The sequence below is a fragment of the Parabacteroides sp. 52 genome (assembly GCF_010500925.1).
Lineage (GTDB): Bacteria > Bacteroidota > Bacteroidia > Bacteroidales > Tannerellaceae > QVMG01.
The window spans coordinates 57672-115342 of sequence record NZ_QVMG01000001.1 but is presented as its reverse complement, the minus strand read 5'-3'; the positions used below and the strand labels follow the sequence as shown (position 1 = coordinate 115342).

The window sequence follows — 57671 nt, the reverse complement described above, 5'->3', positions numbered from 1 at the left end:
TCTCTATTTTGCCATAAACAAAGCAGAGAGAAGCCGGAATTATTCAAAGACATCTAGTCATTTTTCCTTTCAGGCAACCAAGAAAGTTTCCCCCAACTGTGAACGGGAAATATATGTATTGGTAGTGGGAGAGACCTCCCGGGCGATGGAATGGAGCCTGTACGGTTACGAGCGAAAGACTACTCCCCGTATGGAAAATAGGGAAGGTTTGGTTTATTTTAAAGATGCCATAACTCAATCCAATAATACACACAAAAGTGTTCCAATTATTTTATCTGCAGCCAGTGCGGAAAATTATGATATTCTTTATGAAGAAAAAGGCATTGTGACAGCTTTCAAAGAAGCTGGTTTCCGAACAGTTGTGATAGCCAATCAAAAGCTTACTACTTCTATGATTGGGGAATTTTACCGGGAAGCGGATACCTTTATCGATATGAATACGATCCGGACGAAGACCGGTAAATTGTCTTTACATGATGGAATGGTTCTTCCATTCCTACAAAAAGAATTGGAACGAACCGAAGAAAATTTATTTGTTGTTATTCATACTTATGGCTCTCATTTTAATTATCATGAGCGTTATCCCACCGATTTTTCCCGATACAAACCGGATAAAGCCGACGGTATCCGTATTTCATTCAAAAATGAACTGCGCAATGCCTATGATAATACCATCCTGTATACCGACTATGTATTGGGAGAGATGATTGATATGCTGGCAAAGACAAATGCCTGTTCTTCTCTGTTGTACTTAAGTGATCATGGAGAGGATATTTTTGATGATAAAAGGGAACGCTATTTACATGCATCCCCTATACCTACTTATTATCAATTGCATATACCTTATGTTATTTGGTTTTCCGAGGCCTACCGCAAATCGTATCCCGGGAAATACGAGACTGCTTTGGGACATCAGGAAGTACCGGTCAGTTCGAACAGTGTTTTTTACACGATGTTAGATTTGGGAGGAATAGAAACGCCTTTATCTAATGATACATGGGCACTGACCAGTCCGGATTATACAATCCGAGAGCGTATGTACCTCGACGACCATGATGATCCGATACCGTTCTGGAAAGTAGGGTTGAAGAAAGAAGATTTTATCATGTTGGATAAATGGAATATAAGTTATAATAAAGAATAAGAAAAATTAGATAGTATGAAAAATCAATTAGGACGAATAGCTCCCAAAGTTGTTTTAGGCTATATCATACTTATTGTTATAGCCGTTGGTTCTCTTTCTTATATTTATAATGTTATTGATAAGATTGCCGCCGAGGAAGATGTAAATAGTATTCCCCGAAAGAAGATTTACCTGGTAACAGAAACACAAGCCCTTCTATTGGAAAGTGAGACCATGGGGCAATTGGTAGATATGGAAGAGGACGATTATTCCTATTTCAATGCCACCCTGGATTTGGCACATCAGAACATGGACTCTTTGCGTTTGTTAATCACTGACTCTTTGTTGCTCCTAAAGATCGATACGATCGATATGTTGATTGAACGCAAACGAGCCAACACCAATGACCTCTTGGAGATTTGGAAACAGGCCAATGCCGACCTATATGCTAAAAATATAGCCAAAGCGATGGCTTCGAAAGCCCCATCGGTAGAAGAAAAAGAGATTCAGGAACGGGTAGAGTTAAAAAAAGATACGGTTATTGTGCAAGGCCGAAAACGCAGTTTCCTGAAACGACTGGCAGAAGTGTTTGTGCCGACCGATAAGGACTCTAGCATAATTGTAAGTGCGAATGAGCAAACTGTAAAAGATACAATGGTCAATGCTTACAATCCGAATGAAGCGATCCATAAAACTCTTAAGAATATTCAAAACAATGTTGCCGGAGAGAGGAAACGATTGCGGGAACTGCTTGTGGATCGTTCTTCCACTTTGCGCTACGATAACAGTTTGATATCGAGTCAGATCAATCAGATCCTCCGGGATATGGAAGAAGAAGAATTGACAAATTCCCTGAATCGTTTGCAAAGCAGACAGGACATTTTAGAGCAGACCTCTTATCTGATAAGCGGGATAGCCCTTATTTCTTTAATCGTCGCTATTTTCTTCCTGGTTCTGATTGCCCGCGATCTATTCAAAAGTAATTTTTACCGCAAACAGTTGGAAAAAGAAAAAAAATATACGGAAGACCTCTTACATAGCCGGGAACGGTTAATGTTGACTATCAGTCATGACATCCGCGCTCCTTTGTCTTCTATCATCGGTTATATTGAACTGCTGCAGCGTTCTTATCCGGATGAACAACAACGTTTATACCTGAAAAATATGAGTGGATCCTCTTCTCATATTCTTTCTTTGGTAAATGATTTGTTGGATTTTCAACGATTGGAATCCGGACAGATGGAAATACATGAAGTACCCTTTAAGGTCCCGGATTTATTTCATGAGATTTATGATAGTTTTCAACCGCAGGCTTCCAAGAAAGGATTGGAATTTGTATTGGATATAAAAGAAGAATCCGATTTCGTCTATAAGGGAGATTCGGTACGTATCCGGCAAGTAATCGGCAATCTCTTATCGAATGCCGTGAAATTTACACAGCAGGGAAAAGTCGAAATAAGTGTTGATTGCAGTCAGTTGGCATTAAATAATGAAGAACTGGTAGATGCGGAAGGAAATATCCTGCCTGTAACCTCCAACCTGATCGTTACAGTATATGATTCGGGGGCGGGTATTCCGGAGGAGGAACAGAAAAAGATATTTGCAGAGTTTACCCGTCTGCCGGGAGCCGAAAAGACGGAAGGTTTTGGTCTGGGGCTTTCTATTACAAACAAATTGGTGGCTTTGATGGGAGGGGAGCTCTCTCTGCAAAGCACTGCCGGACAAGGAAGTGCTTTTACGGTTAGTCTTCCTTTGCCTTTCTCTGATAATCAATCTTTACCTGATCCAGTCAAAGAAGATACGATTGTGGATAATACTCTTTTTGTGAATCGCTCGGTGCGTTGCCTGATTGTTGATGATGATTTATTACAATTGGCCTTGATGGAAGAAGTATTGAAACAAAATCATATAAAGGTGACCTCCTGCATTAATCCTTATGCTGTACTTGATATATTGAAAGAAAGTGTATTTGATGTGGTGATTACCGATATTCAAATGCCGGGTATGGATGGTTATGACCTGGTGAAACAAATCCGCACATCCGGTATTCCCGGACTTGACGAATTGCCGGTAATCGCTCTTTCTGCAACTGTAGGAAAGGATACTCAGCGTTATTTGGATGCCGGTTTCTCTTCTTCTTTAGATAAACCTTTTACGGCCGAACAGTTGGTAAATTTATTGAATAAACTGCTTCCGGTTGATCTGGATGTAAAAACAGAACCCGATTTCTTGTCATTAACCGCCTTTGCCGGAGAAGACAAAGAAGCTTCCGCCCATATATTACGCACTTTTTCAACTGAGACAAACAAGAGTCTGACACTGCTTCGGGAAGCGCTCGCGGAATCTGACCGGGATAAATCAGCACGGGTATCTCATAAATTGATTCCTTTATTTACCATGTTGGGGGCTGATATTCTGGTTCAACAATTGAAAATATTAGAAAAAAATAATGTGGAATTATCGGATGCCGGATGGCAACATTTACTTACGGATGTAATCGATCAGGCATCTTCCATTGTCGACCAGGCAACATTGGCTTTGGAATAAAGTGTGGATTAATTCCCCAATTGTGGACAAGTTCCCCAATTTTTAAAAGAAATAGAAAGGGTATCCTTACAATGGATACTCTTTTTTATTTATTGATTATCAGATAGATATAAAATAGTTTGATCGGTAATAGATGTTTGGCACGAAGTTTTCTATATACTAAGTGAAAACAACGTTTCTACATTTATACCGTTATATATAAATTCATATTTATACCGTTACACATACATTTTACCGTTTTAAATTATTAATGGAAGTAAGGATGTGATATTATAACTTCCATACAATTTTGAAAGGGCACTCTACGGAGTGTTCTTTTTCTTTTTTTAGGGTTTAATATGTACGAAATATTTAAAAAGTATTACTTTTACGTTTGCAATTAGATGTAATTATAAATATATTTTGTGTGTAATGAGCGGTATACATTCTATTTTAATTTTAGAAGATGATATCACATTTTCATTAATGCTTGCAACCTGGCTAGGAAAGAAAGGATTCCAAGTCGATACCATAGCGTCGGTTAAAGAGGCTAAACAAAGAATGGAAGCCAATACATATGATTTGCTTCTCTCTGATCTGCGTTTACCTGATGGAGATGGTATTGAACTCTTGAAATGGATGAATGAAAAAGAATTATCGACTCCTCTTATTATGATGACCAGTTATGCCGAGATACAAACAGCTGTATTGGCCATTAAGTTAGGTGCATTTGATTATATAGCCAAACCTTTGCATCCGGAAGATTTATTAGAGAAGATGCAGGAAGCTTTGAAAGCCCCAAATACATCCACACAGCCAAAGGAACCGGATTCTCCGGACAAACAAACAGCCTCTCTGGATGGAACCTATGTCCTTGGAAAAAGCCCGGCTGCTATTCAATTGTATGAACATGCACGTTTAGTGGCTCCAACAGATATTTCGGTATTGATTACCGGATCCAGTGGAACCGGCAAGGAACATATTGCCCGCTATATTCATGAGAATAGTAATCGCCGCAATGCCCGTTTTATTGCAGTCGATTGTGGAGCTATCCCCAAAGATTTGGCTGCATCCGAATTTTTCGGTCATATAAAAGGATCTTTTACAGGCGCTATAGAAAATAAGACCGGTGCTTTTGTTGCCGCTCAGGGAGGAACTATCTTTCTGGATGAAATAGGAAACCTTACTTATGAAATACAAATTCAGCTTTTGCGTGCTTTGCAGGAGCGAAAGATAAAACCCATAGGAACGAATCAGGAAATAACAATAGATGTTCGTTTGTTATCTGCAACAAATGAAAACCTTCGTTCGGCGATAGACCGGGGAGAATTCCGTGAAGATCTTTATCATCGTTTGAATGAATTTACGATCCGTATACCGGATCTAAAAGAAAGGAAAGAAGATTTCATGTTATTTGCCGCACTTTTTCTCAAACAATCCAATAAAGAACTGCATAAGAACATCCTTGGCTTTGATCCGGAAGCATCCCGTTTATTGGAATCTTTTTCCTGGCCAGGGAATATACGTCAGTTGAAAAATGTAATCCGCTATGCTACTTTACTGGCCACCAGCCCTTATATTACAACGAAAGAATTGCCGGTAGAAATAACGGAGAGTGTATCTTCACCTCCTATATCCTCATCGGCTACTCTTTTACGCAACGAAGAACATGAACGCGAACAAATCCTCAAAGCTTTAAAAGAAGCCGGTAACAATAAATCAAAAGCAGCCCAACTGCTTGGCATAGACCGTAAAACATTATACAACAAACTGAAACTGTATCAGTTGGATTAAAAAACGAAGGCTATTTCACCTTTTTTTCAGGGAGTATTTTACTGTTGATAGCTATCGTCAGTAGTAACGATAGCTATCATCAGTAGTAACGATAACTATCATCAGTACTGACGATAGCTATCAACACTAAAATTATGCCCCCAAAAAGTTATTTACGCAGGTTGAACCAGTAAGCAATCTCTTTCATGCAAGAGCGACTGCAGGAGAAGTCTTTTTCATACTGATCCAACGAAAGGGTTATTGTTTTGTCTTTGGGATTAAAACGTTTGATCACATTCCGATTGACAATACATTGTCTATTGATATAGATGTAATGGGTGGGTAATTGTTTTTTTATTTCCGACAAGACACCTCTGACCGCTTTGATCGGATTATCCTTGGTATAGATCCGAATAAGGTTTCTGTCTTCTTTTTCAATAGCCAGAATTTCGTCTATACCGACCGGGAAGAGTCCGTTGTAAGACGAAAAAAGGATCGATTGTTCACTCTCCGGCTGTTGTTGTATGAAGCGATCGATCATTTCTGCCACCTTTTCTTTGTCAAAAGGTTTTAGTATATAACCGGAAGCGCCCCTATTTAAAGCCTCCTGTGCATACTCAAAATCTTTGTAAGCAGAAACCATCACTGTAAAAGGCAAATTGCCGGATTGTTTCAATTCTTTGAGAATGCTTATACCATCCATATGAGGCATCACAATATCTGTAAATAACAGGTCATAGGGTGTCTCTTTCAATAACTGTAAAGCTTCTAACGGGTTATTCGTATGGGTAAGCAGGGCGTCGGGTTGTATTTCGGTAATTATATTGACCAGGTAAAGCCTGGATTTATTTTCATCGTCAACTACTAATATTTTATACATAGGGCATAGATCTTTACAAGGTCATAAAATCCGAAGGAATATGTAACTCGAAACGGGTGCCGGAAGCTGTTCCGGCTGCATCGTATAAGTCGATCACCTGCATAAAGGATTTTTTGTTTTTGGAGTTATACAGTATATCTAACTGTTGCTCAACGATGACAAGTCCTTCGCCGGTTCCTTCCGTTCTCCTTTCTTTTGCTTTTTTTCTTCCTATTCCATTGTCTTCGACAGAAATAATATGATAATTCTTTTGTATAATGGCTTCGATCCGGATAAGACCCACTCCGTCTTTGTGGCGCAGGCCATGTTTCAGGGCATTTTCACAAAAGGTTTGCAATACCATGGCGGGTATCATCAATTTCAGGTCGACCTCCGGAGCGATGGAAAACTGATATTCCAGTTTGTCTTCAAACCGCAACTTTTCCAATTCCAGATAGGTACGTGCATACTCTAATTCCTCTTCTATACTTCGGGCGGTCTTTTCGGCATTCAATAAGGTTTGTCCGGAAAAGTGGGAAAACTCCACAACGTATTTCTGTGCCTGGGATTTGTCTTTCTCAATCAGGTAATTGATTGAATTTAAGACATTACCCGTAAAATGTGGAATATACTTTGAACGTACGGCACGGTATCTCAATTGATCGATCTCCCTTTTCTTTACCTGGCTCTTTATCACCTGTTTTTTTACCAAAAGAACAATCAAAACACCCCCTGCAATAAAGAATGAAAACAAGAGCAATAATCCGGGCAGAGTCAGCCAGAACGGCTTACCGATGGTTATAACGGAAGAGAAAACACTGTCCGACCAATGTTGATCATAAATGGAAGATTGCACTTCCAACCGATGATTGCCATGCGGTAAATTCTGGAATATAAATGTTCGGTTCGTATCGTATTGCCAAGTATCGGAGTAGGGGATCAGGCGATAGCGAAAGCGTAACTTTTCAGGATCGGAAGTAAATGCCTGTAAGATTTCAAAGCGAAGAAAATTATCTGTATGTTTTAATTTTATACCGGTCGAGTCTTTGGCCAGTGAATGCCATTCATTCTGCCTGTTGGCATAAGAAACCGAGGCTATAAAAGGAGGGGTTAGGGCTGGTTCCGGTATTTTTAATAATTCATCGGGAAGAAAACGCAAGGCCTTATCGCCTCCTACCAGCCAAACATAGCCTTCTTTGTCTTCCCAGTAGCCGTTTTGTCCGCATTCAAGAATATCCACACCTTGATAATAACCAAAGGAGCGAATGTTTATTTGATGCGTTGAATGATATTGGGGCAGATCCAAGAAATGAATTGTTCGGGAAGAACCGTAAATGAGATACTTATTCTTATAATTTCCGACAAAAGCAATCTCATCTGTTTCTATGCATCTGTTTTTTCCTTTTTTATCTTCGGCAAACAGGCCCTGAACGGTTCCTTTCCATAAAGTACCGGTCGAATCGAGCACCATAGAAATTAAGGATTTATAAGGACGTTCCGTCAATGTATCGGGCACCAATACCCCTTTTTCTTCATCCAGATATCCTTCTTCCTGAAAGGTGCCATACCGCAACCGTTGGTTTCCATCCCGGCAAATCGACACGACGAATCCTTGTGTATCATTATATACTGTTCTATTCAACGGACTGTCAATCGCATTTATATTTGTCAAGGGATATTCAAGCCCCGACGTAAATACGTTATGGGTAAGTGTATCGTAATAGGCTATTAATCCAATATTTGTTTTTACGCCTTCCAATTGCGTATTATTCCCTTTGCGGGGATCAAAGACGGCGGCACCTCCGAGATGCGTCAGGTACAATCTGTTGATAGAATCTGTGCATCCGCCCATATATCCGTAGATAATCTCTTTCTTTTGTCCGTTTTCAATATAATCGGCTTTCTGCAGATTCCCTCTTGTATCCGCTCGCCATATGCCATGTCCATATAAACTGAACCAGATATTTCCAAACACATCTTTTTTCACATCCCATATACTTTCATTCCGGCTGATCCCGGGTTTATAGGATTCAAACAGGAGGTTATAACAATTATAAATACCTTCTTCTGTGCTTAACCATAAATGATTATTACGGTCTACCAATGCATGATTGATAATGGGTGTTTCTAAGAGTAAAGGCCTGGGAGTGCGTGTGCTGTCGACAATGAAGGAGTTGTGTTGAAAGGTTGAATAGATATATATACTATTCTGATTCATCTTTCTTGCTGTTTGTGGCATAGAAACCCCTTCGATTACCCGATAGGTGAACGTGTCTTTCTCCAATGAAAAAATATAATTGAAATTTATCCTATCATCCGAGTAGGGGTGACCTATAAAGGATCGGTTATCTATTTTTACTTCGATTTCCAGGTGAAAGGATAAATTTTGAAAGACTGAATAATTGTTTTCCTCTATTAATAATAACTGACTGAAAGATACATCTTTCTGATTGGAGCTGGTAATAAGAATCCCTTTGGGGGTATCAAATATAGAAGAAGTAAAAGGAACTTTGTACGTACTCTTTGTATATTGCCTGGTTAGAAAGTCAAATACAAAAAAGTGCCGGGGATTGTAACTTCCTAAATCTCTTTCTTTGTCGCAATTGAAAATATAAAGAGAATGATCTTTTAAAAGAAACGAAAAGCCTCCTTTTGTTTTATAATTATCAGGTAGTTCATACTTTTCAATCTTTCCATCGGTATGTAAGAGAGAGAGGCCTGCCGCGGATAAGAAAAAAACAATATCCTGGTATTGATCGATATATTTTACTCTTCCATCCATAGTCAATGCATTTTCCTTGACATAGTTCTTAAACACTTTCCCGTCGAAACGACTCACCCCATTATTCGTTGAAAACCAAAGATATCCGTACGAATCCTGAAAAGAATAAAAGACCTGAGCCTGCACCAGCCCATCACGTACGCCATAGTGGTGATAAGTCAATGATTTCTCCATTTTATTCTCTTGTGCCATCAGAGAAAAACAATAGACAAGAAAGAGACAAAGCAATATGGTTTTTTTCATCAATAGGAACTTCTTATTTACACACGCAACAAAGATATATAATACGATCGACAGATGGCTTAAAATAAAGAACCGTTCAATACGAAAATAAGACCGTTCGGCCATGATATACAACGGATCAATGCAAATACTATCCCATTCGCAACCCCGGGGTAAATCCGCTTATTTTCTTCCGAAAGATTTCTTTAATTTTGTTAATCAGATTGGTGCGATAGAAATATCTCGCTATTACACGGTAAAAATGTATCTATAATAAATGAGAAACAATGAAAACAAAGACTTTTTTACGGGTAATCTTTTTACTCATAGTACTCTTTCCGGTCATTTCAGTAGAAATGAATGCGCAAAAACGCATAAAAACAATCCTCTCGGATGAAGAAGGAAAGGACTTTTTTGATTTTTATTATGACGAGTCGGGGCGGTTAACTTCTTATAAAGAAACATACACTGTCAATAAGAGTTGGGAAGTGAATCGCTTTTTCTACGATTCATCCGACCGCTTAATCCGGATGGAAAGACACGATTTCCCGGCAAACGAAATAGACCGTCTTTATGAATTTACATACAGTGGGGATACTATTTTTGCAAAATTCGCCTACGAGGGGGAGTGGAGTAAATACATTGACACACTGATTGTTGATCCGTCTGACTGGCGTTTGTTGAAAAGCATCTGTGAAACCGAAATCTTATACGCATATGACAAGGCAGGCAATATGGTAAAAATGACAGATCAAGAAGATACGGAAACTTTTGTGTACGATGATAAGCCGTCTGTATTCTCCAACCAGCATTTCCCTCGTTGGTTCTGGCAGTTTGACGGGAATGAGAACTTTGACCATTATGCCAATCCGAACAATGTCGTGCAGGTAATATATACTCATATGGAACCGGATGTAAACACGTATACCTATGATGCCGAGGGATATCCTACGGCATTATTGGACGAAGGAGCCCCTTATTATACGTATGTCTATGAAAATGCTTCAACGCCGGAAGATCCGGATGCGAAATATAAGCCCCTGATAGAGGAATACAACAAAGCCTGTGAGTCGTTTATACATATAGATAATACCTTTTCAACCCTGGAAGCCCGACAGAAAATAGATGTTGCCGACGAATTGTTAAAAGGATTCTGGGAGCAATCCTATAAAACAATAACAGAGACGGCAAATTATCCGAATAAAGATCCTCGTGTTTTGGTCTACAAAGCCTTTGTGTATTATAATTTATCTGTGGCCTTCGGGGCTGTTCCTTTGAATCCGACAACCTCTCCGCGGACGAGTATAAACGAATTGTATCAGCAATTGGTGGCTGATTTGCAAGAAGCTATTGACTTATCTCAGGATAAGGATACGCAGTCGATGGCGCAGTTTATTATCGGTTCTATCTATATGCAACAAGGGAAATATGCGGAAGCTTACCCCTTTACAAAAATATTGGTGAATAATTTATCCTGGAATCATTCTCTTTATGGTGATAATAACTTGGTTACGATCTCTTACCTGTTGAATGCCGAATGTGCATTAGTTGCCGATAATCTGCAAGAAGCGATCGCCTCCATAAACTCGATTGATATGGGAAAAGGAATGGCACCTTCCTTGACAGCGGCGGCTTCCTCTCAGGACATTCGTACAGCTATAAATAATAAATACCGTAGCTATACGCAAGGTATGAACTACCAGAATATCTCTCGTTTGAAACAAAATGCGGACTGGGCGGAGCAGTATACACTTTTACCTATACCGGCTGCCGCGATTTCTGCCAATGCCCATTTGACCCAAAACCCGGGCTGGGGCGAAAAAACGCCGTCTGAATTTGAAATTGAAAAGGGGGAACTTATAAAATATAATGGAACGGGAGGTGCCGTTGTACTACCGGAAGGGATTACTAAAATTGGAGATGAAGTCTTTTTGAATAATAAAAAAATAACATCAATCGTTATTCCGGAAGGAGTGACACATATTGGTTCCCGTGCGATCGCCTGGTGTGAAAAACTTACCCGGATAGATCTACCCAATTCACTTGTTAATATTGGTTCTCAGGCTTTTGCTTCAACTGAAATTTCATCTATTACTATTCCTGAAAATGTGTCACAAATAGGGGCTATGCCTTTTTACCAATGCAGAAACCTGGCAGCCGTAGGGGTTGCCTCCGGTAATTCTTATTATAAATCCATAGAGGGTGTATTATACGATAGTGGAATCAAAACGTTGTTGCAATGCCCGAATAAAAAATCAGGCAACTTATTAATTCCGAATACGGTAGAGAGAATAGTCGATCAGGCATTCGATGGAGGTAATTCGGTTTTGAGGTATATCTTTTTACCCGCTTCCTTGACGCATATAGGGTATTGGTCTTTGCAAAATCTATTGTCTCTCCATACAATAGAAGTAGATGCTGCCAATAAAGTGTATGCGTCAGAAGAAGGAATACTCTACAATAAGGAGAAGACAACGTTGATTTTCTGTCCACAGAAAAATACGATCTCCGACTTATTAATTCCCCATACGGTAAAAAGAATAAAAGAGGAAGCTTTTAGTTTTAATAATTCCTTTTTGGTGTCTATAACGATTCCATCCTCCGTCGAACACATTGAAACCTCTGCTATTTTAGGAGAAAATCTGAAAACAGTATATGCCTTAGGACGTACACCGGCAACGGTTGAGCATTTAGGTTTTCAACTGAGTAATCTATCAGCCTGTACCCTGTATGTGCCCACAGGAACAAAATCGTTGTATGAGAAAGCTGCTGCATGGAAAGACTTTGGAACGATAAAGGAGTATGATCAAGATATCCTGGTTGAACAACCCGAAACAGAAGGGGAGGAGGTAAACAGTATAGCGCTCTCCTGGGATGTTCCTATGGGAATAAATATGGTCGGCACATTTACGGTAGAGTTTCCTGAAGGCATCGTTTTGGATGAACCCAATACACATCTGGATAAATCGTTGCAAGAGTCGTTCGATTGGGTGTGTACGGCATTACCCCATAATGCCTGGCAAATAGAGATAAAAGAGAAAAACCCGTTACGCAGTGCCTTGCGCTCTTCTTCTTCCCGCAAAATCATGGATATAGCCTATACTACTGATCACACGATAACCGGCAAAACATATACCATTCATCTGACAAAGATCGATTTTACCTTGAGTAATGGAGGTAAAATAACCAAGGATAAGCTTTCCGTAGATATCAAAGGGAATAATAATCCGACAGGCATCGAGACCGTAGAAACCAGTGTCACCAGTGTATCTATCATAGACGCTAAATTAACCGTAAACTCCCCGGCTGCAGAGACCATAGAGATATACTCATTCAACGGGAAACGACTCTTTGCAGCTTCCAAATCCGAAGGCGAGGCCACCTTCACCATCCAACAGATAAAAGAACATACTTTGATCATAAAAGGAAGTTCCGGATGGGTGCGGAAGGTGATGAATTGAAAAAAATAAAACGCTAGATCTTGTAGAGAGAGGATGCAGGTCTCGGTAGGGACTGACTCAAAAGTAATTCAATACGCAGATCAGACAGATGGTTACAGATTTTATTTATTTGATTATCCTGTGGTTATCTGTCTTATCTGTGTCATCTGTGTGCAAATTACAGACTTTGGGGTCAGCCCCCTGCCGAGACTTTCCAGCTATTAACAACGACTGTTCATCAGATATTTACTAAATTTGTTGGCAATTCAATGAGTATAGAAAACACAGATTACGCAAGATTACCGCATATATGCCTAAAAACGCTATTGAATCGAAATCGAAGATGTGGAACCTGTGGCACGGTTGTCATAAACTGAGTGCCGGTTGCCAACATTGCTACGTTTATCGGGGCGACTCAAAGCGGGGTATTGACAGCAGTATCATTGCCAAAACCAAAAACTTCGACCTGCCTATCCAAAAGAAACGCAACGGTGAATACAAAATACCTCCCGGTTCACTGGTTTATACTTGCTTTACTTCCGACTTCTTTGTCGAAGAAGCTGATGAGTGGCGCAAAGAAGCGTGGGAAATGATACGACTTCGCAGTGATCTAAGATTTATGATGATTACCAAGCGCATCGACCGTCTGCAAGAATCATTACCTGACGATTGGGGCGATGGCTACGATCATGTAACTATCTGTTGCACCATCGAGAATCAAGACCGGGCCGATTACCGCCTGCCTATTTATAAAGATGCTCCAATAAAACATAAGATTCTTATTTGTGAACCGCTTTTGGGTCGTATCGACCTTAGTCTGTACAATATAGGCTCGTGGGTGGAGCAAATCGTTGTCGGCGGAGAATCCGGTTACGATGCCCGGCCCTGTAACTTCGATTGGATTATGGAATTACACGATTTGTGCGTAAAGCAGAGTGTTTCATTCTGGTTCAAACAAACCGGAGCCAGGTTCTTCAAAGAGGGGAAACTATATCGTATTAATCGCAGACTACAGCATGCGCAGGCTCGGAAAGCAGGGATTAATTTTAATCCTTAGCTTTTCCAAAAAATCACTACCTTTGTTTCTTCATATAAAAGGTCCAAAGAGTGGAAGAATATCTCAGTCAATTAAACGATAGTCAGCGTGCAGCGGTTACCTATATAGATGGACCTGCATTGGTTATAGCCGGTGCGGGTTCCGGAAAAACAAGAGTATTAACCTATAAGATCGCCTATTTATTGAATCAGGGGATTCCTCCTTATGCTATTCTGGCATTGACTTTCACCAATAAGGCAGCCCGGGAAATGAAGGAACGTATTGCTTCGGTGGTGGGTGAGCAGGTGGCCAGTCGTCTCTGGATGGGGACCTTTCACTCCCTATTCTCTCGTATCCTTCGTTCGGAAGCTGAGAGTATAGGATATCCATCTAATTTCACGATCTATGATTCAACTGACTCTAAAAGCCTTTTAAAAGCCATCATTAAAGAAATGCAACTGGATGATAAAACCTATCGTCCGGGTATGGTGCAAGGCCGTATTTCCAATGCGAAAAATGCCTTGATAACCTGGCGGGCTTATGAACAAAACAAAGAGTTGGTAGAATATGATATAAAAGCGAAAGTCCCTTTGATACGTGAAATCTATAAGCGTTATCAAAGCCGGTGTTTACAAGCCGGAGCCATGGATTTCGATGACTTACTCCTTAATACAAATATTCTTTTTCGGGATCATCCGGCTGTATTGGATAAATACCGCCAGTTTTTCCAATATATTCTGGTAGATGAGTATCAGGATACAAATTTCGCACAACATCTTATTGTGCAGCGCTTGAGTGAGGCGCATGGTCGTATAACGGTGGTGGGTGACGACGCACAAAGCATTTATTCCTTCCGCGGGGCTAATATTGATAATATATTGCAACTGAAAAAGGTATATCCGGGCTGCCGGACATTTAAATTGGAACGGAACTATCGTTCTACGCAAAACATCGTAAATGCAGCTAATAGTCTGATACATAAAAATAAAGAACAGATTCAAAAGACTGTTTATTCAGAAAATGCAGAAGGAGAAAAGGTGCAGGCATTTGCTTCTTATTCGGATTACGAAGAAGGGTATGCGGTAGCCTCGAAGATAGAGGGAATGCGGAATAAAAAAGAGTATGATTATGCTGATTTCGCTATTTTATACCGTACCAATGCACAATCTCGTATCCTGGAAGAGGCTCTTCGGAAAAGAGGTATTCCGTATAAAATATATGGGGGACTCTCTTTTTATCAACGGAAAGAGATTAAAGATGTGATTGCTTATTTCCGGATTATCATAAATCCTCATGATGAAGAAGCCTTGAAACGGATAATCAATTATCCGGCGAGAGGGATAGGGGAGACGACTGTCGGGAAGTTAATAACTGCTGCAAATCAGTATAATACAAGCCTTTGGTCGATCCTAAAAGAACCTTTATCTTATGCTGTTTCTATCAATGGAGGGACGGCCAAAAAGCTGAGTGACTTCAGGGAATTGATGGATTCATTTATTCTTTTCAGTCAAACAAATTCGGCTGAAGAGGTTGCCGCTCATATTGTAAAACAAAGTGGTATATTTTCTCTTATGGTACAGGATCAATCGGTTGAAGGAATTAGTAAACGAGAAAACCTGGAAGAACTTTTGAAAGGGATTGCAGAGTTTGTACAGATTCGACGGGAAGAAGGAATGGACCGGGTTTCTTTGGCCGATTTTCTTTCTGATGTGGCTTTATTAACCGACCAGGATAATGCCAAAGAGGAACAAACCAACAAAGTGACTCTTATGACTGTTCATGCAGCCAAAGGGCTTGAATTTAAAAATGTATTTGTTGTTGGCTTGGAAGAAGATCTTTTTCCTTCCCAGATGGCTAAAGACAATATCCGGGCGATTGAAGAAGAGAGACGCCTTTTTTATGTAGCTATTACCCGGGCAGAAGAAAATTGTGTGTTGTCTTATGCCAAAAGTCGGTTTCGTAACGGGAAAACTGCGATCTGTTCTCCCAGCCGTTTTTTGAAGGATATAGACAAGAAATACCTTGATTTACCGGAAGATACAAGTCTGTCGAATGATACATTCTCTTTAAGAGAAAAGTACCAACGTCCGGCATTTCAATCACCTTTTCAACAACCCAAAGCCGTGGATACTTCTTCATCCATTACACAGCCCCAAAGATCTCGTCTGAAGCGGATTGAACCCGAAAGAACTGTTCAACCCAATACTTCAGGCATGGAAGTATCCGGATTACAGGTCGGTTTCTGTGTGCGACACGAACGTTTCGGCGAGGGAAAAGTGATTGCCATTGAAGGTGACGGAGGAAATACAAAAGCAACCGTGGAGTTTACACATTTCGGTCAAAAACAACTTTTATTAAAATTTGCTAAACTAATAATCCTTTGATATCCGAGCTTGTATGCAGATCTGTTTGGAAATAGGCTTTTAAATTCATAATCACTATTATGTTTAATAGCTTATTTCGAAACTCTCCTCTTATTTGGAATTTCTCTTTCCAATTTCAAAAAGAAAGTAAAGTTTATAACATCACTATTCTCTTCTATTCATGAAGTTTTTCAATGAGAATAAAAAAGAAGAAAGCCATCCCCGTTAGAGAATGGCTTTCTTTTTTATCAGTTCTTTTGTATAAAATTCTTATTTATTCAAAAGTGCTTCAATTTCATCGTATTCTTTACCCATGTTCAGGTTATAATAAATACCTCTTAAAGCTACAAGATATTCTGTTTGTTCTGGTTTTAATTGACGTGCTTGTTCAAAAAATGGACGTGCTTGTTCAAACAGAGCTTTAGCTTTGGCTAATTCTTCTTGGTAAAGTTTATTATCGCTAATCATATTAGCATCTCCTTGTATTGTAACAGCCTGGTTGTAATATAACCGTCCTAGATTGGATAAGGCATCAACATACTGAGGATCAATCTCCAATGCTTTTTTGAAAGTAGCTTCTGCTTTTTCAACGTCTTTCAAAGACTCATATATACTACCTAATACATCATATAACTGTGGATTGTTCGGTTCGTCATTGATGGCTGTTTGCAGGTATTGGATAGCTTCTTCATTTCTATTGGAATAGATATAAATATTGATCAGGTGAAGCATATAGAATTTTTCTTCAGGAAATTTCTGAAGTCCTTCGATCAAAACCTTTTCCATATTTACACTATCGTTTAACTGCTGGTATTCACCAAACAAATATTGGTACACTTCGTTGCCTTTGTAGTCTGTTTCTTTGGCACGATTTAAAGCAGCAATAGCTGTTTGAGGTTCACCCAGTTGAGTAGCAGCAACGCCTGAATAGAATTGAACGATCATAAAGTTTGAATCTCTGGCTGCAACCGGTTCCCCTTTAAACATGGGGTGATCCGATATGACCAAATATTTTTCAAAAGATTCATACGCTTTGCGGTAATCTCTTTGATCAAAATAATAAGCACCTGCATTGAAATATTGGATATGATTAGCACTTAAAACACCTTTTATATCTTTTGTATGTTTAGGTTTGATCTTTCCTTTTGCATCAGGTAATTGATCCAACTCATAAGACTTTTCAAAATAAGGCAATGCATTCAGAAGTGCTTGGTACATAACGGGTTGATTCGGTTGTTGTCCCAGCATTTCTTTCATTCTTTCTGTGCTGAATTGTTGATCTTCGATATAACCGGCAACAAACCATGTTTTGGCATCATCTTTTGTTTCCGGATTTTCCAAAGCACCTTGTATCAATGTTCTAGCTTCAGCGTAATCTGCTTTGTCTCCTTTCGCAATGTTTTGTGCTTGACTTACTGCTTTCTTTTGAGCAAAAGAGGCAGAAGCTATTACACATAATGCAACTGTTAATAATACTCGTTTCATGCGATTCTAATTTGAGATTAATATTTAAGTTATTTATAATTATTCTTCTGTGTTCTTTTCATCCCCTTCCGGCAGTTCTATTGCATCATCTAATTTATTAGACTCTGTTTCTGCATTAGGGTTTACTTCATGCATTTCCAATTTAGCATCCCGTTCCGCTTTTTCTTCTGCGATTTGTTCATCGGTTTCGGATAATACTTTGCAGACAGAGGCTATTTCATCGTGGCGTTTGCCCAGGTTAATCAAACGCACCCCTTGTGTGGCGCGACCAATGACATTGATATCTTCGACTTTCATCCGGATCGTAATACCCGATTTATTTATAATCATCAAGTCATTTTCTTCTGTCACACTTTTAATAGCAACAAGTTTACCTGTTTTATCGGTGATATGAATGGTTTTTACTCCTTTTCCTCCCCGGTTAGTCATACGATAATCGTCAATATTCGAGCGTTTACCATATCCTTGTTCCGATACGACGAGGATTGTTTCGGTTTCTTTGTCTTTGAGACATATCATACCGATAGCTTCATCCTCTTTTCCATCCAATGTCATTCCTCGGACACCAGCAGCTGTACGTCCCATTACACGGACTTTGCTTTCGTGGAACCGAATAGCCCGTCCGTTTTTATTGGCAATAATCACCTCATTGTCTCCATTGGTCATCTTCACTTGGATCAAACCGTCGTCTTCACGTAATGTAATGGCATTTACCCCATTCTGACGTGGACGTGAATAAGCCTCCAACAACGTTTTCTTGATAACCCCTTTCTTGGTGCAGAACAACAGATAATGTGAATTGATAAATTCCGTATCAGTCGTTAATTTTTTCACACGAATGAAAGCCTGTACCTTATCTCCGGATTCAATATTCAACAAATTCTGAATGGCTCTTCCTTTGGCATTTTTAGCTCCTTCCGGTATTTCATATACTTTCAGCCAATAACATTTACCCCTTGCTGTAAAGATCAACAGGGTCGCATGCATAGAGGCCGGATAGATATATTCCACAAAGTCTTCATCCCTTGTTTCAGAACCTTTGGCCCCTACTCCACCTCGTCCTTGTGCTCTAAACTCACTTAATGGTGTACGTTTGATATATCCCATATGAGAGATCGTAATAATCATCTCATCATCTGAATAGAAATCTTCCGGATTCAGTTCTTCTGAAGCATAAACAATATCGGTTTTTCTTTCGTCACCATATTTGTCTTTTACTTCCTGCAGTTCTTCTTTGACCACCTGCATGCAACGTTCTTCGCTTTCCAGAATTTCTTTCAAGTCAGCGATCAATTTTTCTATTTCTTCAAATTCAGCCCGTAACTTGGTTTGTTCAAGTCCTGTCAGTTGACGAAGGCGCATTTCAACAATGGCACGGGATTGAATTTCAGACAAAGAGAAACGTTCAATCAGGCGTTCAATAGCCTCTTGCGGACTTTTAGAAGAGCGTATGATAGCAATTACTTCATCGATATTATCGGAAGCAATAATGAGTCCTTCCAGAATATGTGCCCGTTCTTCTGCTTTCTTCAGGTCAAAACGGGTACGACGCAATACTACATCCTGGCGATGATCCACAAATGCGCCAATCTGATCTTTCAAATTAAGCTGTCTGGGGCGTCCATTGACCAAGGCGATATTATTTACGCTGAATGACGATTGCAGTGCCGTCAGTTTATACAATTTATTAAGAACCACACTGGAATTGGCATCCCGTTTAATATCCACCACGATACGCATCCCGTGACGGTCGGATTCATCATTTACGTTAGAAATACCCTCAATACGTTTGTCATTTACCAGTTCAGCAATGTATTTGATCAGTTCCGCTTTGTTTACTAAATAAGGTATCTCTGTAATGACTATTTTCTCATGATTATGTTCCTGTTCAATTTCCGCTTTCCCACGCAGGACAATACGTCCCCTACCCGTTTCAAAAGCATCCTTCACACCGGCATACCCATAGATCGTAGCCCCTGTGGGAAAGTCCGGAGCTTTCACATACTCCATTAATCCTTCCACATCAATTTCTCCACGGCTCTCGATATAGGCAATACATCCATCCAATACCTCACTCATATTATGAGGAGCCATATTGGTGGCCATCCCTACGGCAATACCTGATGCCCCATTCACCAAAAGATTGGGAATACGAGTCGGTAAAACGGTTGGTTCCTTTAATGTATCATCAAAGTTCAGTTGAAAGTCTACGGTGTCTTTATCAATATCCCGCAACATTTCTTCAGCCAGTTTACTCAGGCGGGCTTCCGTATAACGCATAGCAGCAGGGCTATCACCGTCTACAGAACCGAAGTTTCCTTGTCCGTCAACCAGCGGATAACGCAACGACCAGGGTTGCGCCATACGTACCATTGTGAAATATACAGAAGAGTCACCATGGGGGTGGTACTTACCCAACACATCCCCTACTATTCTTGCAGATTTTTTATAAGGTTTATCGGATGTATTACCCAATTCATTCATCCCAAATAACACACGACGGTGAACAGGTTTAAAACCATCCCTTACATCAGGAAGAGCACGAGATACGATCACTGACATTGAATAATCAATGTATGCCGACTTCATTTCATCCTCGATGTTAATCTTTATAATTCTGTCTTGATCAACCATTTAGCTTTTTATTAATTACACTCACATTCTCATCTCTGAAAAATCGCACTAAGGTAAGAGTTTTCCCGGTACTACGAAAGAATTTAATCTGAAAATTTGTTATCCAGCCCTTTTCAAATCTTATTCCCGAACAATGGCATAGATTTTGCTGTTAAGTAAGCAGAGTTTATTAATTTTGCATAGTCATAGTACATTATATAATATGAAAAATAATTATTCAAAAAGGTTGATCGATGTTATCGAATATAGCCGGGAAGAAGCCACCAGGCTTCAAAATAGCTATATCGGACCGGAACATTTGATGTTAGGCCTTATTCGTGATGGTGAAGGGAAAGCTTTACAAATCTTGGATGAACTACATATTGACACAAGAGAGGTAAAGAAAAGAATCGAACAGGAGATTCGTCATACCGTTGACGTGGAGGATAATGCCCAACCGGAGATAGCCATAACCAAAACCACGGAACGCGTGTTGCGCATGAGTATGTTGGAAGCCCGCATGTTTAAAAGTATGGAAACAGATACCGAACATTTGTTATTGGCTCTGTTGAAAGAAGAGTACAATGTGGCGGCTCGTGTTTTGGAAAAAGAAGGTGTGACTTATCGTACAGTATATAATTACCTGGTAAGTGGTACGGGATTGTCTGAATATGAAGACGTTGAAGAGATCAGCGACGGCTATACGGATGATGATGACGAAGAAGACGAAGATGAAAATTTCTCTTCCCGTAAAGAATCTTCCCGGGGTGGACAGGGCACAGGTGCGGCACAGCAAAAATCCCCCAACGATACGCCCGTATTGGATAATTTCGGAACCGATATGACACGTGCGGCAGCAGAGAATCGCCTGGATCCTATTGTCGGACGTGAAAAAGAGATAGAACGTCTGGCCCAGATACTTAGCCGCCGCAAAAAGAATAATCCGGTATTGATCGGTGAACCGGGAGTGGGTAAATCGGCTATTGTAGAAGGCCTGGCTTTACGTATTACCCAACGCAAAGTATCCCGTATTCTTTTTGACAAACGGGTGATAAGCCTGGATATGGCTTCCATTGTTGCCGGCACCAAATACCGCGGACAATTCGAGGAACGTATCAAAGCGATACTGAATGAACTCTCCAAAAATCCGAATATCATTTTATTTATCGACGAGATTCATACCATTGTAGGTGCCGGTTCCGCATCCGGTTCTATGGATGCAGCGAATATGTTAAAACCTGCATTGGCACGTGGAGAGATACAATGTATAGGGGCTACGACCCTGGATGAATACCGTAAGAACATCGAAAAGGACGGAGCTTTGGAACGTCGTTTCCAGAAAGTCATAGTCGATCCTACGACAGCCGAAGAAACCTTGCAGATATTGAAAAATATAAAACCCCGGTACGAAGAACATCATAATGTCACCTATACCGATGCGGCACTGGACGCGTGTGTCAAATTGACAGAAAGATACATCAGCGACCGTAATTTTCCGGATAAAGCCATTGATGCTTTGGACGAAGCCGGATCCCGCGTGCATATCTCCAATATCATTGTGCCCAAGAGCATGGAAGAGCTGGAAGGCAAAATAGAAGAGACAAAAGTAGAGAAGCTTGCCGCTGTTAAATCGCAGAACTTTGAATTGGCTGCCAGCTTTCGGGATAAAGAACGCCAATACCTCTTACAACTGGAGGCGGCCAAGGCGAAATGGGAACAGGAAATGCAGGAACATCGGGAAACGGTCGATGAAGAAAAGGTGGCAGAAGTAGTAGCCATGATGTCTGGTGTCCCCGTTCAACGGATTGCCACGGCCGAGAATGTGAAACTGCTAGAGATGGGAGAAACACTGAAAAGCCAGGTAGTGGGTCAGGATGAAGCGGTACAGAAGATTGTCAAAGCCATTCAACGCAACCGGGTGGGACTCAAAGATCCCAACAAACCGATCGGCACCTTTATGTTCCTGGGCCCTACCGGAGTGGGTAAAACGCATTTGGCAAAGAAATTAGCCGAATACCTGTTCGATTCATCAGATGCTTTGGTGCGTATCGATATGAGTGAATATTTAGAGAAATTTGCCGTTTCCCGCTTGATCGGAGCGCCTCCGGGATATGTCGGATATGAAGAAGGGGGACAATTAACAGAAAAGGTACGGCGCAAACCCTATTCGGTTGTTTTATTGGATGAGATAGAAAAGGCACATCCCGACGTATTTAACCTCTTGTTGCAGGTTCTTGATGAAGGACGTCTGACAGATAGTCTGGGGCGGCGTATCGACTTTAAGAATACGATTCTTATCATGACCTCCAATATCGGAACCCGTCAATTGAAAGATTTTGGCCGCGGGGTTGGTTTCAATACGCAGGCGGCAGGTGAAACGGATAAAGACTTCTCCCGTTCTGTTATTCAGAAAGCGTTGAATAAGGCTTTTGCCCCTGAGTTTTTGAACCGTGTGGATGATATCATTATGTTTGACCAGTTGGATAAAACAGCGATACACAAAATCATCGATATCGAATTAAAAGGACTTTACAAACGCGTATGTGACCTGGGGTATGAGTTAGTTATTACAGAGGAAGCAAAAGATTTTATTGCGACCAAAGGGTATGACATCCAGTTTGGTGCCCGTCCGTTAAAACGTGCCATTCAGAAATACCTGGAAGATGAGATGGCTGAAATGATCATTCGCGCTTCAGTGGGTGAAGGCGATCAGATTCTTGTAGGTTTCAATAAAGAAGAACAACAGATCACAACAGAAGTAAAAAAGAAGAGAAAAAGAAAATCTATTGAATAAAAAATAGTAGCTACTAAAAAAAGGTTATTCGGAAATTATCCGGATAACCTTTTTTTATTCCCCCCTACTCCCCTCTCCGATGGCAACAAAGAAGACCGCTTCGCCCCCACACACAAAGAAAAAAACAGTTCAAAAGGCGGGGAAATAAAAGTGTCGATAACTGTCGACACAAATGCCGATATATATCGGCACAATTGCTGACATATATCGGCAATTTTGCCGACGATCGTCAGCAATTTTATTTATGTCCCTTAAGTGAGAGTTATTCCTTTTCTTTTTGTGCCACGTAGGACACCCTTTATGGATTTCAAAAAAAAGAAAGAGCATATTTGGAGGGGCTGACAGTATGATACGAAAGTCTGTAAATTTGTCAGAGTCGCTGCAAATTTGTTTGCGGAATTTTGTTTGGCATTTGTTTTGCTTATCATAGAGTATACTTAATACTAAATATACAAAATAAAAAATGATATGAATAAGCAAGGAAACATAGGGGTTACAAGTGAAAACATCTTCCCTATTATCAAAAAATTTCTTTACAGTGATCATGAAATCTTTTTACGTGAGATTGTGTCGAATGCAGTCGATGCTACCCAAAAACTAAAAACCCTTTCTTCGGTAGGTGAGTTTAAGGGTGAATTGGGGGATCTAACGGTTCATGTCAAATTCGACGAGGAGAAAATCACGATTTCAGACCGCGGTGTAGGTATGACTGCCGAAGAGATTGATAAGTATATCAATCAGATTGCTTTCTCCGGAGCCGAAGAGTTTGTGGAAAAATACAAGAACGATGCCGCTTCTATCATTGGACATTTCGGATTAGGTTTTTATTCTTCTTTTATGGTTTCTAAGCGGGTGGAGATTATCACCAAATCACACAAAGAAGGAGCTGTAGCCATGAAGTGGAGTTGCGAAGGCAATCCGGAGTACACCATGGAAGAGACCGAAAAAGAAAGCCGGGGTACAGATATCATCCTGTATATAGATGATGAGAATAAAGATTTTCTGACGAAAGAGAAATTAAATGGTTTATTGACCAAATACTGTCGTTTCCTGCCTGTTCCGATCGCATTTGGGAAGAAACAAGAATGGAAAGACGGCAGTTATGTAGATACGGACGAGGATAATATCGTCAATGATACAACGCCTGCCTGGGTGCGTAAACCGGCGGATATGACGGATGAAGACTATAAGAAGTTTTACCAGGATCTGTATCCGATGAGCGAAGAACCTTTGTTCTGGATACACCTGAATGTGGACTATCCGTTTAACCTGACAGGTATTTTGTATTTCCCTCGTATAAAGAGCAATATGGATTTGCATCGCAATAAGATCCAGTTATACTGCAACCAGGTGTTTGTTACAGATTCGGTGGAAGGTATTGTACCTGAATTCCTTACCTTACTGCATGGTGTATTGGATTCGCCGGATATCCCGTTGAATGTATCTCGCTCTTACCTGCAGAGCGACCAGAATGTCAAAAAGATATCGGCCCATATAACCAAGAAAGTATCCGATCGGTTGGAGGAAATATTTAAGAGTGAACGTGTTTCCTTTGAAGAAAAATGGGATAGCCTGAAATTATTCATCCAATATGGTATGTTGACGGATGAAAAATTCTATGACCGTGCGGCTAAATATGCCTTATTAAAGGATGTCGACAATAAGTATTTTACCTTCGACGAATACAAAACGCTGGTAGAAGGCAGTCAAACGGACAAAGAAGGGAATTTGATCTATCTATACACCAACAGCAAAGAAGAGCAATACAGTTACATACAAGCAGCCAAAGACAAAGGATACAGCGTACTGATTATGGACGGGCAACTGGACACACACCTGGTTGGACAATTGGAACAGAAGTTCGAAAAGACCCGCTTTGTGCGTGTAGACAGTGACACGATCGACAATCTGATTCGCAAAGAAGAAGCAGGCAAAGTAGCCTTGGATGAAGAGCAGAAGAATGCCTTGCAACAAATCTTTAAGAGCCAGATGCCTCAGATGGAAAAGGTAGATTTCATGGTCACTTTCGAAGCTTTGGGAGAAAACACGAACCCGGTCATGCTTACACAAAGTGAATATATGCGTCGTATGCGTGAGATGTCTGCTATGCAGCCGGGTATGTCTTTCTATGGTGAACTGCCGGACAGTTATAATCTGGTGTTGAATACGGATCACTCTTTGGTGAAAAAGGTGTTGGCCGATGAAGAGCTTGCACTCAACGAGAAATTGAATCCTATCACGGCAGATATCAAAGGTTGGGAAGCACGTCAAGCCGACCTGCGTGAAAGTCAAAGTAAGAAAAAAGAAGAAGAGATTTCAGCCCAGGAAAAAGAAGATTTGACGCAGACGGATAAGAAACTGAACGAACTCCGTAGTCAACGGGATCTTTTATTGACTGCTTATGCGGAAGAAAACAAACTGGTCGGTCAGTTAATTGATTTGGCCTTATTAGGCAATGGCATGCTGAAAGGAGAAGCCCTGAGCCAATTTATCAAACGAAGTGTTCAACTGATAGGATAATATATATAAGTTGTTGTTTAAGGCTGTCCGATTTTTCTTTCCGGACAGCCTTTTTCAATAATTTTATGTACGTTTGTTGCGCCATAAAAAATCAATACGTATGCAAGAAAAAATAGAAGAAACAGCTTATTTCGCCTCCGGTTGTTTTTGGGGAGTGCAATATCATTTCAACAAAATAGAAGGGGTAGAAGCTACTTATGTCGGTTATATGGGTGGGCAATTGGAGAACCCTTCTTATGAAGCGGTCAAGACAGGAACGACAGGGCATGTGGAAACTCTCCAGGTGGTCTATGACCCTAGCCGGGTAAGCTATGCCCACTTATTACGTCTGTATTTCGAAACACATGATTTCACTCAAGTGGGTGGCCAGGGACCGGATATAGGGAGCCAATATCGTTCTGTTCTCTTTTATGCCCATGAGGAACAAAAGAGAGAGGCGGAAGATGTTATGCGTATATTAACTGCCAAGGGATATCAGGTAGCTACCGTATTGGAACCCAAATCCGACTTTTGGATAGCGGAGGACTATCACCAGCACTATTATCAAAAAAACGGGGATACGCCTTATTGCCATATCTATAAGAAGATATTCTAATGGGGAAAATTCTTCTTTTCGTCTACTATATATTCAGGCCGGGCCTTTATTTCGTCAAAGAGAATACCGATGTATTGTCCGACAACTCCTACTGTGATCAATTGCACGCCACCAAAAAAGATGATAGTGAAAATAATAGAGGTCCATCCTGTTTCCGCATGACTGAAACCGTATATTTTGCCTAAGGTGAACCATATGGCCAAAATGATACCGACCAATACGGCGACAAACCCAAGTCCCATCACCAGCTTCAATGGCTTCTTAGAGAAGTACAATAAGGCATAGGAGGCAAAGCGGAACATCTTACTGATGGGATATTTGGTATCCCCTGCTATCCGGGCTTTTCGTTCATAATAAAAAGGAATCTGTTTGAATCCCACCCAACTGATTAATCCGCGGATATACTTGCCTCTTTCTCTTAAGTGATTAAATTCATCCATCACTTTACGGTCTATAAGACGAAAGTCACCGGTGTCTAAAGGAAAGTCGATCTCACTCATGGAGTTCATTGTGCGGTAAAACAGTTTGGCTGTAAACAATTTAAAACGACTTTCTCCTTCACGGGATTTGCGCACACAATAGACCACATTCGCCTCTTCTTTCTCCTGCAAAGCCAGTATTTCCGGTATGAGTTCAGGAGGATCCTGCATGTCGGCATCCAAGATGACCGCTAAATCGGACTGACAATAATTGATTCCGGCTGTGACTGCAGGTTGATGTCCGAAATTACGGGAAAAATGAATCACTCTGACCTGCTGGGGGTTCGTCGCAGCTATCTCATTCAATAAGTCACGTGTATTATCCTGGCTGCCATCATTGATATAGATAATTTCTGTTTTATGCGGCAGGCTATCCAGTACGGCTTTGGTACGTTGATATGATTCGACAAGAACCAGTTCTTCATTGTAGCAGGGAATTATCAGAGTGAGTGTTTTCATTTATCGTACGATTTAAAAGTAATGTATTTATTCATCACAAAATTGATCACCGTATAAAAAGCCATGCCTATCAGTTGATTATAGTATGGATCGATATTTAACTGTTTGTTCAGGGATAAAACAAGTATCAATTGTAGTAAATAACATACGCCAAATACTGCGCCAAAACGGATACCGCTGCTTACCCATCCGGCGGAACTTTGGAAGGTCCATTGTTTGTTCCATATAAAACTGTTGAGAACTCCGGCTACATATCCTGTCGCATTCGAAATCACATCTGAAATGCCACACATCTTCATCATAATCCATATGACAACAGCAGTAATCAAGGTATTGCTTATCCCTACAATACCATACTTTATGGCCTGTTTAACTGTCTCCATCTCTGGTAATTATATCTTTTATTTCTTCTTTAGATAATTCTTTTACATTCGTTATGGTATATTGGTTGGATAAAAAGTCCCCGTATTGATTACATTCAGTAATAACATTTCCTAAAATACCTTTGATATCGGCCCGGACGGGGATTAAAAGGATAAGCTCGATATAATTATCTTCTATCGTAAGACGTTCTATCTCGCAATTATCCTGAGGAAGTAAATAGTTGAATTCCCGTTCAATCACTTGTTTCTGATATTCCAGGAATACTTTTTTGTCGTTAGACAAGATCAATATATAAAAACGTAGTTTTTCATCCTTCCCTCCCAGACCGGTAGATATATAAATCTGTTTTTCGTCTGAAAATTCGGATTCCAATGATATACGTGCTTCCATGACAGCCATATAGGCCCAATCGGCAATAGCCGGATCTGGATGTTCCACATATTCTTTTAATAAACGATAGGCTTTTACGGATTTAGAAATAGCCAGTGTAGTGATCAGGTGTTTCTTTTCATCGTTAGAGAGGGTTTCGATTTGCAATAAATCAGAAATAGCTTCACATTCTTCATCTGACAATGGCTCTGTGTGATCACTATGGGAACGGATTTGTTCGGAATACTTAAAATACTCCATTTGTATTTCAACCGGAATACGCTGTTCCAGTATATGAAAATGCCCATCCATTTTACTAAAGGAATCACGAAACTGCTTGAATACATCTTTTTCTTTCTTCATAGATCTCTTTTTGTTTTTATTTGTAAAAACAGGAAACCAAAACAAAGGTACTGCTTTTTCCGAAATAAAGAAAGAATGCATGACAAGAGTAAAACTGACAGAAAAAAGGATAGATAAATATTAATGATCTATTAAAAAATGTTATTCAAAATCTTTTTCTACTTAAAAGGATTAAATTGTGCCCCAAATCACGGTTGAGATAAATATTGGTATATCAATTCATTTCGAAGTTTTAGTAATAAAGAAGGTACTATTGTGACAAAAGACAACTCTATCTTATTCTTTCTCTTGATCTTACTCTTTTCTTGTGACTCCCAGGAAACGAAAGATCTCTCCACCTATACTGTATCCTATTCGAATTTTGAGAATATAGTAACGATTGACGGGGTTGTGGAACCGGTGCGTTCGACGACATTGAATTGTCCGATCTATATAGAAGGAGTTATTGCTTATGTGATAGAGGATGGAACCTATGTAGAAGAAGGGGATACGGTTTGTGTGATCGAAGTGCAGGAGTTACAGACGGCTTATAACCAAATGTTATTGAGTTTGGAAAATGCAGAAGCCGGGATCAATAAAACCAAAGCGGAATTGGATATGCAATATGCATTGTTGGAGGCTCAGGTAAAGAATAATGAGGCTGATACACAAATCGCTCAATTGGACTCATTGCAATTAGCTTACAGCACACAAAATCAACGAAGAATAAAAGAACTCGAACTCGAAAAGGTGACTATAGAGAAAGCCAAGCACCAGAAAAAGTTGCATTCTCTGGAGATCATTCAGCAATCGGAAATAAGAAAACTGGAGTTGGAGATCCAGAATCTCAGGAATCGCTCCAAAACAATGAAGGAGCAATTAGATGCTTTAGTATTGAAAGCCCCTTGCCAAGGTTTAGCCACAAGAGCCATCAATCCCTTGACCGGCAATAAATTATTAGTAGGTGATCCGGTTTGGAGCAATATGCCTTTGGTTAAAATACCCGAGTTTAATGAAGTGAAAATTAAAATCATGGCACCGGAAAGAGATTATAAATATATCAATATGAATGACTCTGTTTATTTCACCTTCGACGCTATGCCGGGGAATATGGCTTTTGGCAAGATCATAAAGAAAGCCCCTATGGGCCAACCCTACAAAAGAGGATCGAAAGTGAAACTGTTTGAGGTGGAAGCTTCGGTGGATAGCTTACTGACTCTTCCCGAACCTGGCTTTACGGCCAATTGCCATATTGTATTGAAGCAGATAAAGGATACACTTGTTGTTCCTCAAATAGCCATTTTTGAAGAAGATTCAATGAAGGTTGTTTATATAAAAAGGAATAGAGGTTTCGAAATGCGTCAGGTGGAAACAGGCCTTTCTTCTCCGAAAGAGGCAATCATTACAGCCGGAGTGCAAAAAGATGAAATATTGCTGTTGTCCAAACCTAAAACATCTTTGGTCAAGAAAAAAACGGTATTGCCGGTAATCGCCGTTGACTCCATAGCCAATCCGGAAAATGAAGTAGTTAATAAGTAAAGATTTAGATAGTAATACAATGAGGTGTAGTATCAGGAAAACACAGAAACTAAGTTTGTTTCTTTTATTTGTGACATTGTTTTATGCCTGTGGGAAAAAAGAAGTGCAACAAGTACCCACAGGGAAAGTAACAAAAGGAACCTTCTATATCGATATGCATGAAGAAGGAGAGATAGAAGCTATCCGTTCGATTAATATCTCCTCTCCTACGATCTCCTGGCGATATGGAAACTTAAAAATCACTCAATTGGTGAAAGATGGAGAGGAAGTGAAAGCGGGAGACACAATCATAGTCTTTGATCAGTCCGAAGTTCAAAAAGGAATTGTAGAAGCAGAAGGACGCTTGGAGATAAGTAAAGCAGAATTGGAGAAAATGGTTGCTCAACACCAATCGGATCTGGAAGAGTTAAAAGCCGATTACGAAGTGACCCGCATCGCACAGGAAATATCAAAAATCCGCTTCGAAGCAGCAGGTTACGAATCGGATATAAAAAAGAAAGAGATACAGTTGAACCTGGAAAAAGCAGATATTGCACTCAACAGGGCAAAAGAGCAAATAGACAATCGCATTAAAATCCAGCAGGAAGAGATCAAACAAAAAAATCTTTCGATCGAACAAGACAGAGCCAGGCTGGTTGAAGCCAATGAAACATTGGAGAAATTATTTGTAGTAACTCCTTCACCCGGTATTGCAATCATCAGCCGCAACTGGAGCAGTGGCAATAAATTTCAATTGGGAGATCAGTGTTGGTCCGGCTTCCCTCTTATCCAATTGCCCGACTTGTCTTTGTTGAAAGCTACGGTAAAGATAAACGAAGTGGATATTGCTAAAATCAGTAAAGGACTCAAAGTGGAGATCAAACCGGATGCCTTCTCTGATAGTATATTTACAGGGGAAGTCAACTCGGTAGCTAATCTGGCAGTGAACAAAGACGGTTCCTCTAAAATCAAGGTCTTTCCTGTAGAAATATACATAAAAGAAACGAATGAGAATTTATTACCGGGTTTGACGGTTAGTTGCCGGATTATTATTGATCAGATAGAGGATGTTTTATATGTCCCTCTGGAAGCTATTCATACGGAAGGAGAAAATACTTTTGTGTATAGAAAATCTGGGGGCGGATATAAAAAGACAGAAGTGGAAACAGGGGCAAGTAATTCGGATTTTATTGTCATCACCAAAGGGCTGGATGAAAAGGATGTTGTCGCTTTAGTGGATCCTTTTGTAGAAGAAAAGAAGAACGAAACAAGTAAAAAGAGTTGATTATGAGGAAGAATAAGTTATATAGAATACTCTTATTCCTCCCGGTCTTTCTGTTTCTTGTTTCGTGTGGAAATAAAAAACAGGGAGAGGATAAAGAAAAAGACCGGAGTGGTAAAATTATTATAGAGACAGGGGAGCTGGCTGCTGTCAATTCCCAATCCTTTGTTCTACCCCGTTACGGCCGGTATTGGTATGAAATGCGGATCATTGGTATCCTGGAACATGGAACCATAGTGAATAAGGGAGATTCCATTCTGCAGTTGGACCCGACAGAAATTAAAAAATTCATTATAGACAGGGAAAGTAACCTGGAAACGGAATTGGCGACATTGCAAAAATTGCGTGTCGATCAGAATAATACGATCAACGAACAGGAATCGAGAGTAAAAAATGAAGTGGCTTCATTCGATCTGAAAAAGATAGAACTGGATGCTTCCCGTTTTGAATCGGATCGTTTTCGCAAAATTAAAGAACTGGAATTTGAACAGGCTAAAATCACGTTGGCTAAAGAAAAACGTAAATTGGAACTGAATCACATCGTCAATGCCAATGATTTTAAGATACAGGAGATCAAAGTAAGACAGATAGAAAATGAAATAAAGGATGCCTATAACATCTTACCTAATCTAACCTTATACACTCCGATATCCGGGGTTTTTCAGGTTGCCCGCAACTATCGGACAAATACTTTGGTCAAGGTAGGCGACAATATCTATCCTGGAAACAACCTGGCCAATGTGCCCGAATTGAAATGGATGAAAGTGAATACATTCATTAATGAAAATGATTTTCTAAAGATCAAAAGAGGGCAAAAAGTAGCCGTTCGCCTGGATGCTATGCCCAAATTGGTTTTTGAAGGAGAGATAGCTTATATTGGTAAGCTGTGCCATTTGAGAGATCAGAAATCCCGTCAGAAAGTGTTCGACGTGGAAGTGAACATATTAGAGCCCGATGAAAGGTTAAAACCTGGTATGACGGTAAGTTGTGAATTTTTAGAAAACGATTGATTATGCAATTTGATGAAAATGTCCGCTTGGCGTTAAGCGGATTAACCGATCATAAATTCCGTTCTTTCCTAACGATGTTAGGTATTATTTTTGGAGTAGCTTCTGTGATTGCCATGCTTTCCATAGGGGAAGGTGCCAAACGGGAGGCGATCGCTAAATATCAGGACCTAGGGGTGAATAATATTATTGTGCGGGAAAAAACGCTTTCGGAGAACGAACTGGAAGAGGTAAGAGCCAAATTCTCTCAGGGTTTATCTCTGCAGGATGCTGCTGTTATCAAAGATATTGTACCGGGAGTTGAACGCGTTGCCTCCCAGGCGGAGATTAATACCGACGTCAAGTATACGGATAAATCTATTAAGTCAACTATTATAGGTGTTTCGCCTGAGTTTCTTAATATGATGAATTATAAAGCGCAAAAGGGTGAGTTTATCAATGAAAATCATTATAATCAGAAATTGAAGGTCTGTGTCTTAGGAGCAGGTGTGGCGAATCATTTGTTTCAATATGAAGATCCGATAGGTAAAATGGTAAAGGTGGAAGATCAATGGTTGGAAGTTATTGGAGTGCTTGAATCCAAAACCCTTTTTACCGAAACCGTTGGAGAGCTTGCTGCCCGTGACCTGAATACGGATGTATATACTCCCCTTTCCACCTTCTTGAACCGGTTTACCCGGGAAAATCTCTTATCCAGTCAGATCCAGCAGATCACGGTACAGGTAGATAACTCCAATCGTTTGCTCGAAGCCTCTAAGCTTATTAACGAGATTGTGAAAAGGCATCATTTTAATAATGACGATTACAGTATTGTCATTCCTTTTGAATTATTGAAACAGGAGGAAAAAGAAAGACAGATCTATAATTTTCTGTTAGGAGCGATTGCCGCCATTTCACTGATTGTAGGTGGGATTGGTATCATGAATATTATGTTGGCAACTGTAATGGAGCGTACCCGTGAAATTGGTATCCGGCGGGCAATTGGTGCCCGTAAAGCGGATATTATGAGCCAGTTTGTAACTGAAGCGATTGTGATAAGTATAACCGGAGGAATTATCGGTGTATTATTGGGGGTAACCCTCTCGTTGACGGTTACTTTATTTACGGATATTAGTACATACATCAAAGCCTACTCCATTTTGATTGCTTTTGCTTTTTCAGTAATAGTCGGTATTAGTTTCGGTTATTTGCCAGCAAAGAATGCTGCCAATCTGAAACCCGTTGATTCAATACGTTACGAATAAAAAGAGGATAGATATTATGTTGATCGAAATAACAAATATGGTTAAAAATTATGCCATAGGAACAATGGAAATTCCGGCATTACAGAATATAAATCTCCGGATTGAAAAAAACGAATATGTCGCTATTATGGGGCCTTCCGGTTCCGGGAAATCGACTTTGATGAATATACTCGGATGCCTGGATACCCCGTCAAGCGGACATTACCTTTTTAACAATGTGGATGTAAGCAGCCTGGATGATGACTCTTTATCGACAATGAGAAACAAAGAGATTGGGTTTATCTTCCAGAATTTTAATCTTTTGCCTCGTTTAAATGCACTGCAAAATGTGGAATTACCCCTGATCTATTCCGGCACTCCCGGCAATGAGCGGAGAGAAAGAGCACTGAAAGCGCTGGAGAGAGTGAAACTGGCTGATCGCATCGATCATAAACCCAGCGAATTGAGTGGAGGACAACGACAACGTGTGGCCATTGCTCGTGCCTTAGTTACGAATCCAGGCATCCTGTTGGCCGATGAACCTACCGGTGCTCTCGATTCAAAAACGGGAGTAGATATCATGCGTCTCTTTCACGAACTGCATCAGGAAGGAAATACCATCATATTGATTACGCATGAGCAAGAAATTGCCAATTATGCCAATCGGAATATCTATATAAAAGACGGTATGATTCATTCGGACCAGTTAAACACAAATAAAACACTTATTGTATAATCGACTTATTCTACAAAGTATGAAAAAGATATATCTGATTCTTTTTACTGTTCTTATTTCTTTCCCCAACAGGCAATTACAAGCGCAGACCCAAACACATTATCTTACTTTAGAGGAAAGTATCCATATAGCTAAAAAACAAAGCTTGAGAATGTTGGGGTTAACGGAGAATCTGAAAATTGCGGAATACAACTTAAAGTCTACAACAAGCCGGTTTAAGACGCATATTAATATGAATCTTACTTTGCCTCAATATACGGAAACGGTCCGCCAATGGGAAGATAGTACCGGTATATCCTTTTATCCGGTTAAACAACTCAACTATGCCACCCGGCTTACGATCAATCAGCCGTTACCGACCGATGGTAATATTTATATACAGACCGGATTATCCAATTATGAAGATTATTTCTCTGATCTTCGTTCTTCTAATTTGAATACGCGTATAGGTTTCACACAACCCCTGGATGCTTTTTATGGGTACAATCAGATCCGGTCGGCTTATAAACTGGCGCAATTGGCTTATGAGAAATCGAATAAACTGTATAAGAGAGAAGAAGCTCTTTTGGTTTATAATGTAAGCAGTTATTATTATAATTTGCTTTCTATTCAGAAAAGAACAGAAATTGCTTTTATGAATTTAGAGCGACAAACAGAGGCTTTTGAGATCTCTCAAAAGAAGTATGAGGCCGGACTTATTCGTGAGGTCGATGCTTTGCAAATGGAAGTAGATCTGGCAGCTGCTCAGAACTCTTATGAAGGGGAGTTGCAGAATCAATTCGAAGCAATCAATTCGTTCAAAAACATGCTGGGATTGGATCTTCGAGACAGCTTGATATTAAGCAGTGAACTGAAGTATAAGGTCGTAGCCATAGACCCCGAAAAGGCGGTGCGATTGGCTATCGAAAATCGTCCGGAAATACGAGATCGGGAAATCGAAATTGCGGAACAGGAACTCAATATAAAAAGACAAAAAGCCGAAGGCATGGTTAGAGGTAGCATAGATGCTTATTTTGAGAAGGTCGGTGTCAGCCGGCAGGATATCGATTTAAGTCTAGGTACTTCGATAAAAAACTCATATAAAGATTTTACAAACCGTCCTTCCAATTTTGGTGTGGGGCTTACTGTAACGATACCTATACTTGATTGGGGTGAAAACAAAGCCTTGGTGAGAGCCGCACAGGCCCGATTGAAACAAGCTGCTTACAACAAAGAGGAAGAGGAACGGAATATAGAGACGGAAGTACGTAATTTGGTGGCCAGCTTAGGCAGTTATCTAAAGCGATTGCAATCTTTGGAAAAGAATGTTGCCGTAGCTGAAAAGAGTTTCCAAATCACCCTCCAGCGTTACTCTGACGGCGATATCGACAGCCAATCATTGGCCTTGGAACGGGATCGTTTGAATAGCGCTTATACCACTCATTTAGGTGCCTATATTGAATATCAGAGGGCTTTGGCCAATCTAACCTATCAGACATTCTATGATTTCCAAAAAGAGGAATTAGTGCAATAATATTTTCGATTTTTTCTACACTACAGGCGAAAGGCATGGACGGTATGGTCAGTACTGCCCATGCCTTTCGGCAATTATTTAATCACCTTGACCAGGGCTTCTTGCACAAGAGCTTCCATAATCTTATACGCTTCCAAATTGGGATGTACCCCATCTCGTGCATATTTTTCAGGTAAGCCGTTACGTTCATCTTTTAATGCGGAATGATAATCGACATAACTCAAACCGTTTTGAGCAGCATATTCTTTCAGCCATCCGTTTAACTGAATGATTTTATTGGCAGGTTCCAAGCCTTTGCGCCAGGGATAATCGTAAACGGGTAAAATGGAGCAGAGTATGACATGTATGTTATTGGCTTTGGCTAATTCTGCCATAGAGACAATATTCCCAAAGATATTTTCTTGTGAGATATAACCGATATTCTGTGCAATGTCGTTTGTCCCAGCTAGGATAACAACAGCCTGAGGTTTTAATTGGATTACATCGGCACGAAAACGAACCAACATCTCGGCAGTCGTTTGCCCTCCTATCCCCCGGTCTATATAATCATTCTTGATAAAAAACATGGAATCGGCAGGCCACCAGCCATCTGTGATTGAATTCCCCATAAACACCACTTTGGAAGGAGTCTTTACACTTTTGTTTGCTTCTGCATAGCGGTTGAAACGCGCCCAGTCTTTTTCCTGAGCAAACACCCCTGAGGTGAGACATAAACTAAAGGCTAGTATTAGCCACTGCTTCTTGTTTTTCATGACTTTATCTAATTTTTGTACAAATGTAGGGTATTGTTATTCTCTTTTACAGAAAATTCCCGCAAAAAAGAAAGAGATACTTCTTTTTCTTTATTATCATTCTTTTTGAAAACAAAAAAGCAAGCCTGAGGAACGATCTCTTCAGGCTTGCTTTTATTTCTTGTTTTGATCTTGATTAATTGATCAACTTCACATACAAGATACCGTCTTGATTACGGAATTGTATTTTACCTTCACGAGCCAACCAACCCAATGCTAGAAAAATACGAGACTCTCTCAGGCTGGTAATTTCTCCAATCTTACGGATGGACATTTGTTCTCTCTCTACGAGCAGTTGCCAGATAGCACCAGCAAACTGACCTACTTCATGTTTAATCATACTGTAAATATTAAGATTTTGATGTTCGCTTAAAGATAATAAAAATCACTTAATAAATAAAGATTCATCAGGTGTTTTATATGTTTATGAACATGCTTTCTGTTCATATTCGAGTATGTAAACAAAAAAAAGACCTATTCAGTTGTTGAATAGGTCTTTTTTTCCTGCATCAGGAATCCATTTATCCATTCATAGATGCAAGGAATTCCATATTGTCGGATGTATTTTCCATATGTTTCTTTACAAATTCCATCGCTTCGATAGAATTCATATCTGACAGGTATTTGCGAAGTATCCACATACGGTTTACTGTTGCATCGTCTTGCAATAGATCGTCCCGGCGGGTGCTGGATGCAATAATGTCTACAGCCGGATAAATACGTTTGTTTGAAAGCTTACGATCAAGTTGTAACTCCATATTACCCGTACCTTTAAACTCTTCAAAGATCACATCATCCATCTTAGAGCCTGTCTCTGTCAATGCTGTCGCCAGTATGGTCAAGCTACCTCCGTTTTCAATGTTACGGGCAGCTCCAAAGAAACGTTTGGGTTTCTGCAAAGCATTTGCGTCTACCCCTCCTGAAAGGACTTTACCTGAAGCCGGTTGCACGGTATTATAGGCACGTGCCAGACGCGTGATAGAGTCCAAAAGGATCACGACATCGTGTCCACATTCAACCATGCGTTTGGCCTTGTTTAATACGATCTCTGCTATTTTCACATGACGTTCTGCCGGTTCGTCAAAGGTAGAAGCGATTACTTCCGCATCCACGCTACGAGCCATATCTGTTACTTCCTCCGGACGTTCATCAATCAATAAGATAATCATGTATACCTCCGGATGATTGGCGGCAATGGCATTGGCAATATCTTTCAACAACATTGTTTTCCCTGTCTTGGGTTGAGCCACAATCAGTCCACGTTGTCCTTTTCCTATAGGTGAGAAAAGGTCTACCACCCGTACCGCTGTTTTGTCGTATACCTTCGGTGCACGACGGGCTGTCAACATAAATTTTTCATCCGGGAACAGAGGGGTCAAATGATCGAAAGGAACGCGGTCGCGCACCTCTTCCGGAGTACGGCCGTTTATTTTATCTACTTTGACTAAGGGGAAATATTTTTCTCCTTCTTTGGGAGGACGGATGGGACCTTCAACAACATCCCCGGTACGCAATCCAAACAATTTGATTTGTGATTGAGAAACATATATGTCATCTGGAGATGTCAAGTAATTATAATCGGACGAACGAAGGAATCCATACCCATCCTGCATCATTTCCAACACTCCTGTACCAATCAGAATGCCATCAAATTCATAGGCCTTTTCCTGAGACTGTTGATTGTTGTTTGTATTCTTATTATGTTGTTGTCCGTTTTTATTATGTTGTTTGTTCCCTGTATTAGCCGGTTGAGCCGGTTCATTTTCTACCGCACGCTTAGGTTCTGCCTTTGTAGGGGTAGATGATGAGAAAGGAAATATCTGATCAAGTACAGATTTTGCATCCGGGTGACGGAAGACAACTCGTTTGGCTTCTCCTTCTTTCGGAGCTGTTTCGGGTGTTGTTGTTTCCGATTCGACAACTTCTTGTTTGGGTTCTTCCGGGCTTGCTTTTAATTCCGGTTCTTCTAAAGTCGGAAGCAGAGAGAGTTGTTGTTGTTCTTCTTCTTTTTTTTCTTTAGCTACTACCGGTTTTTTGAGTATTACTTTTTTCTCTGTAACAGGTTCTGTTTTTATCACCTTGGGTGTCTCTTTGTCACTTGCCGGTATTACAGCTGCCACTACCTTTTCTTTCTTTTCTATACGGGTTCTCTTTTTCTTGTCGGCAACAACTTCTGCCTCTTTGTTGTCAGCAGGTGTTGTTTTCTTTTCTGCTGCTTGGGGCGAAGTGGCAGTTTCTGTTTTACTTTTGGGCGTTTTAGTTGTTTTTGCAGCTGTTTTAGTTGTCCCTTTTTTAGCCCGGTCTACGGCTTTTTTGGCTTCTTTTTCTTTTTCTTTTTCAACCTGAATACCGGCTAATGAAATGGCTTGTTCGTCAAGGATTCGATAGACAAGTTCTTCTTTCTTTAAGCTGCTGATTTTTTTAATACCTAACTCTTCCGCAATCGTTTGTAATTCGGGAAGGAGTTTTTCATTTAGTTCTAAAATGTTGTATTTCTGCATAATGCGAAGTAAATAATGATAAGACGTACGAAGGCCTACTTAACCTTTTAAGCGCACGTAATTGTATCTTTTAAATAAATAAATTATTAATATTTTCCATGTATAATCGAAATGTTCAACTAATTTGACACATTAGCGACATATCTGTGAAGTAAATCTGTGCAAATGTATAAACTTTTTCAATTAGTCATACCTTTTGATCGTTTTTTTTACGCGAAGGACCTGCTTTGTCTCTTTATTGATGCGAAAACGGTTATCGCTTCTTTCTCCTACAATCCAAATAATATCTTTCCCGCTGCATAACAACCAAACATCTTCTTTTTGTTGCAGGCTAAACTTCTGATTGGAAAAGTAATCACTTAGTTTTTTGCGGCCTGACATTCCAAAGGGAACAAACCAATCTCCTTTCTGCCAACGACGTAAGGTCAAAGGGAAATGGAGCTTATTCAAATCAAAATAAGCCGTATCTTTTTCTTTTTCAATCACAAATTCTTTAGACAAAACAGTTTCTTGCCAGGAAAGTTTAACCGGCAGAGAGTTTTTGTTTTCTTCTGTTACTGTATAGGTTTCTAAAACAGGATGTGCGGCAATTGGTGTGATTAATAAATAATCACGGTCTTTAATTAACCGAAAATCAGAAGAGAAAAACAATTTCCCCGATGTTTTATTCAGAGATTCATATATCTCATTGCAGAGAATACGATTGAATCCATAAGGTTTTAGTAGCTCGTATAAGACGGTTTTAGGGGAAGGATATTGTAACAACAGAGGGATGGATACATGGTTATCAGTAGTGATCACTTTCTCTCTGGCCTCTTTTATTACGTATTGATATATTTCATCAACGGTAGCTAAATGCTCCGTTGTCCGACGAATTGTTTCTCGAACCGAAGGATTGATCTTCTCCAAGGCAGGAAGTATTTCCAGGCGAATGTAATTACGTGTATAAACATCCGAAAGATTGCTGCTGTCTGTGATATAGGTGTAATTTTCCTGTAATAACCAAAAGATAATCTCTTCGCGGCTTACCGTCAACAGGGGACGAACGATATATCCGTTCCGAGGTTTAATCCCTCGCATCCCCCGAATACCGGATCCCCGGATCAGGTTCATAAGAACAGTTTCTATATTGTCATCCCGATGATGGGCCACAGCAATAGCCTGCGCTTTCAACGTGAAACGCATCTCCTCAAACCATTGATAACGCAGTTCCCGTGCCGCCATCTCAATAGAAATATGCTTTTCTTTAGCATAAGAGGTCGTATCAAAGTCGGTTTTATAAAAAGGGACCCCTATATTTTCGGCAAATTCCCGGGCAAAACGTTCATCCCGATCCGACTCTTCTCCCCGTAGATGAAAATTACAATGAATGGCCATACAGGTATATCCTAAACGGACTAAAACCGCCAAGAGAGCAACCGAGTCAGCTCCCCCACTTAATCCAACCAATACCGGTTCCTTTGCTGAAAGCAGCTTGTATTTATGGATATATGTACGGACGGTTTTTATCATTTTGCTTAAAACAAATATAGGGATACAATGTACCCCTATATGTTTATATATATAATTCTATTTTATGCTTCTTCCACTCCTGCCAGTTCGGGATCGATCATGATACGACCGCAATACTCACAGACAATGACTTTTTTTCTCAACTTGATGTCCATTTGTTTCTGAGGAGGAATCTTATTGAAACAACCTCCACAAGCATCTCGTTGAATATAGACAACAGCCAAACCGTTACGGGCACCTTTACGGATACGTTTGAAAGCAGTCAACAAACGGGGCTCAACAGTCACTTCCAGCTTTTTAGCTTTTTCACGTAACTTTTCTTCTTCCTGTTTGGTTTCGGAAATAATCTCTTCCAATTCATTTTTTTTCTGTACTAAATCAGCTTTACGGCCATCCAGTATCTCTGTCAGTTGAGCGATCTCTCCTTTCTTTATGTTGTTAAGCTCTGTATATTCTTTGATTTTCTTTTCCGAAAATTCTATTTCCAATCCCTGAAATTCTATTTCTTTGGACAGATTATCAAATTCACGGTTATTACGAACATTATCCAGCTGTGATTTATATTTTTCAATTAAAGCTGTCGATTCCGTAATTTTATTTTTTTGTTGTACCGAGGCAGATTCATATTCTTTTATATCAGCTTGGTAATTAAAAAGACGAGTTTCCAGCCCTGCAATCTCATCTTCCAGGTCTTGAACCTCCAAAGGCAATTCACCGCGAAGCGTCTTGATTTTATCAATTTCAGTCATCATCGTCTGAAGCTGATACAGTGTAGAAAGCTTTTCTTCAACTGTATACTCTTTTTCAGCTGATTGTTTGTCTGTAGCCATTCTATAAATATTTTACTGGGTTTGAATTAACATTTGAAAAATGCACTGCAAAGGTAGGAAATTTTTTTGATATGATGTTATAAAATATTTCTTTTGTACAGACCTCAGACTCATAATGACCGATCACAGCCAATAAGATGCGGTCTTCAACATCAAAAAAGTCGTTGTATTTCGCTTCTCCTGTTATGAAAACATCTGCACCATAAGCAATTGCTTCTTTGATAAGAAAAGCTCCACTCCCTCCACATAAAGCTACTTCACGGATAGGTTTGCCTGTCAGACTGGAATGTTTAATACATTGAACATCAAATAAATCTTTTATTCGTTGCAAGAATATCAATTCATCTTCTTCTCTCGGCAACTCCCCTACTACACCTGAGCCAGCCTGTTCCCAAGTATTACTTAAGGGATAGAAATCAAAAGCCGGTTCCTCGTAAGGATGCACAGAGCGTAAAGCCCGTGTGACTGCCATTCTTTTATATGCCGGCAGAATGGTTTCAATCCGAACTTCCTGTTCCAAATGTAGTTCACCGATTTCTCCCCGGAAAGGATGAGCAGCTTCTTTGGCCCGGTAAGACCCGTCCCCCTCCAAATTAAAACTGCAGGAGTCATAATTCCCGATATTCCCCGCTCCCGCTTTAAACAAAGCGGTTCGAACAAATTCGGCATGAGATGTGGGAACAAAAGTCACGAGTTTCAGTAAAACACCTTTCTGCGGACTCAAAATACGTATATTTTGCAACCCGATCCTTTCAGCCAACCGATAATTGACTCCGCCAATGGCATTGTCCAGGTTGGTATGTGCTGCATATACAACCAGGTCATATTTGCAGGCTTTGATCAGGCAACGTTCAATATAAGTTGATCCTTTCAGTGATTTAAAAGGTTTAAAGGCCAAGGGATGATGAGAAATGATCAGGTTGCACTCTTTTTCTATCGCTTCCTCTATCACTGCTTCGGTAACATCCAGGCATAATAATACTCCAGTGGCCAGTTGATTTACATCTCCCACCTGTATTCCTGCATTGTCAAAGTCCTCTTGCAACGGTAGCGGTGCAAAACGTTCTATTTCATTCAGTATATCCTTGACCTTTAACATACAATGTATTAATTGTTAATTATAAACTATCAAAGATGCATTTGAAAGTTGTACAATTCGTTTATTCTTCACAATTTACTGTCAAATTGAGTTCTTTCAATTGCGATTCATCAATAAAAGAAGGAGCATCCAGCATAACATCCCGTCCAGAGTTGTTTTTCGGGAATGCGATACAGTCACGGATAGAATCCAATCCGGCAAATAAAGATACCCAGCGATCCAAACCATAAGCCAGTCCTCCATGAGGCGGTGCACCATATTTGAATGCATTCATTAAGAATCCAAATTGTTCATCTGCTTTTTCCGGAGTGAATCCAAGCAATTTAAACATCTTATTTTGCAGTTCGCTATCATGGATACGGATAGATCCTCCTCCTACTTCCACACCGTTGATTACCATATCATAGGCATTTGCCCGAACGGCTCCGGGATTTGTATCCAACAAAGGAATATCCTCCAGTTTAGGCGAAGTAAACGGATGGTGCATCGCATAGAAACGTTGATCCTCTTCGCTATATTCAAACAAAGGGAAATCAACGACCCACAAACACACAAACTGATTCTTATCCCGAAGTCCCAATTGGTTACCCATTTCAAGACGAAGTTCGTTCAACTGTTTCCGTGTTTTCATACTATCATCGCCCGAAAGAATCAGTATCAAGTCTCCTGGTTTAGCTCCAAAAGCAGCTTTCATCTTTTGTAAGGTTTCCTGTGAATAAAATTTATCCACACTCGATTTAACACTGCCATCTTCTTCCACCCGTGCGTATACCATTCCTTTGGCACCAATCTGAGGGCGTTTTACAAATTCGGTCAGGCTATCCAGTTGCTTACGGGTATAACCGGCAGCACCTTCGGCGCATATACCACCCACATAAGCTGCATTATCAAACACGGAGAAACCATGTCCCTGCATAATATCCATCAACTCGACAAAAGGCATTCCAAAACGCAAGTCCGGCTTATCACTGCCATAATATTTCATCGCATCATGCCAGGTCATACGTACAAATGGATCCTTTAGTTCAACCCCTCGGATTGTTTTGAAAAGATATTTGGACATACCTTCAAATAAGTGCAAGACATCTTCCTGCTCAACAAAACTCATTTCACAGTCTATCTGCGTAAACTCCGGTTGACGGTCTGCGCGTAAGTCTTCATCACGAAAACATTTTACGATTTGAAAATAACGGTCAAAACCGGAAACCATCAACAGCTGTTTCAGTGTCTGAGGTGATTGTGGCAAGGCATAAAACTGTCCCGGGTTCATACGCGAAGGTACGACAAAGTCGCGGGCTCCTTCCGGTGTGGAATTAACAAGTATAGGTGTTTCCACTTCCAAAAAACCTTGTTCATCCAGGTATTGACGAACAGCAATTGTCATCTTATGACGGAGTTCCATATTGGCTCGTACGGTATTACGGCGTAAGTCCAGGTAACGATATTTCATACGGATATCATCACCTCCGTCTGTCTCATCTTCTATCGTAAAAGGAGGTGTTATCGCTGCGTTCAGTACTGTCAGGTCCGAAACGATCAATTCGATTTCTCCTGTTGGCATATGGGCATTTTTACTTGAACGTTCCCGCACAACCCCTGTTACCTGAATGACATATTCACGTCCTAATTTATTCGCCTGTTCACAGAGTGGAGCATTTACTTCCTGATTAAAAACCAATTGGGTAATACCATATCGGTCACGGATATCCACAAACGTCATACCACCCATTTTACGGCTTCGTTGTACCCAACCAGCCAGTACTACTTCTAATCCTTCATCAGTCAGGCGTAAATCGCCACATGTTCTTGTTCTGTACATATTATTTTAAGTATATTTCTATTTATTTTATCCCTTTTCGACAGACTGTTGCAACGCATTTCATGTCAAAAACAGGAAGTTGCAAAGATATAAGATAATTCTTGATTTGCAGAAGAAAAACAAACCGGATTCTTATTCCTCCCTTATTCCTTTTAGTTCTATTATACGTGCATTGGATTGTTCACTGTTTGTAAGATGAATGACAACCTGGTTATTCATAAAGGAGCACCTGTAATTTTCATAATGCGATTCTGTCAGATAGAGTAAACGTAGGTTTAACTGATTAGCATGTATCCAACTCCCATAACCGGTCACCTTGAATGGAGATAAACCGGTAGGAATCCGCCGTTTATTCAGATAATAAGGGCCTGTCTTTTCCGTTTCTCCATATCGCCATACATCCCAGCCAAAAGGCAGTTCATACTCTTTTCCCTCTTTATATAATGTCAGTAGAATATCTCCATCTTCCTTGAAAACAAAAGAGACCTTCTGAATCCCTTCTTGATTCGGTTCCATATGGAAAGAGTAAGATACATTTTTCAAGGGCAAAAGACTATCGGGTGTATGATAAGGAGGAGGCAATTGCAAAGAGGAAATGCTGCTGATAAGCATTTCATTGCTCATCTCATCACTGTCCAGGTTATAATCGAACATGACAGGGATAAGATGTTCCCACATCAATTTCATTATCCGATGCATATTGGGTTCATTGGCCGTGGTAACGATTACGGCATCTTTCTCCGGAAGCACAACAATCAATTGTCCTCTTGCCCCATCCGCCCGGTAAGCATCGTGTGTTGATCGCCATATCTGGTAACCATAACCTTGTGCCCCGTCGTCATTCGCATTTTCCTCCGGTGTCCGGTCCGGTTTTTGATAAATATGGGCCGTGGTGGCTTCTTCAATCCAGGATTCTGGCAGAAGCTGCACACCTTGCCATTTCCCTTTTTGCAGATAGAACTGTCCCAACCGAGCCATATCTATTGTTTTCATACGTACTCCCCAACCTCCTGTATTTATACCCCGGTTATCTACTTCCCATTGCATAGTATCGATACCTAAAGGGATCAATAATCGAGGTTTCAGATAATCCAAGACAGATTCACCCGTTAGCTTTTGGATAATAGCCGATAAAATATACGTAGCATAACTACTGTATTGAAAGCGACTGCCTGGTTCATTAGGTATAGGGGTGGACAGAAATGATTTCACCCAATTGTCTTCTTCTTTTGTAAAAACAGGAGGCTGTTCATTACCGACTGTCATTGTCAATAAATGCTTCACTGTCAAAGCTGAAAGATGGGGAGATATATCCGCCGGCAGATCCTGCGGGAAGAAAGAGATAACGGCATCGTCTACAGTCAGTAGATTTTCATTTACAGCGAAACCAATGGCCGTAGAAGTCAATGTTTTACTTACAGAATGCATGATGTGATTCATATCGGAACGATACGGATACCACCAGGCTTCCGTAATAATCCTCCCATGGCGTAATAACATGAAACTATGCAATTCCAGTTGTTCCTTATCAACCGCCTCCAGAAAACGCAAAATCCCCTCTGTCGCAACACCCTGTGAGGCAGGTGAACTTCTTCTCAATTCATTGCTCCGTTGTTGAATGGCAGTTTTCGGTTTAGAAGAACACGACATCCACAGGAACGCACTGATAAAGCAAATAATAAAAACACCTGTCTCCCTCTTTCTCATATAAATTACAATTTTAAATCGTAAACAATCTCCCCTTTTCCATTCCATACCTGCAAAGTCATTTCTTTGCCTTTCTTTTGCAGAACCATAACCGTTGCCGTATCCAACCGCTGGCTACCTCCGACAACTACCGGGAAGTTATTCCTTACTTCTCCTTTGGCATAATAGGCATGGCGATGTGTGTGGGCACTGATATTGATATCGAAGGGTGCTTTTTCCAATAAACTGCCCCATAACGCAAAAGAGGGTTGGTATCCTCCCATCCGGTTTCCGTATAAAGGAATATGATTGACTAACACCCGTTTACCGGCTTGGGTGAAAACAGATGAAGCTAACTCTTCTTTGAGAAAGCCGACCTGGTCTTCACGCAGTTGGGTAAAGTCGTTCAAACCATAATATACCCATGTCGTATCTGGTTTATCCTCTCCACAATCCAACATAACAAAACGGGTATCACCCCAACTGAATGCACCATATGTCTTATCACCTACATAGTCAAACAATTCCCGCAGACCTATAGAATAAGCATTGCGTATTTCGTGATTCCCACGCAGATAGAATACAGGACGATTGGCAGCACCCACCGTTTCACACTGCATCGCAATATGGAAAAGGGCTTCTTTCTCATTGGCCGGATCATCAATACAATCACCATTGAAGAATACGAAGTCATAATCTACGTCTTTCACTAGATTGTATAATCCTTTTAAGGTAGCCTCCTGTTTATGAATATCATTAAAAACAAGTGCTGTGAAATCTTTCGTGTCTGCCTCAGGCAGGGTGAAAGAGTAGAAGGGGGATGTAGCCGTTTGACCAAACACTTTTTTATAAGCCTGATAGACTAAAATTTCCTGCGAACAAACACGGTAATAATAGGTTTGTCCGGGTTGCAGGCCGGATAAACGGATTTTATTGTGTAAATCATTACAGATCACCTGACCGTCTACCAGGGTACGTTCCCTTTTTAGATGCAGTGTATCCGTTCCATATTCAACCCAGCTATATGCCGGAACACGGGTCTGCCACATCACCGTAATGCCTCCGTCTACAGGGTTTTGCAGATAAGGAGAGGCATAAAAGATATTTTCTTGGGTGGCATGAAAACGGATATTCACCATAACAGGACGATGGTCGGATGCAACCGGCTCCTCCACTACCCGGGAAGACAAGACTGTAAAAGGCATATTCTCTGTTTTATAGGCAGCAATATAATCGATACACTCGCGCGGTTCATTGGCCGGAAATGTAAATTGCTTCGGGTTGGAGAGTATACTGAAATGTTTTTGCAACTCTTCGATAACGGGAGAGTCCGGACGGGCATTCAGGTCACCGGCGATGATAAAAGGTTTATCTGCTTTTTCTGCCTCTTTGCGAATCAGATCCACCGAAGTGAAACGATCCTCCTTATTCAACGAAAAATGAGAACAAGCCATCATAAACTTATCAAACTCAACCACCAACAGGGTACGTCTTTCTTCCCGTCCCGGCAAAGGAATGGAATAGCTACGCAAAGGTTTCTCTTTACTCAACATACCGATACCGTATTTTCCACCGTCATAGGATATTGCCGGCGCATAAATGGGATACATCAATGTCTGATTCGCCAGTTCACGAAGCACGTCTCTTTGCCCACTTCTAGCCGTCATGCTGTCTACTTCCTGCACGGCAACCACATCCGGAGTCATCCGATTTATGGCATCAGCCACACGTTGAAGGTCGGTTACATTGTCCAAGCCTTTTCCGTTACGGAAATTATAACTCATAATACGGTATGTATTATCTTCTGCATCCCCCAGCCTTTGAGAGTAAACGTCTGAAAATGGTAACATCCCTATAAACAGGGTGAGCCCAATAAGAATTCGTTTCATAGGTATATATTTAGATTGTTAGCAAACAAAAGTAATGTTTTTTCAGCAATATGGAATTCGAACGCCTATATTGATGGTTTTGCTTCAATAAGAATCTTTATTTTTCACTGAATACGTCCTTCAAATGAAGTTCAAACCGGGCGATATCCTCTCCGGTAGTATCCCAGGAGGTCACAAGACGGGCCTCGTGAATGGATTCATTCCACATATAAAAGAAATAGTTTTCCTGCAACCGTTTCAATGCTTCTACAGGAATTGTAAAAAACAACTGATTGGATTCTACTTTCTGGGTAAACTCTATCTGAGGATATTGTTTTAACACATCAGCCAGCTTTTGGGCGCTTATATTCGCTTTCAAGGCATTCTCCAGCCACAGATTGTTTTCCAGATAAGGAATAAACTGGGCCGAAAGATACCGCAGTTTGGAAGCCAACTGGGCCGACTGTTTGCGGTAATACTGCAGATGGGCTGTTATTTCCGGATGAAAAGAAACGACCGCCTCTCCTATCATCATACCGTTTTTCGTACCTCCCAGGCTCAATATATCCACCCCGGCATCGACCGTAGCCTGCTTCATCGTACAATTCAGAAAGGCACAGGCATTGGCCAGGCGGGCCCCATCCATATGCAGATACATATCATAGGTATGCAATAGGTCGGCAATGGCTTTTACCTCCTCCAGGGTATAAACCGTACCTAATTCTGTTACCTGGGAGATATAAACCACTTTGGGTTGGGAATGATGGCAAACACCGAAATTATGCAAACGCGTCTTTATCAGTTCCGGAGTTAACTTTCCATCCGAAGTAGGGATAGCAGTCACTGCACACCCACTCATCTTTGCCGGAGCCCCACATTCGTCGACATAGATGTGGGCTGTCTCTGCACAAACAATACTTTGATAAGGAAGTGTAACCGCTTGCAAAGCAACCGCATTGGCCCCTGTTCCGTTAAACACAAAAAAAGGATCGGCATGGACACCAAAGACTTCTTTTATTTTAGCTGTTGCAGCTTCTGTCCAAGGATCCTCTCCATAACCAAGGGCATGGTCTGTATTGGCTGATAGGATAGCCTCCATAACAGCCGGATGCACCCCCGAATTATTATCACTGGCAAAACTTCTCATATACTTTTTTTGAAAGCCAAAAGTACATAATATTCATATAGGGTTTTCATTCTTCTCTTCCTTTTACAGGATATTCTCTTGAAAATTACTGTTTGATTAATCGTTATATCCTTTCAACAGCCGCCGCAGTTCTTTTCGGGCAAAGTATATCCGGCTTTTCACCGTACCCAATGGAAGAGCTAACTGATGGCTGATCTCATTGTATTTATACCCATTTAAAAACAGGATAAAAGGAGTCTGCAACTCCGTATTCAGTCCATGAATAAGCCGGGTTATTTCTTTGACCTGAAACGATACCTCCGGCGTCATTAATCCGGAATCAATCATATTCAAATTGGAGATGTCCGTTTTAACGTCTATCAAGGCGTGCGTCCGCATAATTCGATGATAGTCGTTGATAAAGGTGTTACGCATAACCGTCAATACCCAACCCTTGAAATTTATATTGTCAACATATTTCTCGCGGCTGTTTAGTACTTTCAGTGTCGTATCCTGGGTCAAATCCTGGGCATCCGCTCGGTTGGCGGTCAATGACATCGCAAAATTCATCATGTTTTCTTGCATGCCCAATAATTTTTTCTGAAATTGCAACGCATTCATAAGGTTTCTTTTGGTTAGTCAATAGTTGTATAGTCTGTTGGGAATCCCTTTTTCTCTTCGGGAGTATACAAATATAAAAAAGAGAAACTATATAAAAAGTGACTTTCTAAAACATTACTAACAAAAAACGTAATAGAATAAATCGGAAGCAACCCGAATCGAAAATAATTACAAATAACGACTTTACAAACTAAGTTTTCCCTCATTTAGAACAAAAGGTTTATCATTTTCATAATAATAAGAAGAACACCATGAGACTCAAAATAGGTATTTTATTCCTGCTGCATCTCTTTTTCCATACCGGATGGACTGTTACCAGCCAAGCCGAAGAGCATTCCGACAAAAAATCTGTATATCTCATTGATATAAAAAAAGAAATAGATCATACCACCCGTATCTATTTGATGAACGGCTTGGCCGAAGCAGATAAAATGGGGGCCGATGCAGTACTTCTGCATATGAACACCTATGGAGGTTTATTAGATGCTGCCGACTCCATGCGCACGGCTGTCTTGTACAATCCCATCCCTGTATATGTCTTTATCGATAATAATGCCGCTTCCGCCGGTGCACTCATCTCTATTGCCTGTAAGAAAATATATATGCGGAAAGGCGCAAATATCGGGGCGGCCTCCGTTGTGAATCAGACAGGAGAGTTATTACCCGATAAATACCAGTCGTATATGCGTTCCTTGATTCGTTCCACCGCAGAAGCTCATGGCAAAGACACTCTTGTGCAAAAGGGGGATACGACATACAAATGGCTCAGGGATCCGTTAATCGCCGAGGCTATGGTGGATGAACGCACCGTTATTCCTCAGGTGAGTGACAGTGGTAAGGTGTTGACCTTTACAGCCGAAGAGGCTATGCAATGGGGATATTGTGACGGCATAGCCGAGTCTGTCGATGAAGTTATCAGGCAACATATCGGATTCCCTGCATATGAATTGAAGCAATACAGCCCTTCCTGGTATGATAACCTGAAAGGCTTTCTTATGAATCCCATGGTGCAATCGCTCTTTATCCTGATCCTAATTGGCGGGATCTATTTTGAGTTGCAAACACCGGGTATCGGTTTTCCTTCTGCTGCAGCTCTTATCGCTGCCATTCTTTACTTTGCCCCTTTGTATATGGATGGCTTGGCTCAGAACTGGGAGATTTTATTATTTGTTGTCGGACTCCTACTTATAGCCTTGGAAATATTTGTCATTCCCGGATTTGGGGTAGCCGGTATTGCTGGCATCATCTGTGTCATTGCCGGACTGACCATGAGTTTGTTGGATAATTTCTATTTTGATTTCGAAGGTGTCACCCATGCCGATACGGGAAGAGCTGCCCTCACGGTATTATTGGGCATAGGTTTGGGTTTTCTCCTTCTTCTCTGGTTGTCCAATAAGATAGGGCATACAAACGGTATTTTCCGAAAAGTCGCTTTACATGCAGACCTGGAAGAGGCCTCTGTTTCTCCCTCCTATTTTCCGGTGCCAGGCAAAGAAGGATGTGCGGCTACGGTCTTACGCCCTTCGGGAAAGGTCGAAATCGATGGAGAATATTATGATGGCGTATCGGAATCCGGCTTTATCGAAAAAGGAACACCTGTTCAAGTCGTGCGCTTCGAGAATGCACAGGTTTATGTTGTCTCCACCCGTTGATAGACGATCCGCTTATCAATCACCTGATATTGTAAGGCATTGATGGCCATCAGATCGCTCAGTATATTACGTGCGGTGTAATAATTGACGTGCCCCACCCGGCAAAACTGGTGTATATTGATATAGGTATGTGTCTCCAACCAGGCGAATAATCGTTCTACGGGTTTACTGATTTTCAATAAAGTGCCGTTTTCTTTGTTTTTCTTCTGCCAGGAAAAGATAAGGACTTCGTTGGCCAGGATGTTTTCATCCTGCACCCGGATATAGGCTTTGTATTTATCTTCTTTGTCCGGGGCCATATAGGGTTTGTCTCCACCGGGAGCAATATAAATTTCCAATACTGTTTTTCCGCACACCTGCCAACGCTTTGCTTCAAAGGGTACGGAAGGACGGGTATACATGGTCGATGCCGCTTCTATCATATAATATTCCTCTTCACTTCGGACACCGGCAATAACTCCGTTATCTTTGACCCCTATCAACAACCGGCCACCATCCGTATTGGCAAAAGCACTCAGTGTACGTGCAATTTTCTTGCTGTCGCTCACTTCAAACTTAAAATCGAGTTGCTGATGTTCACCTTCTTCTATCAATGCCTCTATGGGATGCCTCTTCTTCACTTCACCTTCGCTTTTGTCCGGCAAAATTAAAATAAATACCTAACTTTGTCAATCGAATAAACTCTAACAACCTATTATTTATACAAAGTGATGAAATTCATTGGAATAATCCCCGCTCGTTATGCCTCCACCCGCTTCCCGGGTAAACCCCTTGCCGACATGAAAGGAAAACCTATGATTCAACGGGTATATGAACAAGTAGAAGCTGTTCTGGATGCAGTATGTGTGGCAACGGATGATGTCCGTATTGAGGCGGCCGTCAAAGCTTTTGGAGGAGAGGTGGTGATGACTTCCGATCAACATCGCAGTGGTACGGATCGCTGCTTTGAAGCCTATACAAAGATAAAGAGTACATGCGATATTATTATTAATATTCAGGGAGACGAACCCTTTATCCAACCGGAACAGATTGAAACCTTGAAGAACTGTTTCACAGACCCCAGCGTACAAATAGCAACCCTGGTCAAACCTTTCCGTGCCGACGATGATTTTGAAACGACCCTCTTTAACGCCAATACCCCCAAAGTAGTCTTGAACAAACAGAACGAAGCTATGTATTTCAGTCGTTCAATCATCCCTTATTTCCGGGGAAAAGAATATACCGAATGGCTGCCGAATCATACCTATTATAAACATATCGGGCTTTACGCCTACCGGGCAGAGACATTGCGCGAAATCACGTTATTGCCCCAATCTCCCCTGGAGCTGGCTGAAAGCCTGGAACAATTGCGCTGGTTGGAAAACGGATACAAAATAAAAGCAGGTATTACCCAACAGGAAACCATCGGAATCGATACGCCCGAAGACATGGAAAAGGCGCTGCAGCTCTTCTTTTAATCCTCTTTTTACAGCATTTTTCAATAAATAGACATGGGCAATGTCAAGGATTATTCTGTTGCCGATGCGCATCGGCAATATTGACGAAGCGCATCAGCAACATTGACGAACACGATCAGCGATATTGCCGATGCCCATCAGCAACAAAATATCCGGGCCTTTTTTTCCTTCCAAAAACGTACACACTGTTCATTATTGAACAATACAACAACCACATACAATGCATATAATCAGGTATTTACATTTTTGGCACGTGCTTTGCTTATTACTGTGCAAAACGATAATAATTCAAAACACATATCAATATGGATCGAGAAATACCTAAAGAGATACGCCGCAAAGAGCTAATCAAACAACTTACAAAAGCCGGCTTGTTTCTGATTGTAGGAATAGCTGTTATCTGGGGATTGCTTTCAGTTATGCAAACGCGTATCAAGAAAAAGGATCTGATTATTTCAACAGTAGACACCGGAACAATCGAAGTAACCTCCAGTGCTTCCGGTAAGGTATTGCCTGCATTTGAAGAGATCATCACCTCTCCCATTAATTCCCGCATCGTAGAAGTCTATAAGCGTGGCGGTGACATTGTGGATATAGGCGACCCTATCCTGAAACTCGACTTGCAAACAGTAGAGAATGACTACAACAAACTGTTGGATGAACAGGAGATGAAGCGGTTGCAACTGGAACAGCTTCGCCTGAATAACCACAACAAACTCTCGGAGATGGAGATGCGCCTGAAAGTGGCTCGCATGACCCTTAACCGTAAAGAGGTAGAGCTTCGCAACGAACGCTACTTAGATGAACTGGGAGCAGGCACAGCCGATAAGGTGCTTCAAGTTGAACTCGATTATAACGTAAGCAAGCTGCAACTGGAAGAGGACGAGCAGAAATATGAGAATGAAAAGGCATTGGCCGATTCGGATATGAAGATCAAAGAGTTGGAATACAGCATCTTTCAGAAGAACCTCTCAGAGATGAAGCGAACCTTTGAAGATGCCCAGGTACGTGCTCCACGGAAAGCTATCCTTACTTATATAAACAATGAGATTGGTGCGCAGGTGGCACAGGGCAGTCGCTTAGCTATTGTTTCCGACCTCTCTCATTTCAAGATCGAGGGTGAGATTGCGGATTCTTATGGCGACAGAATATCGACCGGAAGCCGGGTGGTAGTGCGTATTGGTAATGACCGCTTGGATGGAATTGTAAGCGATGTTACCCCTTTGTCTAAAAACGGAGTGATCTCCTTCTCTGTGCAGTTGAAAGAGGACAACCATGCCCGCCTGCGTTCCGGCCTTCGTGCAGATATCTACGTAATGAATGCTATTAAAGAAGATGTGATGCGCATTGCCAATTCAAACTACTATGCAGGAAAAGGAGATTATGAGCTCTTTGTTATCAATGGCGATCAGTTGCTTAAACGGAAGGTAGTTCTGGGCGACAGCAACTATGAATATGTGGAAGTTGTCAGTGGTCTTCAGCCGGGTGATGAGGTCGTTGTCTCCGATATGTCAACCTATAAAGAGAAGAACAAGCTGAAACTCAGCCATTAAGTTAAACAGATTAATAATTAATAATAAATAAAAGAGATGATCACATTAACAAATTTAGAGAAGATCTATCGCACGAAAGAGATAGAGACCGTGGCATTAGAGAATGTAAACCTGGAAGTACAGAAAGGTGAGTTCCTGAGTATTATGGGGCCTTCCGGATGTGGTAAATCGACATTACTGAATATTATCGGGCTGTTGGATACACCTACTTACGGTATTGTTGAGATTAATGGCACCAATACGGTAGACATGACCGACAAACAACAGGCAGCCTTCCGTAACCAGCAGTTAGGCTTTGTTTTTCAGAGTTTCCATCTGATCAACTCCCTGAATGTGTTAGACAATGTGGAACTCCCCTTGCTTTATCGTAAGGTCTCTGCTTCGGACCGCCGTAAAGCCGCACAGGCGGTTTTGGAACGTGTAGGCTTAAGCCACCGTATGCGTCACTTCCCGACACAGCTTTCCGGTGGACAATGCCAGCGTGTGGCTATTGCCCGTGCTATTATCGGAAACCCGGAGATCATCCTTGCCGATGAACCGACAGGGAACCTCGACAGTAAGATGGGGGTTGAAGTGATGGATATCCTGCACAAACTGAACAAGGAGGACGGACGTACCATCGTAATGGTTACCCACAACGAACAACAAGCGAAACAAACTTCCCGGACAATTCGCTTCTTTGACGGAAGGCAGGTGCAGTAAGAGAATTGTTAATTGTTAATTGTTAATTATGAATGATTGGCAATCGGCAATTAACAATTAATAATTAATAATTAATAATTAGACTAATCGTGTTATTACAATACATCAAACAATCCCTTCAGATACTCCGTGAGAACCGGCTGGTAAGTATTGTATCTATCCTGGGGACGGCACTGGCCATTGCATTGGTGATGGTGATGTTTATGGTCTATCAGATCAAAACCGCCAATTATGCACCGGAGACAGCCCGCGACAGGACGCTTTACGGATCGGTAGCTTCACGCCCTAAACCCGAAATGACGGGGCAGAGCAATAATACCGGTTTCTCCTATCCATTGATCAAGAATTGGTTGTATGACCTGAAGACACCGGCGGTTGTTGCTGCTTTTTATTCGGGTGGAGAGTCGTTATTGGCAATTCCTGCCAAGCAGTTATATGCAGATTACAGAGTAAAATGGACGGATGAATACTTCTGGAAAGCATATCAGTTTCGCTTTCTGGAGGGACGCCCATTCACCAGTGATGAGATAAATGCCGGAGTACCCAAAGCAATTATTAGTGAAGAGGTAGCACGGCAGCTTTTCCACGGTGAAAAGGCAATAGGGCAAATAGTGGATATAGACCTGAAACCGCATGAAATAGTAGGTGTCGTAGCAGATGTCTCCCGGGCAACCGGTTATGCATACGCTCAGGTGTGGGCAACACTAACCAGCAATGCAGAAGCGATTGCCTCCTGGAATGAAGATACGGTTGGTAGCCTGATGTTAGTGTTGCAGGCACACAGTAAAAAGGATTTGCCGGAAATGCAGGAAGAGTTAGACAATGTTCTGAAGCGTTGCTCCGACAATAACCTGCAATATCAGATTGAAGCCAGTACCTACAGTGCTATTGATTGGATTGTTGGCGCTTCATCCGGGAAGTATTATTTGCAGAACCTGTTGATCATACTCTTCCTGTTGTTGTTGCCTGCACTGAACCTGACGGGCATAACGATGAACAATATCCGCAAACGCTCGTCCGAAGTGGGCATCCGTAAAGCTTTTGGTGCAACCGGAAATACCCTGATGGGGCAAATACTAATCGAGAACTTAGTGATTACAGCCATTGGTGCTCTGATCGGATTCCTACTCTCTTTTTTCTTTGTCTACATCAGCCGGAGTTTTCTTCTGACAGCCGATACTATGCTCACCATGGGGATGCTCTTCCAGCCTGCTAACTTTGTGGCTGCTGTTGTTTTCTGCCTTGTGATGAACCTGCTTAGTGCCGGTGTGCCTGCCTGGCGTATGTCGCGCCAGCCGATTGTCTATAGCCTGACCGGTAAAACCATCTAAACAATAGGAATATGATACGATATATATTGAAACAACTTTGGAAAGAACGCAAAAGCAACGGCTGGTTGCTTGCCGAATTGATACTGGTAGGGGCGTTTATCTTTTATGTGACCGATCGTTTTATGATTGATTATTATACCTATTTCCAACCGAAAGGTTTTGATGTTAGCCATACTTACCGCATCAAAATGAGTGATAAAAAGGAGGGAGACAGAGGATTTGTCGAACAGGCAACTTCAACGGAAGCAGAAGATTTGCAACTGCTTGTGCAGCGTTTGAAACAGATGCCCGAGATAGAAAATGCCAGCATCTCTTATTGGAGCTGTTTCTATTCGCGGGGCAATTCGCGGAGAAACCTGATAGCAGATGATGGCATTGTACATCCTGCGAGCGATTATGGTGATTATAACTACCGCCGGGTAACCCCTGATTTCTTTGATGTCTCACGGGTCTATTCCGAAAACGGAAAGCCATTCGATATGTCTGCATTATCTTTAAACAATGCTGTCGTGATCACTTCTGATATCCGCGATAAGCTGTTCCCCGATAAACAGGCTGTAGGCAAAACGGTTCTTTCGGTCTATGGAACAGATACGGCGCGCTTTGTGGTGGCAGGAGTAACCGGCCTGGTGCGCAATTCGGATTATGAGAAAGCGGATCCCTGTATATTCCAGTGCCTGACAGGCTCTGTGTTTGTTGCGAATGTAAAGATGTTCGGCGCCGCAAATGCAGAACTAATCATCCGGGTAAAGCCCGAGGCCGATCGGAATTTCAGAGCTGACTTCACCAAGAAGATGGGCGATCGCCTGACTGTCAACAATCTGTATGTAAGCGGAGTAGAAGCAGTTGAAGAGATGCGTAATTCCCGGTTAAACTACTATTGGAAAGAACAAAAAACGGATCTTAGCCTGTTTGCCTTTGTCCTGTTGAATATTTTCTTTGGCATTATTGCAACATTCTGGCTTCGCACCGGATACCGCCAGGGGGAGATGGGACTTAGGATGGCTTTAGGATCTGACAGGAAAGGGCTTTTTAGCTTATTATTTCTCGAAGGGTTATGCCTGTTGCTCTTAACAATTATCCCCGTTGTCCTTATAACCATCAATCTCTTTTATCTGGACTATATGGATACCTTCCGCCTGCCGTTTGGCATCGGTCGCTTATTGACCGGTCTGGGCATCGCCTATCTGTTTATGTTTATCATGATAGCATTAGGTATATGGTATCCTGCCCAACGATCAGCCCGGGTGCAACCGGCAGAGGCGTTGCACTACGAATAGGAGTGTTTTAATTGTTAATTGTTAATGGTTAATTATTAATGATTGACGATATGACAAGGCGGTGTGATGAGCAATTGACAATTAACAATTAACAATTAATAATTAACAATTAATATCTATGATAACGGTTTATTTCAAACAAGCCTGGAATCTTTTGAGACAGGAGAAGCTCTTTAGTGCAATCCATATTATTGGGACGGGGCTTTCCATAACCATTGTGATGGTTTTGTCTATCGTGTTTTATATCAAGATAGCTAATATCTATCCGGAGACAAACCGTGATCGGATGCTGGTTGTCAAATCAGTCAGTGAATTGTATGGAGAAGATAATTCAAGTAGTGGATCTATTTCCCTGAAACTTGTCGATGAGTTTATCCGCCCGGTGACTGACGGGGTGGAA

General features: G+C 41.0%; 41 protein-coding genes (2 of these 41 cut by a window edge). 22 read left to right on the top strand and 19 right to left on the bottom strand.

Annotation, left to right across the window (positions count from 1 at the left end; translation table 11 throughout):
• The 3 genes from D0T51_RS00455 to D0T51_RS00445 form a co-directional block, all read left to right on the top strand.
• On the top strand, positions 1 to 1144 hold the 3' portion of the coding sequence (locus D0T51_RS00455; RefSeq protein WP_163723809.1) for a phosphoethanolamine transferase. 575 nt of this gene lie to the left of the window's left edge; the window shows 1144 of its 1719 coding nt (coding positions 576–1719); the start codon falls outside the window, past its left edge; its stop codon occupies positions 1142 to 1144.
• A 15-nt stretch (positions 1145 to 1159) separates the two neighbouring features.
• Positions 1160 to 3670: an ATP-binding protein gene (locus tag D0T51_RS00450; RefSeq protein ID WP_163723807.1), complete on the top strand. Its 2511-nt coding sequence runs from the start codon at positions 1160 to 1162 to the stop codon at positions 3668 to 3670.
• A 420-nt stretch (positions 3671 to 4090) separates the two neighbouring features.
• Positions 4091 to 5443, top strand: a complete 1353-nt coding sequence (locus D0T51_RS00445; protein ID WP_163724590.1) for a sigma-54 dependent transcriptional regulator — start codon at positions 4091 to 4093, stop codon at positions 5441 to 5443.
• Between the two features lie 148 nt (positions 5444 to 5591).
• On the opposite strand, the gene D0T51_RS00440 is transcribed toward D0T51_RS00445, so the two are convergent.
• On the bottom strand, positions 5592 to 6302 hold the full coding sequence (locus tag D0T51_RS00440; protein ID WP_163723805.1) for a LytTR family DNA-binding domain-containing protein: 711 nt from the start codon (positions 6300 to 6302) through the stop codon (positions 5592 to 5594).
• Between the two features lie 13 nt (positions 6303 to 6315).
• The gene (locus D0T51_RS00435) at positions 6316 to 9306 is read right to left on the bottom strand and encodes a histidine kinase (protein ID WP_163723803.1); all 2991 of its coding nucleotides are present in this window, start codon (positions 9304 to 9306) and stop codon (positions 6316 to 6318) included.
• Between the two features lie 266 nt (positions 9307 to 9572).
• Here D0T51_RS00435 and D0T51_RS00430 point away from each other — a divergent pair, with 266 nt between their 5' ends.
• The 3 genes from D0T51_RS00430 (at position 9573) to D0T51_RS00420 (ending at position 16145) form a co-directional block, all read left to right on the top strand.
• A complete protein-coding gene (locus D0T51_RS00430; RefSeq protein ID WP_163723801.1) occupies positions 9573 to 12746 on the top strand; it encodes a leucine-rich repeat protein in 3174 nt (1057 codons plus the stop codon).
• A gap of 289 nt (positions 12747 to 13035) precedes the next feature.
• Positions 13036 to 13782, top strand: a complete 747-nt coding sequence (locus tag D0T51_RS00425; RefSeq protein WP_163723800.1) for a DUF5131 family protein — start codon at positions 13036 to 13038, stop codon at positions 13780 to 13782.
• Between the two features lie 50 nt (positions 13783 to 13832).
• The gene (locus tag D0T51_RS00420; protein ID WP_163723798.1) at positions 13833 to 16145 is read left to right on the top strand and encodes an ATP-dependent helicase; all 2313 of its coding nucleotides are present in this window, start codon (positions 13833 to 13835) and stop codon (positions 16143 to 16145) included.
• Between the two features lie 249 nt (positions 16146 to 16394).
• Here the strand turns inward: D0T51_RS00420 and D0T51_RS00415 are convergent, their stop codons facing one another.
• Both D0T51_RS00415 and gyrA read right to left on the bottom strand, forming a co-directional pair.
• A complete protein-coding gene (locus D0T51_RS00415) occupies positions 16395 to 17609 on the bottom strand; it encodes a lipopolysaccharide assembly protein LapB (protein WP_163723796.1) in 1215 nt (404 codons plus the stop codon).
• Positions 17610 to 17648: 39 nt separating this feature from the next.
• Positions 17649 to 20243: a DNA gyrase subunit A gene (gene gyrA / locus D0T51_RS00410; protein ID WP_163723794.1), complete on the bottom strand. Its 2595-nt coding sequence runs from the start codon at positions 20241 to 20243 to the stop codon at positions 17649 to 17651.
• Between the two features lie 202 nt (positions 20244 to 20445).
• Between gyrA and D0T51_RS00405 the strand changes: the two genes are divergently transcribed.
• The 3 genes from D0T51_RS00405 (at position 20446) to msrA (ending at position 26131) form a co-directional block, all read left to right on the top strand.
• A complete protein-coding gene (locus D0T51_RS00405; protein ID WP_163723792.1) occupies positions 20446 to 23016 on the top strand; it encodes an ATP-dependent Clp protease ATP-binding subunit in 2571 nt (856 codons plus the stop codon).
• 468 nt (positions 23017 to 23484) lie between these two features.
• On the top strand, positions 23485 to 25536 hold the full coding sequence (gene htpG, locus D0T51_RS00400) for a molecular chaperone HtpG (protein ID WP_163723790.1): 2052 nt from the start codon (positions 23485 to 23487) through the stop codon (positions 25534 to 25536).
• A gap of 100 nt (positions 25537 to 25636) precedes the next feature.
• Complete coding sequence (gene msrA / locus D0T51_RS00395) at positions 25637 to 26131, top strand: peptide-methionine (S)-S-oxide reductase MsrA (RefSeq protein ID WP_163723788.1); 495 nt, start codon at positions 25637 to 25639, stop codon at positions 26129 to 26131.
• Here the strand turns inward: msrA and D0T51_RS00390 are convergent.
• Genes D0T51_RS00390 through D0T51_RS00380 form a run of 3 tightly spaced genes read right to left on the bottom strand, consistent with a single transcriptional unit; the run spans position 26128 to position 28185 of the window.
• Positions 26128 to 27069 (bottom strand): glycosyltransferase family 2 protein, encoded by a 942-nt coding sequence (locus D0T51_RS00390; RefSeq protein ID WP_163723787.1) that lies wholly within the window; start codon positions 27067 to 27069, stop codon positions 26128 to 26130. The two genes, msrA and D0T51_RS00390, sit on opposite strands and share 4 nt — an antisense overlap.
• Positions 27066 to 27452, bottom strand: a complete 387-nt coding sequence (locus D0T51_RS00385; RefSeq protein ID WP_163723785.1) for a GtrA family protein — start codon at positions 27450 to 27452, stop codon at positions 27066 to 27068. The genes D0T51_RS00390 and D0T51_RS00385 overlap by 4 nt, the downstream gene beginning before the upstream one ends.
• Positions 27439 to 28185, bottom strand: a complete 747-nt coding sequence (locus tag D0T51_RS00380) for a hypothetical protein (protein WP_163723783.1) — start codon at positions 28183 to 28185, stop codon at positions 27439 to 27441. Before D0T51_RS00380 ends, D0T51_RS00385 begins: the two co-directional genes overlap by 14 nt.
• Before the next feature lie 255 nt (positions 28186 to 28440).
• Here D0T51_RS00380 and D0T51_RS00375 point away from each other — a divergent pair, with 255 nt between their 5' ends.
• Genes D0T51_RS00375 through D0T51_RS00350 form a run of 6 tightly spaced genes read left to right on the top strand, consistent with a single transcriptional unit; the run spans position 28441 to position 35443 of the window.
• Positions 28441 to 29703, top strand: a complete 1263-nt coding sequence (locus D0T51_RS00375; RefSeq protein WP_163723781.1) for an efflux RND transporter periplasmic adaptor subunit — start codon at positions 28441 to 28443, stop codon at positions 29701 to 29703.
• A gap of 19 nt (positions 29704 to 29722) precedes the next feature.
• On the top strand, positions 29723 to 30967 hold the full coding sequence (locus tag D0T51_RS00370; protein ID WP_163723778.1) for an efflux RND transporter periplasmic adaptor subunit: 1245 nt from the start codon (positions 29723 to 29725) through the stop codon (positions 30965 to 30967).
• Positions 30968 to 30969: 2 nt separating this feature from the next.
• Complete coding sequence (locus tag D0T51_RS00365) at positions 30970 to 31974, top strand: HlyD family secretion protein (protein WP_163723776.1); 1005 nt, start codon at positions 30970 to 30972, stop codon at positions 31972 to 31974.
• Positions 31975 to 31976: 2 nt separating this feature from the next.
• A complete protein-coding gene (locus D0T51_RS00360; protein WP_163723774.1) occupies positions 31977 to 33215 on the top strand; it encodes an ABC transporter permease in 1239 nt (412 codons plus the stop codon).
• Between the two features lie 16 nt (positions 33216 to 33231).
• Positions 33232 to 33930, top strand: a complete 699-nt coding sequence (locus tag D0T51_RS00355) for an ABC transporter ATP-binding protein (protein WP_306439037.1) — start codon at positions 33232 to 33234, stop codon at positions 33928 to 33930.
• A 19-nt stretch (positions 33931 to 33949) separates the two neighbouring features.
• Complete coding sequence (locus tag D0T51_RS00350; protein WP_163723772.1) at positions 33950 to 35443, top strand: TolC family protein; 1494 nt, start codon at positions 33950 to 33952, stop codon at positions 35441 to 35443.
• Positions 35444 to 35517: 74 nt separating this feature from the next.
• Here the strand turns inward: D0T51_RS00350 and D0T51_RS00345 are convergent, their stop codons facing one another.
• From D0T51_RS00345 to D0T51_RS00295, 11 genes are all read right to left on the bottom strand, one after another.
• Positions 35518 to 36195, bottom strand: coding sequence for an SGNH/GDSL hydrolase family protein (locus tag D0T51_RS00345; RefSeq protein ID WP_163723770.1), 678 nt, complete (start codon positions 36193 to 36195; stop codon positions 35518 to 35520).
• A 175-nt stretch (positions 36196 to 36370) separates the two neighbouring features.
• A complete protein-coding gene (locus tag D0T51_RS00340) occupies positions 36371 to 36574 on the bottom strand; it encodes a winged helix-turn-helix domain-containing protein (RefSeq protein WP_163723769.1) in 204 nt (67 codons plus the stop codon).
• A 181-nt stretch (positions 36575 to 36755) separates the two neighbouring features.
• The gene (rho, locus tag D0T51_RS00335; protein WP_163723767.1) at positions 36756 to 38735 is read right to left on the bottom strand and encodes a transcription termination factor Rho; all 1980 of its coding nucleotides are present in this window, start codon (positions 38733 to 38735) and stop codon (positions 36756 to 36758) included.
• A gap of 183 nt (positions 38736 to 38918) precedes the next feature.
• Complete coding sequence (gene tilS, locus D0T51_RS00330) at positions 38919 to 40247, bottom strand: tRNA lysidine(34) synthetase TilS (protein WP_163723765.1); 1329 nt, start codon at positions 40245 to 40247, stop codon at positions 38919 to 38921.
• 62 nt (positions 40248 to 40309) lie between these two features.
• Positions 40310 to 41077, bottom strand: a complete 768-nt coding sequence (locus tag D0T51_RS00325) for a zinc ribbon domain-containing protein (protein WP_163723764.1) — start codon at positions 41075 to 41077, stop codon at positions 40310 to 40312.
• Between the two features lies 1 nt (position 41078).
• Positions 41079 to 42176 (bottom strand): Nif3-like dinuclear metal center hexameric protein, encoded by a 1098-nt coding sequence (locus D0T51_RS00320; protein WP_163723761.1) that lies wholly within the window; start codon positions 42174 to 42176, stop codon positions 41079 to 41081.
• A 61-nt stretch (positions 42177 to 42237) separates the two neighbouring features.
• Positions 42238 to 43995: an aspartate--tRNA ligase gene (aspS, locus tag D0T51_RS00315; protein ID WP_163723759.1), complete on the bottom strand. Its 1758-nt coding sequence runs from the start codon at positions 43993 to 43995 to the stop codon at positions 42238 to 42240.
• Between the two features lie 132 nt (positions 43996 to 44127).
• Positions 44128 to 45702: a serine hydrolase gene (locus D0T51_RS00310; RefSeq protein ID WP_163723757.1), complete on the bottom strand. Its 1575-nt coding sequence runs from the start codon at positions 45700 to 45702 to the stop codon at positions 44128 to 44130.
• Between the two features lie 5 nt (positions 45703 to 45707).
• Complete coding sequence (locus D0T51_RS00305) at positions 45708 to 47570, bottom strand: endonuclease/exonuclease/phosphatase family protein (protein WP_163723755.1); 1863 nt, start codon at positions 47568 to 47570, stop codon at positions 45708 to 45710.
• Between the two features lie 97 nt (positions 47571 to 47667).
• Entirely contained in the window at positions 47668 to 48696 is a 1029-nt protein-coding gene (locus tag D0T51_RS00300) for a low specificity L-threonine aldolase (RefSeq protein ID WP_163723752.1), read from the bottom strand.
• 96 nt (positions 48697 to 48792) lie between these two features.
• The gene (locus D0T51_RS00295) at positions 48793 to 49296 is read right to left on the bottom strand and encodes an RNA polymerase sigma factor (protein WP_163723750.1); all 504 of its coding nucleotides are present in this window, start codon (positions 49294 to 49296) and stop codon (positions 48793 to 48795) included.
• A 251-nt stretch (positions 49297 to 49547) separates the two neighbouring features.
• Here D0T51_RS00295 and D0T51_RS00290 point away from each other — a divergent pair, with 251 nt between their 5' ends.
• Complete coding sequence (locus D0T51_RS00290; RefSeq protein ID WP_163723748.1) at positions 49548 to 50948, top strand: nodulation protein NfeD; 1401 nt, start codon at positions 49548 to 49550, stop codon at positions 50946 to 50948.
• Here D0T51_RS00290 and D0T51_RS00285 read toward each other — a convergent pair.
• A complete protein-coding gene (locus tag D0T51_RS00285; RefSeq protein WP_163723746.1) occupies positions 50927 to 51568 on the bottom strand; it encodes a helix-turn-helix domain-containing protein in 642 nt (213 codons plus the stop codon). The two genes, D0T51_RS00290 and D0T51_RS00285, sit on opposite strands and share 22 nt — an antisense overlap.
• 90 nt (positions 51569 to 51658) lie before the next feature.
• On the opposite strand from D0T51_RS00285, the gene kdsB reads away from it, so the two are divergent.
• The 6 genes from kdsB to D0T51_RS00255 all read left to right on the top strand — a co-directional run.
• Positions 51659 to 52405 carry a 3-deoxy-manno-octulosonate cytidylyltransferase gene (gene kdsB, locus D0T51_RS00280; RefSeq protein ID WP_163723744.1) on the top strand — a complete coding sequence of 249 codons (747 nt, stop codon included), beginning with the start codon at positions 51659 to 51661 and terminating at the stop codon, positions 52403 to 52405.
• Positions 52406 to 52710: 305 nt separating this feature from the next.
• The gene (locus D0T51_RS00275) at positions 52711 to 53958 is read left to right on the top strand and encodes an efflux RND transporter periplasmic adaptor subunit (protein WP_163723742.1); all 1248 of its coding nucleotides are present in this window, start codon (positions 52711 to 52713) and stop codon (positions 53956 to 53958) included.
• Positions 53959 to 53994: 36 nt separating this feature from the next.
• Complete coding sequence (locus tag D0T51_RS00270) at positions 53995 to 54660, top strand: ABC transporter ATP-binding protein (RefSeq protein ID WP_163723741.1); 666 nt, start codon at positions 53995 to 53997, stop codon at positions 54658 to 54660.
• A gap of 89 nt (positions 54661 to 54749) precedes the next feature.
• A complete protein-coding gene (locus tag D0T51_RS00265; RefSeq protein ID WP_163723738.1) occupies positions 54750 to 55991 on the top strand; it encodes an ABC transporter permease in 1242 nt (413 codons plus the stop codon).
• Positions 55992 to 56002: 11 nt separating this feature from the next.
• A complete protein-coding gene (locus D0T51_RS00260) occupies positions 56003 to 57271 on the top strand; it encodes an ABC transporter permease (RefSeq protein WP_163723736.1) in 1269 nt (422 codons plus the stop codon).
• Between the two features lie 118 nt (positions 57272 to 57389).
• Positions 57390 to 57671, top strand: the 5' portion of a protein-coding gene (locus tag D0T51_RS00255) for an ABC transporter permease (RefSeq protein WP_163723734.1). 1020 nt of this gene lie beyond the right edge of the window; only the first 282 of its 1302 coding nucleotides appear in the window; it begins with the start codon at positions 57390 to 57392; its stop codon lies off the right edge, out of view.

Coding starts and splice junctions, on each gene's coding strand:
- D0T51_RS00450 (WP_163723807.1), top strand. CDS start 1,160: ATGAAAAATCAATTAGGACGAATAGCTCCCAAAGTTGTTTTAGGCTAT.
- D0T51_RS00440 (WP_163723805.1), bottom strand. CDS start 6,302: ATGTATAAAATATTAGTAGTTGACGATGAAAATAAATCCAGGCTTTAC.
- D0T51_RS00435 (WP_163723803.1), bottom strand. CDS start 9,306: ATGAAAAAAACCATATTGCTTTGTCTCTTTCTTGTCTATTGTTTTTCT.
- D0T51_RS00430 (WP_163723801.1), top strand. CDS start 9,573: ATGAAAACAAAGACTTTTTTACGGGTAATCTTTTTACTCATAGTACTC.
- D0T51_RS00425 (WP_163723800.1), top strand. CDS start 13,036: ATGCCTAAAAACGCTATTGAATCGAAATCGAAGATGTGGAACCTGTGG.
- D0T51_RS00415 (WP_163723796.1), bottom strand. CDS start 17,609: ATGAAACGAGTATTATTAACAGTTGCATTATGTGTAATAGCTTCTGCC.
- gyrA (WP_163723794.1), bottom strand. CDS start 20,243: ATGGTTGATCAAGACAGAATTATAAAGATTAACATCGAGGATGAAATG.
- D0T51_RS00405 (WP_163723792.1), top strand. CDS start 20,446: ATGAAAAATAATTATTCAAAAAGGTTGATCGATGTTATCGAATATAGC.
- htpG (WP_163723790.1), top strand. CDS start 23,485: ATGAATAAGCAAGGAAACATAGGGGTTACAAGTGAAAACATCTTCCCT.
- msrA (WP_163723788.1), top strand. CDS start 25,637: ATGCAAGAAAAAATAGAAGAAACAGCTTATTTCGCCTCCGGTTGTTTT.
- D0T51_RS00390 (WP_163723787.1), bottom strand. CDS start 27,069: ATGAAAACACTCACTCTGATAATTCCCTGCTACAATGAAGAACTGGTT.
- D0T51_RS00385 (WP_163723785.1), bottom strand. CDS start 27,452: ATGGAGACAGTTAAACAGGCCATAAAGTATGGTATTGTAGGGATAAGC.
- D0T51_RS00380 (WP_163723783.1), bottom strand. CDS start 28,185: ATGAAGAAAGAAAAAGATGTATTCAAGCAGTTTCGTGATTCCTTTAGT.
- D0T51_RS00370 (WP_163723778.1), top strand. CDS start 29,723: ATGAGGTGTAGTATCAGGAAAACACAGAAACTAAGTTTGTTTCTTTTA.
- D0T51_RS00365 (WP_163723776.1), top strand. CDS start 30,970: ATGAGGAAGAATAAGTTATATAGAATACTCTTATTCCTCCCGGTCTTT.
- D0T51_RS00360 (WP_163723774.1), top strand. CDS start 31,977: ATGCAATTTGATGAAAATGTCCGCTTGGCGTTAAGCGGATTAACCGAT.
- D0T51_RS00355 (WP_306439037.1), top strand. CDS start 33,232: ATGTTGATCGAAATAACAAATATGGTTAAAAATTATGCCATAGGAACA.
- D0T51_RS00350 (WP_163723772.1), top strand. CDS start 33,950: ATGAAAAAGATATATCTGATTCTTTTTACTGTTCTTATTTCTTTCCCC.
- D0T51_RS00345 (WP_163723770.1), bottom strand. CDS start 36,195: ATGAAAAACAAGAAGCAGTGGCTAATACTAGCCTTTAGTTTATGTCTC.
- D0T51_RS00340 (WP_163723769.1), bottom strand. CDS start 36,574: ATGATTAAACATGAAGTAGGTCAGTTTGCTGGTGCTATCTGGCAACTG.
- rho (WP_163723767.1), bottom strand. CDS start 38,735: ATGCAGAAATACAACATTTTAGAACTAAATGAAAAACTCCTTCCCGAA.
- tilS (WP_163723765.1), bottom strand. CDS start 40,247: ATGATAAAAACCGTCCGTACATATATCCATAAATACAAGCTGCTTTCA.
- D0T51_RS00325 (WP_163723764.1), bottom strand. CDS start 41,077: ATGGCTACAGACAAACAATCAGCTGAAAAAGAGTATACAGTTGAAGAA.
- D0T51_RS00320 (WP_163723761.1), bottom strand. CDS start 42,176: ATGTTAAAGGTCAAGGATATACTGAATGAAATAGAACGTTTTGCACCG.
- aspS (WP_163723759.1), bottom strand. CDS start 43,995: ATGTACAGAACAAGAACATGTGGCGATTTACGCCTGACTGATGAAGGA.
- D0T51_RS00310 (WP_163723757.1), bottom strand. CDS start 45,702: ATGAGAAAGAGGGAGACAGGTGTTTTTATTATTTGCTTTATCAGTGCG.
- D0T51_RS00305 (WP_163723755.1), bottom strand. CDS start 47,570: ATGAAACGAATTCTTATTGGGCTCACCCTGTTTATAGGGATGTTACCA.
- D0T51_RS00300 (WP_163723752.1), bottom strand. CDS start 48,696: ATGAGAAGTTTTGCCAGTGATAATAATTCGGGGGTGCATCCGGCTGTT.
- D0T51_RS00295 (WP_163723750.1), bottom strand. CDS start 49,296: ATGAATGCGTTGCAATTTCAGAAAAAATTATTGGGCATGCAAGAAAAC.
- D0T51_RS00290 (WP_163723748.1), top strand. CDS start 49,548: ATGAGACTCAAAATAGGTATTTTATTCCTGCTGCATCTCTTTTTCCAT.
- kdsB (WP_163723744.1), top strand. CDS start 51,659: ATGAAATTCATTGGAATAATCCCCGCTCGTTATGCCTCCACCCGCTTC.
- D0T51_RS00275 (WP_163723742.1), top strand. CDS start 52,711: ATGGATCGAGAAATACCTAAAGAGATACGCCGCAAAGAGCTAATCAAA.
- D0T51_RS00270 (WP_163723741.1), top strand. CDS start 53,995: ATGATCACATTAACAAATTTAGAGAAGATCTATCGCACGAAAGAGATA.
- D0T51_RS00260 (WP_163723736.1), top strand. CDS start 56,003: ATGATACGATATATATTGAAACAACTTTGGAAAGAACGCAAAAGCAAC.